The sequence below is a fragment of the Psychrobacter sp. UBA6766 genome, assembly GCF_002453355.1.
In the GTDB taxonomy this organism is placed as follows: Bacteria; Pseudomonadota; Gammaproteobacteria; order Pseudomonadales; family Moraxellaceae; genus Psychrobacter.
This window is the reverse complement of record NZ_DKGQ01000020.1, coordinates 79,498-137,168: the sequence shown is the minus strand read 5'-3', so window position 1 is coordinate 137,168 and position 57,671 is coordinate 79,498. Positions and strand designations below refer to the sequence as shown.

Genomic DNA, 57,671 nt, shown 5'->3' with positions numbered 1-57,671 from the left:
CTAACATCAGCATATGAGCGCGCATGGCTTGTCCGTTACCGACCGACATCAAACGTCTGAATGCAGAGGTAAAACCAAAGCGCGCATGAAACAGGGTATAACCTAGCAATAGGCCGATACCGAAAAGTAGTGGCTGGGCGATCGTCTGGGTAATAGACAGATAGACCAACATAACAAAACCAACAATTGCGCCAGCTGCTATCAGTAACGTTTGCGGGTCATTTAAAGCAAGCGTATCTCTAGGGATAGGATCGCGGCTATCGTTTACGGGTTGAACTCTAATTGTTGTAGTAGCCAAAATAATCACTTCCTTCTCTGATATAATATGTCAGAGTTAATTATTTATATCTTTGATTAAAATAGGTATTTGGAATATCTAAAGTATTTATCTAGGTAAGATTGAATAAGGATTATATGATAAACCCGTTTTGTAGGATGACTACAAGAAGAGGGGGAATTAATATATTCAAATACGGAATAAGAGCATCGGTTGAAATACGCTATAGAGCGGGTAACCTACGGAACAGTTATCTTTCTTTGCTATGTGCATTTGTTTTTATTGATATTTATTTTGCATAACAGCGACTATTTCAGTCAGTCGAGAACCACATAAAGTGCTAAAGAGTTTATTAAAAATAGCTCCCTCTATACACCTGATAAATTAAGTTTTGCTAAATATACCTGTTTATCCAAGGTTGTATTTATATAAGTTTGCCTCATATCCATTATCTACTGTGCTTACTGTCTTATATAATCGTGTCTACCGCCTTATATTTAAGTCAGCTCGCATGCGTAGACACTAATTCACATATTTTTAGTATAAAGTATTCATCATTTTAAAAATTAATACTACTTAACCAATCCCTTACTAGAGTTCGTATGACTACACCTATAACGCCTTCCTTAGTTTCTACAGAAAACCCTTCTAACGTATCGATAGCGGTCATCTATCATAGTAATTATGGACATACCAAGCGCGTTGCCGAAGCAGTCGCGACAGGCGCGCGTCAACAATTACCGACAGCACAAGTCAAAGCTGTTGATGTTCATGATGTTGATTGGGAGTTTGTAGATCAAGCGGACTTATTGGTGTTTGGTAGCGCCGTTTATATGGGCAGCGTAACGGCAGGCTTTAAAACGTTTATGGAGGAGACTTCTAAGCGTTGGTATCACCGTAAATGGGAAGGCAAGTGGGCAGCGGGGTTTGCCAATTCAGGGGGGCTGAGCGGTGATAAGCTTGCCGTTTTGCAGCAGATTTGCTTGTATGCTATGCAGCATGGGATGAATTGGATTGGTTTGCCACTGATGCCAACGGGGCATGAAGCGCATGACTTAAATCGTCTTTCAAGCTTTTTGGGTTTGATGACACAGTCGCTAGATGGGCCACCTGAAGTGACGCCCGGCGAAGGGGATATCGATACCGCCATTTGGTTTGGCGACCATTTGGCTAAGACCATCATTAAGCATCAGCCAAAATAGCAACTGGCTGCGGCAAAGGATTAAAATAAGCCAGCATTAAACAGGGATTTTTAAAATAAAAAAAGCAGATATCAAAATGGTATCTGCTTTTTTTATGCTATTGAGTATTATTTGATGTTGAAACGGTTTGAGTAGGAATAATGATAGCAGGTATGGACGCAGTAGAAGCGTTTTCAACAAGGACAGTTTTGGAAGGGAGGTTTTTGACAGGAATGGGACTGTCGACAAACTGAAAGGATTGGCATCCTGTCAATGGTATCGCTGCTGCAAACGTAAATAGAAGGGCATAAAATTTCATAAGGAACTCTCAGGAAGTTATTAGCAACGTTAAAATAGTGAGCGATATTAAAATAGTGAGCGATATTAAAATAGCACTTACTAGTAAGCAAAATAGGGGATGAGGTGAAAGAGTATTTGTTAGTAATATAAAATATTGCCAAACGCATAGCCAATCTCAAATCGCTACTATGTATCTATTATGTACATGTGCAGCTTCTCTTAACAAGTAGTCAAGTCAATTTTTAATATATCTCACACCTTAACTATGATTTATTCATCAATAGCATTAAGGTTTAGATACGATTAGTGGTTGTTTTATAAGGGATTTATTATACCGACTAGAATTATAATATGAAAAAATATATTGATAGAATATAAATTGGGACCCTATCAGATGTTTTTTAACTTTTGTAAAAAGATGCAGTGAATGCGTTACTATTTAAGTAATAGACGTGAAATAGTTTTACATTAGTGGGGTGAGCAGACATTCTTTAGAAACTATCTCTACGAAGGTGTTTTTATCACGTCACTTTATTAAGCATTTTACTGGACGATTTGCTAAATCATGTAATGGATTATCCGTTGAGTATCGATATTTTAAGTATTAAATTTTAAGTACTAAAATTTATCATTAAGACCTTTACTCAATGTCAAATGTTTTATCCTAATCATGCGTCCTAATAATAATTACAACACCCTAGGTGCCAGCTATATGAGGATATTATGAAGCCACTTTCTGTGATGTTATCGATGCTTGTCATTGGTATTACCTCCAGCGCCGTGATGGCTGAAGGTGCTAACCTTCCTAATGCCAACTTACCCAATGCTAGCTTACCTAATGTAAGCCCAGCCAATAGCGAGCTCGTCAACCGCGGCGCTTATATTGCACGCGCAGCTGACTGTATGGCTTGTCATGGTGAGGACTACAGCGGCGGCACAGCGGTTGGAACTCCTATGGGAGAAATCTATTCAACCAATATCACCCCCTCCAAACGTTACGGTATCGGTAAATATACCGAAGCGGATTTAAAAAACGCGCTACAAAAAGGTCGCGCACCAGACCATATGCTTTATCCTGCTATGCCATATCCTTCTTATAGCGGTATGACAGAAGAGGATATCAGTGCGCTGTTCGCTTATTTACAAACCGTTCCGCCCGTTGATGAAGCGCCCAAGAATAAAACCAAGTTACCTTTTCCTTTTAACATCCGTAGCTTAATGATCGGTTGGAATCTTCTTAACGTACCGTCTACTGAAAAGCGCGATGGTCTTAATGAGAAACAAAAACGCGGTGAGTACCTGGTTAACAATTTAGAGCATTGTGGCACTTGCCATACCCCGCGCAACGCTACTATGGGTTTCGATAAAGAAAAGTATCTATCAGGTGCGCCGCTTGGTAATTGGAACTCTCCGAACATCACACCTGATGAGTCAAGCGGTATTGGGAGTTGGAGTGAACAAGATATTGTTACTTTTCTACGTACCGGTGAGCTTGATCAGCGCGCTTATGCAGGCGGTCCCATGGGGGAAGCGGTTGCGCACAGTTTGCGTTATCTAACAAATGAAGACCTGAGTGCTATTGCTTCTTACCTAAAAGCGGTTCCTGCTATCCAAACAGAAGATAAAGTCAAAGCCGTTGATGTAGCACGCTTGCCAACGCCAGTAAACGACTCTATCACGCATGATTTGCTTGCGCAAAAAGATTACTTAGCTCAAGCAAAAGCGCAAGTTAGTAACGGTAGCAATTCGCCAAAATCACTATATTTGGCAGTTTGTGGTAGCTGTCACGGTGTCGATGGTTACGGTCAGCCTGACGCGCGCTATGCGCCTATCGTTGGTCTTAGCAGCATTCGCCGTGAAAAGCCTGACGCTCTTGTCAATATGATTCTTCATGGTGTAGAGAGCGCGACCAACACGTCGCCTATCATGCCAGGATTCTCAGAAGAGCTAAGCAGCGAGCAGATTGCTGGTATTACTAACTACGTTCGTACCAGTTTTGGTGGTCATGCCAACAGTGAGGTAAGTGCCGCTGATGTCGATCGCATCGCCGCAACAAAGGTAGAAAAACCTTTTTTGATTAAGTACGCAGGTTTACTAGCGATTGTCGGTATTATCGTCGCAATTTTGATCATTGTATTTATTATACGAGCCATTATACGGTCTAGACGCCGCCGTTAATTGAAGTGCATCTATTGCAGTGGTTGTAGTTTAATGGTTTTAATTGAAATCATTAACGCCAAAATAGAATAGCAACAGCTTCAATCGAACAGTAAATTATTAATCTTATAACAGCGTTTTAGACATTTATTACCAGACAAGGATTAACGGCAGGACGGTAGGGCGGACAGTTTGGCAAATAAGCGTAGAGTTAAGCCAAGCTGATGAAAGTTACAAACCCTTATGAATGAAATAAGCGTTTGTTAATAAGGATAGTCCAAGTGCTTACTGTTATGTGCGAACGTCTACTTTAAGGATATTATTATGAAAGACATGCTTCAATCACCAACGCGGCGCCAACTCCTTTCGATGATTGGTAAAACAGCAGGTGCAACCGCGATGTATCAGGCAATGACGACCTTAGGATTTGCCTCAGAGTCGAGTTTTAAAGAAACCATGGATTTAAAAGGTGCTCCTCCAGGTGCCAGTATTGTCATTCTTGGTGCCGGGCTTGGCGGGCTAACGGCAGCATATGAGCTGCGTAAAGCCGGCTACAATGTCAAGGTACTCGAGTTTCAAAATCGAGGTGGTGGTCGCAGTTGGACGATCAATAGCGGTGATAGATATACCGAGCTTGGCGGTGAAGAGGTCACCTGCGATTTTGAAGAAGGTAATTATTTGAATGGTGGACCGTGGCGTCTGCCAAGTCATCACTATGCTGTCTTTCATTATTGCAAGCAGTTCGGTGTCGAGTTGCAGCCATTTATCCAAACCAATGACCGTGCTTATTTGCACCGCACCAAACATTTTGGTGGTGTTCCCCAGCGATTGGGTGATGTAAAAGATGACATCAAAGGACACGTATCAGAGTTATTATCAAAAGCAGTTAATGCGGGTGGCCTAGACCGTTCGGTTAATACAGAAGATAAAGAAAAACTACTCGAAGGCCTAAAGGGTTGGGGCGTGCTCGATAAGGACTATCGTTACAGAGCCAGTCATGCAACCAGTACGCATCGAGGTTATAGCGTATATCCGGGTGGCGGTTTGATGCCTGATGCAAAACCTTCAAAAGTTTTGCCAATGAATGAGCTGTTGAATTCAGGTATGTGGTCCGATCTTTACAACAATTTTGATGTCTATGTCCATCAACCAACCATGTTTCAGCCTGTTGGCGGTATGGGAAAAATCGGTGATGCATTCACCCGTGAATGCCGCGACATGATTGAGTTTAATGCCAAAGTCACTAAGATTCATCAAGATGAAAGCGGCGTTACAGTTAATTATGTTGATAGCAACAGTCCAGATGGCGCGACCAAAACTGTCCGTGCTGACTGGTGTGTGTGTAATATACCGTTGTCGATACTGACACAAATGGATATTAACGTCTCAAAGCCGATGAAACAAGCCATGGCGGCCATTCCTTATGAGACTTCTTTTAAAGTAGGATTAGAGTTTAATCGTCGCTTTTGGGAGGAAGATGAGTGGATCTACGGTGGTGTGACTTATACCGATATGCCAATTACGCAGATTTCTTACCCCTCAGAACATATGTTTAAAACAGGAACAGGTGTGCTCTTAGGCGCGTATGGTTTTGGCGAAACTTCATATAAGTTTAATACTCTAACGCCACAAGAGCGTATCAATGTTGCTCTTGCCTATGGTAAATATATCCATCCACAGTACCCAAAAGAGTTTAAAGCAGGGACGTCAGTTGTTTGGCATCGAATCCCTTGGACACTCGGTTGTTACGGTATTTGGAATGAATCGAACCGTCGTCAATATTATGACACCTTGTGCAGTATAGATAACCGTATTGTATTAGCAGGCGAGCATTGCTCACACATTCCAGCATGGCAAGAAGGTGCTATTTTATCGGGTATGGATGCCGCAAAGCGCCTACATCAAAAAGCAAAAATGCTGGGTTAATATGAATAATTATAAAAATTCAGAGGCTATCATGGACAATGCAATCGTGAAGAAGGCAATCGTGAAGAAAAAAGTCATGAAAAACATGACACCCAAACTGCTGACTGTGATTTTATTGGGTGCGATGAGCAGTGCAGCACTTTTGGGCTGTAGTCAACATTCGGACGATGTAGAGACGCTGGCTAGTAAACAGCAACAAGACGCTGAAATAAAGACTGACAACCAAGCTAGTCGAAACACGGGAGCTTGGGGCGCCGTCTATATGAGTCGTGAGGAACTGACAGCCCCTCCTACCAATATCGTTGACGACAGCTTACTTCCCAATATGGACAATGACCCAAGTCTTACTGAATGGGAAGCAAAGTTTGAAGGGACAAATGCTTTTGTGACAACAGACGGTAAAAAGCTGTATCACGACTCTTGTGCAGGCTGTCACATGCATAAAGGCCAGGGTGCTTATGGTGCAGGCTATTATCCGCCACTGGCCAATAACAGTAAGATGCAATCAAAGTACTACATCATTGATATCTTGATTAACGGTTTTCGTGGCATGCCATCGTTCCATGGTATGATGAACGATGAGCAAATGGCTGCGGTGACCCAGTATGTGCATAGTGAACTCAATAACTATACAGATACAGTGACTGCCGACGATGTGGCTCAGTTAAGACACGCAAACCCATCAGCTGGCGATCCAAGTGACGAGTAATACTAATATGGATACTTTTAGCCAATCACTTTTGAGGGTTGCTGGCTAATATAATAAGAAACTCACTGTTCTTGTTAAAATAAAAAGCGCTCGATAAATGAACTGCCCCCCAAATCTTGGATGGTTTAAGTTTATATCAAGGACTGAGTTCTGTACTGCACAGGACTCAGTCCTTTTAGTTTAAGCTGAATTCTCTCATGGTTGTAGTATCGAGATCGGCTTTTCAATGTAAATAGTCTCACACTTTAGTGTACCGAAGAAGCCTTCCATTAATGCATTATCGAGGCAGTTGCCTTTTCGACTCATACTCTGTTTAATCTGATGTTTTTTGAGCGTCTGTTTAAACGACTTCATCTGATAATGCCATCCCTGATCTGAATGTAGCATGAGTTTCTTATGACGTTTATATTTAGTCTTGTCTAGCGCATGATCAAGCATTTGGCTGACCAAATCATAGGTTGGCCTTCTTGAGAGCGTATAACTGATAATCTCATTGTTATAACAATCGAGTATTGACGATAAATATAATTTGTTATCACCGACCTTAAACTCGGTAATATCAGTGAGACAACGTTTATGGGGTCCTGCTGCTTTAAACCGACGCTTTTTTAAATCAGCATATTTGTCTTTATTGCAAAGCTGTGCTCTATGATAGTAGAAGCTACTCCGCGCAAGCTTTGCTATGGTTAGTAAGTCAGATAATAGGTGTTGCTCTCTTAATTCTTCGATGAGCCTTGCTTTATCGCAGCTTGTTCCCTTTCCCGAAGCCGTTCATCTGGCTTTTTTAGGTAGACATTCTCCGCACGCAGATATTGCAGTTCACGCTTAAGCTCTGTTGGCGTCTTTTCATCATCAGGTTTGCTTGCGATAGGAGGTTTCATAAGGGTACTACCTTTATATTTGGATGTGAGTCCAGACATACCGTAGAGCCTGTAAGCTTTATGCCAATGGCTGATAAGAGCAGGTGAGCTAATATGAAATTTCAGTGCCGTTTCAGAGTGGCTTAATCCTTCTGCTAACATCAAAGCTATCACTTTATACTTAAAATCAGCACTGTATTTAGTTTTACTGGTTTTAGGTCTGATCGCGTCTATACCATCGCTTTGATATTGCTTAACCCATTTACGTACAAACCTTGGGTTTACTTCAAACTGCTCACCTGTGGCAGTTCCAGTATGTCCTTGCCGATAGTATGCAATGACTTTGATCTTAAAGTCTAGATCGTAATGCATAAAATAATCCCCATCAATTGTGTCCAACTTATGGGGGTCAGTTCAAAACATATCGAGCGCTTTTTATTTGTTAGCATTCAGCACAGCCTAACCTTATTTTACGCAATAAGGATTGCTAAATTATCTAGGGCTAGATGACCAGACGGGTGAGCGAATAGTACCTTGACCAGATTTACCAAAGGCTCCGCCGCCGTTCAAAGACTTAATGGTCAGAACGCCTTTACCGCCTTGCTTTGAAGCATATACCACACGCTTACCGTTGGGTGAAAAGCTCGGTGCTTCGTCGATACCTGTATTTCCCAAGTTGGCAGTGATAGCACCCCTATTATTCATAATGGCAGCTGAGCGACCACTTAAAAAAGCAATTTGCGAGCCGTCGCTACTAAACTGCGGACTGGTCGCATAACCATTACTGGATACCTGAGTCGTACGTCCTGAGCCAAATTCATAACGATAGATGCGCGGTTTGTTAAATCCTGCACGGTCACTGACGAAGACAAAAGATTTGCCATCAGGCGCGTAGCTTGGCTGAACTTCACTGCTTGGCCAATTGGTGATACGTCGAGGCTGACCGCCACTAGCGCTTATCTCATAAATATCGGCACTGCCTTCAAAGCTGCTAGAAAACAGGATTTTGCTGCCATCTGGTGAAAACGATGGACTAAGATTGCTGCCAGGGAAAGGTGTTAAAACCGTTGCTCCGCCGCCGCTTACGTTCTGAATATAGATAACAGGATAAGATTTATCGCGCTGAACTGAATAGGCGATGCGATTGCCGTCAGGCGACCAAGTAGGTGAGAAGATAGAGCCTGCTACTTCTGTAATGATTTTGGCGTTTTCGCCATCGGCATCCATGACTTTTAATCGCGATACTTTGTCTTTTCCAACGCCAACTTCCTCGATATAAGCAATGCGCCCTGAGAAATCACCTGGAATGCCAGTGATAAGCTCATACACTTTATCCGCAATCACATGAGCGGCGTAACGCATGCTTTCATTGTTATTATCAGCAGTCAAAGTTTGCTTGCCTTCTATCACGCGTCCGGTTTTGACTTCAATAACTTCATAATCGGTGACAACCTTACCGCGATTACTGCGCGTGCTACCAATAACAAGATAAGGAATTCCCATGCTTTGCCAGACGGGAAGTGTCCCTGACAATTCGCTGCTACTATGCGGCTGCTGCGGTAGGTTTTGGCTGGTAACTGTTAGCTCAGTTTTACTCAAATCATTTAAGATAATCGGCGATAAGGTAGAGTCACCAGCAAAGGACACAAAAGCCACTTGGTTTTGTTGCACAGGAATCTCATAATCCAACTCTAGAACGACAGGCGCCGCAATGACGCTAGGAGCAAGTAGCAAGCTTGAAGTGCTGGCAAGTAAAGAGAGGCATAGTTTTTTATAAATGCGCATAACCAAGTCGAACTCCTAGATAGGGTTAATAGTGTTTTATAGTGGTAAACCAATGATAACGGTAAGATAATATCACGGCAGGTGTAAGCTGCTTAAAGTAAAGTTAGCAATAATATCGTTTAAGGGCAACTTTAATTGCTGCCCTTAAACTGAATGGTAAAGGTGGGATATTTAGGATCATCGGCATCGATTGGTAAGCTGCCTGTATTTAATACCGCCTGTTTGGCGGCTTCATTAACGGCACTATCTGGTCCTGAAGCGGAGACATTAACGACGGTGCCGCTGGTATTGACCGTAATGGTTAGCGTGGCGCGCTGAGTCGAGCCTTTGGCCGCTGTCGGTGGCTCATAGTTACGTTTGATTAAATTGATAATTTCACTATTACTGGTGCCTCGACTACCGCTTGATGCCGAGCGACTGCTGCCTTTTGCGGTACTGGTGGTTGCTGTATTTCCAGATAGGGTCGATTGCCCATCATCTCCTAAGCTAAACGTCTGGCCTGCGCTACCTGAGCTGCCCGTATCGATTTCTATATTTCGATCATTTGCAGTCGGGCGTTTAATCTTGGGCGGATTATTTTGTTTATTGCGAAAATCCCCAAGCCTTTTTTGCTCCTCAATAAGCTGTTGTCTTCTGTCTCGTTCAACTTGATCATGCTCCTCTAGCACAGATTCATCTAACTGTGCTGCCCACTCAGCCATACTGCGCTCATATTCTTGATTTTGCTCAAGCAGGCGCTGGTGCTGCTCTTCACTCATCAACATTGGGTGAGGATTAGCAGAGTCATCAGAACGGGTAAAAACAGGTACACGCTGAGAATTCGGTTCGCTAGGATTTTCATAGCTGACACTGCCGTCAGAGCTGTTTTCTGGCATGTTAATTGATGAGCCGCTTGCCGCACTGTCAGCTTGCATGGCACTGGCCGCTGCTGCTCGATTGGCAAGAATTTGTCCTTGCATTTCAGCCAATTGTTCAGGAGAAACCATGACAGTTTCAATACTACCAGCAGTTTCGACTTCCATATGTTGATACGTATAAACCAGTATGCCAATCACAAGACCATGTGCCAACAAGCTTAAAAGCGTAGGCAAGGTTAGCCCGTTACCTTCAGGTTCGGTCGGCACATACACGGTGGGCGCATTACGCATAATAGGGATACTCAAATACGATATTTATTAAATTAACGTCTTCATTATAACCAGCTGAGCCAATCTAAGTTAAGCTAAAAGTAGGGTGGACTATAAGGAAGGCGCGGGTAAAGGGGAGCCTGTTAAGAGTCCTACCTTTTGGATGCCTGCTTGTTGCAGAGTTGCCATTAAGGTCATGATAGCCCCGTATTGATTATTTTTATCGGCATTAATCATCACTTGTAAAGGCTGAGTGCCCGTATCCGTATTTTGATTTTGCAAGTTGGTTAAGGTATCAATCAATTCCGGCTCACTAATCGGCAGGTCGATATTGTTCTCATAACTGATAAAAATCTCGCCGCTATCTGTCAAGGAGACAATCACAGGTAGCTGGCTTTGGCTGATGGTATTGGTTTGCTCTTTTGGCAAATCAACATCGACGCCCGTAATGAGCATCGGCGCTGTGACCATAAATATCACCAGCAGCACGAGCATCACGTCGATATAAGGAACAACGTTCATCTCCGCATTTAGCGCTTTTCTCTCACGGCGATAGGGACTTTGTTTCATAAACCAGCTACCTGAGTGCTTTGATTGACTTGCTGCTAGGTTGCGAGCTTTCGATGCTAGTTTCGCGTTGAAGCATGCCTGTCATCTCGTCGCAAAATAAAGCGCGCGAGTCGTATAAGCGGCTCGCTTTGGCAGTAAAATGGTTATAGGCCAATACCGCAGGGATAGCGGCAAACAATCCCATAGCGGTAGCAATCAATGCTTCAGCAATACCGGGCGCGACAGTCGCTAAAGTTGCTTGCTCGCTTTGCGATAGTCCCAAAAAGGCATTCATAATGCCCCAAACGGTACCAAATAAACCGACATAAGGCGCTACTGAACCAATACTTGCCAGCGTCGTTAGCCCTGACTCTAATAATTGCTGCTGACGACCCAACCCAACTCGAAGCTTACGTTCGACGCCATCGATGATGTCATCTTTAGGTTGGCGTTTTTTATGCATTCTTAGGTATTCAGAAAACCCAACATAAAAAATCTGCTCAAGTCCTTGGCGTTCAGGCGAGCCTTGGACACCTTGATAAAGTTTCGCCAAATCCTCTCCTGACCAAAACCACGTTTCAAACTGTTGGTCGAAATTTTTGGCCGTACCAAGGCGTGCGCTCATACGAAAAATAATCACCCAACTGAGTAGCGAAGCCAATAGCAACAATGCCATCACAATCTGTACCAATAGACTGGCTTGAGTGATAAGGTCAATAATATTTAAGGATTCAGGCATGTATGAGACTCATGGATAGTTAATGATAGACAATTTAATGGGCGTTTCATATCAACCCTCTAGTGTACTGCTAAATCACGCAAATATCACTAATAATATGTTAATGGCCTATTAGAAAATACCTTAAATCAATTCTTCTAAAAAAACTAATGACAGCACGACTATTTTATAATATTGTCCATATGGTCAACTAATTTGCACTCTTATAATCAGAAGAGTACCACGTTCATTGAAATTTTAAGTGAATTTCACTAGAATGTTATTGTTTGTTGCTGTCATTTTTCATGATGGTTCTGCATTTGCCAAATTACGTGTGGCTAAAGGACTAAAAACATCATCTCTAACCTTATTGTATAAGCGTCATTTACAGTCGCAATCTGGAAGCGTCATTTATCGTCGCAATTTAGGTGTATTTTTATATGTTTGATTTAAACGCAGCATCGAGCGTCGCAATTTGGAAGCGACACTTATCAATACTGTTAAATAATGATAATTTACTTACCGCAATTTGGAAGTGACTCTTATGAACGCAATCGAACGCTATTTTGGAATCAATGGTGAAAACACCACGATCAAAACCGAGATTTTAGCGGGTGTCACCACGTTTTTAACGATGGCATACATCATTTTTGTCAACCCTAACGTCCTTGCTGACGCTGGTATGGATAAAGGCGCGGTGTTTGTCGCCACCTGTCTTGCCGCAGCGCTCGGGTGTTTTATTATGGGGATTTATGCCCGCTTACCAGTCGCCCTCGCACCTGGTATGGGATTGAACGCCTTCTTTACTTATGGCGTAGTTTTAGGGATGGGCTACACGTGGCAAACTGCGCTTGGTGCTGTGTTTTTGTCCGGTTGTATTTTTATCCTGTTAAGTTTATTCAAAATTCGTGAATTGATTATCAATTCTATTCCAGACAGTATTAAACAAGGCGTGGTCGCAGGTATCGGTGCATTTTTAGCCTTTATCTCACTACAAACGGCAGGCGTCATTGTCAACAATGATGCAACGTTGGTGGGACTTGGCGATATGACCACGTTTTCACCTGCGATGGCGGCATTGGGCTTTATTGTGATTGTTGGTTTGTCTCACAAAAAAGTACCAGGCGCGGTAACAATAGGTATTTTACTGGTTGCCCTTATCAGTCTCATCACTGGCCATACGCAATTTGCTGGTATCATATCGGCACCGCCACCGATTGCACCGACGCTGATGCAGCTTGATATTGCAGGCGCGTTTGATGTGGCGATGATCAGTGTTATCTTTGCCTTTTTATTCGTCGATTTATTCGATACCGCTGGAACCTTGATTGCGACGACCAGTCAGGCGGGATTAATTGGTAAAGATGGTAAAATCCCTAATATGGGAAAGGCGCTGTTGGCGGATTCAAGCGCAACGGTTGCAGGAACGTTATTAGGAACGTCCTCAACCACCAGTTTTATTGAGAGTGTGTCAGGAATTGCAGCAGGTGGTCGAACGGGTCTGATGGCGGTGACGGTCGGCGTATTGTTTTTACTTAGCATATTTTTTTCACCGCTTGCTGGTATGATTCCTGGCTATGCAACAGCAGGCGCTATCTTTTATGTCGCTGTACTGATGATGGAGACGCTAAGGGATGTTAAATGGGCGGATTTAACAGAAGCGGCACCCGTTGTGGTTGTGCTATTGTTCACACCATTGAGCTATTCTGTCGCTGATGGTATTGCACTTGGCTTTATTACCTTTACTGCCATTAAAGTTGTCGCAGGTAAATTCTCTGATGTGAGTATTCCGGTTTGGTTACTAACGGCCGTCTTACTTGCTAAAATTATATTTATATAGTCCTGCAACTTATACTTAAAGTCATGTTGAAACTATGTTGAGGTCATATTGAAATAACGGACGTTGTGATTTTCTAAACCCTTCTTATTTTAAATAATAGGAAGGGTTTTTTATGTTTTAACCATAATAGATGTCTAAAAACTATTCAATTTATTCCAAAGCATTCCAAGTCATTGATTCAAAAAACAATTCATTTCCCATAGTAAACATAAATTTATAACTAAAGCGTCATTTCTGACAAGCGGTTAATAACCATTTGTTTTTAAACAGTATTTTGTTTGGTTAAAATAGGTAAATTCGTTAGTTGGAAAATTTTTTTCATGCTACCATGTCGAAGTTAAGCGCATCACCTCAATCAACGCCGTAGAGGTTTTTCTTACAGTGAATTAGTATTCTATAAGATGACAGATAAGTGTTTATTAGGCTTTAAGTTTCCATAAAAATCAGATGTTATAAATGTTAGGTTTTATGAACTTAAACCTCTATAAAACGTCACTTGCCTTTGAGCATCACCTCCTTTCACTACTGACAAGAAGAAGGCACTAATGCCGCTTAGCTGTTTGTTGTTGCCTTTATATTGTTAACGTAGCCCGTTTAACACTAAAACGACCTACTTGACCGTTTCCAGCCTATGCTGGATTTTCTCGTTTTATAATGGCGCTGTTTGGTCTTTTGTTTATTGCTAATTGGCTTATTTCTATAATTATTATTTATCCACTATTCGAGCTCAAAGATATTTGTTATCAAGAATAGTAGGGGTGAAATTTTAATAATGTTTGACAATAATTGCCGCTATATCTTTAGCAATCAAAGCTCCTACCGCACCATTTATTATGGTTTTTAAACGATAGTTATGGAGTTGTTATGAACCCAGTAGACCAATTTACCCCGCAAGAGCCGATTTTATTTAATCCGCTCGATATATTAAAGCCCGCTTATCTCAGTCAATCGTCGAACGAGCTGTTCTCCCGTATTTCACCTTTATATAGTGTGGACGAGGAGCGCTGGTTGACGGAATTGTTGCCGCTCGCCAAACCAACGGATGCAGAGCGTGAAGGGGCGGCCGCGCAGACTCGTCAATTGGTCGAGCATGTGCGTAATGATGGCAAAGCCGTAAAAATGGTTGATTCATTATTACTTGAATATAGCCTTGATACCCAAGAAGGTATCTTGCTCATGAGTTTGGCAGAAGCCTTGATTCGGGTGCCAGACAATTACACCGCCGACGCCCTCATTCACGATAAAATGAGCGTCGCTGACTGGAAAAAGCACATCAAAAATGACAACGGTTTTATGGTCAATGCCTCGACATGGGGCATGATGATGACAGGCCGCGTCGTCAGTATTGATCGCAATACTACCGCTGCCGGGTTTTTGGACCGCATGACCAAAAAGATGGGCGAGCCGGTCATTCGTAGTGCGATGCAAAAAGCCATGCGCATCATGGGGCATCAGTTTGTTCTTGGCGAAACCATTGAGGGTGCCAATAAAAACAGCCAACCTTATCGTAATAAAGGCTACACCTATTCATTCGACATGTTAGGTGAGGCGGCGATTACCCACAAAGACGCGGAAAAATATTTTAACGATTACTTGCATGCGATTAAAGCCACGGCCAGTATCAAGGTAAAAGAAGGTATGCCAAAGCCGTCGGTCTCTATTAAGCTATCGGCATTGCACCCGCGTTATGAAGCGACGCAAGAAGCGCAAGTGATGGGACTACTGCGTCAGCGTTGCTTGTTATTGATTGAAGCGGCTCGTGAGGTCAATGTCGATATCAGTGTCGATGCTGAAGAAGCAGACCGTCTTGAGATTTCTTTAAAGCTGTTTGAGTCTCTTTACCGTGATAATTTAACCGCCGGTTGGGATGGCTTGGGTATCGTCGTACAAGGTTACTCTAAGCGAGCTATTGCGGTTCTGACGTGGCTTGCGTGTCTGGCCTCTGAGGTAGGCGACCGTATTCCAGTGCGTTTGGTAAAAGGCGCGTATTGGGATACTGAAATCAAACTGGCGCAGCAAAAAGGGTTGTCAGGATATCCTGTTTGGACACGTAAAGAAGGCACGGACACCGCTTATCTTGCTTGCGCGCGCTTCTTATTATCAGAGCATTTGCGTGGTTTAATTTGGCCTCAGTTTGCTACTCATAATGCGCATACGCTTGCCTCAATTATGACTATGAGTGCGCACAAAGAGTTTGAGTTCCAGCGTCTTCATGGCATGGGTGATGCGCTTTATGACCATATTCTGCAATCTTACAAAATTCCAGTGCGTATTTATGCTCCCGTTGGCGCTCATAAAGACTTGCTACCGTACTTGGTACGTCGTTTGCTTGAAAATGGTGCAAATAGCTCGTTTGTGCATCAGTTATTAGATAAGTCTTATCCGATTGATAAGCTGACGGTCCACCCGTACGATAAGTTATTGACCAATGCTACCTTGCATAATCCTGATATTCCGTTGCCATTAGATATCTATGGCGCGCGCCGAGCCAGTTTCGGTCCCAATATCTTTGTAGAGTCGCAGTGGCTACTATTTAAAGCCGCTATCGATAGCCATTTGCATAAAACGTGGTCGGCAACCTCTATTATTAACGGTCACGCAGTTAAGGAATTCGAAGTTGATGGCGCTTCTAAAAAACTTGAGCTGCAAACCGTTCGCGCGCCTTGGAACCATGAAGTTATCGCAGGCGAAGTAACCTACGCCAATGCTGACATTGCTCAAAAAGCCATCGATGCTGCCATCGCGGGTCAAAACGCGTGGCAAGCGGTACCTGCTGCAAAGCGCGCTGCTATTTTGCGAAAAGTGGCGGATTTATATGAAGAAAATTATGCTGAATTGATGGCACTTTGCCAGATTGAAGCCGGTAAAACCATGCAAGATGGCATTGATGAAATCAAAGAAGCGGTTGATTTTTGCCGTTTTTATGCCGACGAAGCAGAACGTCTCGACGCTAAGGTTTACGAGTTTACCGACTTGACAGGCAAGCAATCACGCCAAGTATATATGCCGCGCGGCACCTTTGTTTGTATTAGCCCGTGGAATTTTCCCTTGGCAATCTATACCGGTCAAATTATGGCAGCCCTTGCCGCAGGAAATACTGTGGTCGCCAAACCTGCTGAGCAAACCAGCTTGATTGCGCATTTTGCCGTGCAGCTGATGTATCAAGCCGGCGTGCCTGCAGAAGCCTTGCAATTTGTCGTCGGGGCAGGCGAGGTTGGCGGCACGTTAACCGCTGCTGATAATATTTCGGGTGTTATTTTTACCGGTTCAACTCAAACGGCGCAGCATATCAATCAAAGTCTCCATCAGCAAGTCAATGGCGATGCCAAAACCAGTGCTGAATTGCCAGTGTTGATAGCTGAAACGGGTGGTCAAAACGCCATGGTCGTTGATTCAACAGCACTGCCCGAGCAAGTCGTTAAAGATGCCGTATTATCTGCCTTTGGTTCGGCAGGTCAGCGCTGTTCTGCGTGCCGTATCTTATGTGTGCAAGAAGAAGTGGCGGACAATTTAATCGAGCTACTACAAGGAACGATGACAGAATTGGTCGTCGGAAATCCATTGTATGCGGCAACGGATGTCGGTCCAGTGATTGATGCTGATGCCAAACAAAGTCTTGAAGCCCATATCGAACGTATGGCGGCTGAACCAACGGCCACGATTTTGGCGCAGACGCCGATGAGCGCAAGCTCGGTGGTTAGCGAAGAGCACTCTACCTTTGTCTTACCAACAGCGATTGAGGTAAAAAGTATCGATGTGATTGGCGGCGAGCACTTCGGCCCGATATTGCACGTGCTGCGTTATCAAGCGCGTGATTTAAATAAGCTTATTGATGCGATTAATGGTACGGGTTTTGGTTTGACCTTGGGTATCCATAGCCGTATTGAAAATATCGCTGAGCATATCGAGCGCCGTGCCTTTGTTGGTAACACTTACATTAACCGCAACCAAATCGGTGCAGTCGTCAACGTGCAACCGTTTGGTGGTTGTGGTCTGTCTGGTACGGGTCCAAAGGCTGGCGGGCCGCATTACGTCGCTCGTCTGATGCAGCTATGCACTGAGTCAGTCATTACTGAGCCAAAAACTGCGGTAGACAATAGCACCGAAACCCTTACTCAAACCCAAATCGCATAAGGAGTAGCAAGATGGCGAATGAATTTAAAAAGAATCATGCCCAAGTTTGTGAAGCTTGGCGGTTATTAAGCGCGGTAGAGCGGGCAACTTATCTACAAGCAGCTATTCCTAAATTGGCCCTGCTGACTGGTGACGCCAATAAGGCCAAGCGTTTGTTTACGCATTTATTAAATGCCGCACCCATGCTCGATGACGTTCATCGTATGACGGGTGCGACGGGTGAGTCCAATGATTTGTATGTGACTGCTCGCGGCAAAACCATGATTATTGGTGGCGAGACTGCCCGCGCGATGGCGGTACTTGGTCAGCTAGTCGCAGCTTTACTGACTGGTAACGAGGTGATATTGCATTGTCCAAGTCAGGATGAGATGTGTATTGAAGCGGCAAAAATATTGCATGATACTGGTATCAGTGATGACGTATTAAGTGTGGCCAATGATTCGCAAACGATTACGCTCTTATACATCGATCGATTGGCGCAAGTTGCGGTCGCGGGTAACCAACGCGAAGTGCAAGCCATCAGTCAAGAGCTTGCGAAGACCGATGGCATCTTGACGCAAGTCATTGCAGTGACTGATATGGACGGGATGTCAGAGATGCTAACGCCCGACTATCTCTATCGCTTTGTCACTGAGCGGGTAAGAACAATTAATACCACAGCGATTGGTGGTAATGCCAGCTTGCTCGAGCTTGGCACAGAGTAATCGCTAAAAGGCTAAATGAATATCTTTATTTTCAAATAAAAAAGTTAGCATCGTATAAATGACGGTCAGTAACTATTTTCCAATCAACTTGGTGAATGGTTGCTGACCGTTTTTTTTGTTTCTGTTATTTATTTAAAACTAAAAGAAATCAAAATACGGGCTGATTGAGCACATTTTTAGGTAGTTTTTGAGTTTTTAGACAAAATAACGTGCTTTTTTGAGTTGTAAATGAAATAAAGTTAGTGCTAATATGAGTTAACCGTTTAGTCAGCATTTATTCATTAAATGCTAATAGACAGCTTCGATACGGAACGTTGAGGTACTTTAAGCTAAAAAAGGAGTTTTACCCATGCTTATATTCTCCGATTTTCCAATAGGGTAGATAGCTTCGCTTATACCCAAACCTTTATTATCGCTTTACAATTTATCAATAATTTTTATAAATGATTGGTAAATGATAAAGTTCAAACCGCAATTAGATTAAGCCTGAGCAAGTCAGTAGTCAGATAGGCAGTCAGCTTATTCAATACACTTATAACTATCAGTATTGATGTAGGTATGATGATCGTCATCGTATAAATTTTATTAACATGATAATTGAATACTACCTTAGGGCAGTGTCGTAATAGACGCCTGACCTTTGCAAATATTGATTGTTAACACTTTATTATTCGATTACAGATAAAACTAAAATTTTATCTTCCTTTTATTCTGACAGCCGAGCGTTGCTATGATTCGTTTTTATTTAAACGGTCAGTACAAACAAATCACTGACCTGAACCCGAACACCACCGTTCTTGATTACCTACGCCTCCATGAAAAGCAAACCGATACTAAAGAAGGCTGCGGTAGTGGTGACTGCGGCGCCTGTACTATCATGGTGCAGCGCTTACCTACTCATGATGTGAACCAACCTACTCAAGCTCCTTTTTATACCCTCAATTCTTGTATCACGTTACTGTCGTTGATGGATGGTCATCATCTAATGACAGCCGCTTATATCGCGGATAATCCTGCCAATCATCCAGATCGTGCCTTATTGCACCCAGCCCAGCAAGCCATGGTAGATTGTCATGGCTCGCAGTGTGGCTTTTGTACGCCTGGATTCGTCATGACGTTGGCGAGTGCTTATGAAAACCATCGCCTGCAAGTAGCTGAAGGATCGGCGACTGGCGAGCTTAGCTACGATGACATTGTCGCATCAATATCTGGAAACCTGTGCCGCTGTACGGGTTATCGTCCTATTATCGATGCTGGTTTAGCGATGAGTGAGATTGGTAGGCAGCGCAATGCTGAGCAAGTAGTTGCTAAAGATTTGACGATAAAACTAGCCACGGATGCGATGGTAAATAGTAATCATGCTTCTGCAAATGCCAGCAATATTATCGCGCCTGCGCTCACTCAAGAGTCACGTAAACTGTTTATTCCGCAGTCAATTGACGAGCTCAATCACGTGTTAGCAATGCATCCAACCGCGACTATTTGGGCGGGCGGGACCGATTTGGGTTTAAGTGTGACCCAGCACTTGGTCGATCATGAAGTGATTGTACAACTGTCGGCGATTGATGCGCTCAAAACTTGGTCGTTACAAGATTTAAAACAAACAGCTGATGAAAAATCGATAGTCAACAATGAAATAGAAACGGTAGTAGCTTCTTCTGCAGCACAATCTTTAGTGCTGGGCGCCAGCATGAGCTATAAGCAAATGTTACCTGTCCTTGAGCAACATTTTCCGATTTTTGCCAATTTATTTGAACGCATTGCTTCGCCGCAAATTCGTAATATGGGAACGATTGGCGGTAATGTCGCCAATGCGTCACCGATTGGTGATTTGCCGCCAGTTTTATTGGCATTAGATGCGCATATTCATTTGCGTCATTGCGCGGCTATTGAAAATAGTGGTGTTGATAAAGGGACTTATATTGATGAAATCATACCTTTACAAGCATTCTTTTTGGATTATAAAAAGACCAAACTTCGCGCCGGCAGTTATATAGTCGCTCTGCATATTCCGTTAATGCAAGACCATCAGCATCTCTATATTCATAAAATTAGTAAGCGTTATGAGGATGATATTTCGGCCTGTTTATTGGCAGCAAGAATTGATTTGTCAGTAGATGGCATGACGATTGAAAATGCAAAATTCGGTCTTGGCGGAATGGCGGCTATTCCTTTATTAGCGACAAATTGTCAGCAAGCGCTTATTAAACAATCTGTTGAGGTTGCCAGCTTTGAGGCGGCGGCGCAAATGTTAGCGAAGGATGTCTCGCCCATGACTGACGTTAGAGCCAGCCGTGAGTATCGTATGCATGTCGTGCAGCGATTAATGATTAAATGCGGTAAGCAATTAGTAGCGGATAGGCAACCTGTGAGCGCTTAACGTTTATTAACGTTACACAGATATTTTACTATCTACAGACGCTTTCATGTGTGTAAAAGAAACACCGCCATTTAAAAAAGATATAAGAGAGAGCTATCATGAGTCATCATTCTTCATTGTTTGACAGTTATAGTATACGCCGAGTACGGCCGCCCAAAAATAAAATCGGCACCGGCGCCAAGCATGACAGTGTTATTAGTCATGTAATGGGAACGGCCACCTACGTCGATGACATGTTAAAACCGCAAAGCACCCTACATTTAGCTGTTGGTAAAAGCACTCATGCCCATGCACGTGTATTAAACATGGATTTAAGTGCGGTAAGAGCAGCGGAGGGGGTAGTCGATATTGTTACTTTTCAAGACTTGCCAGCCAAAACTGATATAGGACCAGTGTTCGATGGCGATCCCTTAATGGTAGACAAAGTCACAGAATATGTGGGTCAAACCTTGTTTGCGGTTGTCGCAACCAGTCATCGTGCCGCCAAAAAAGCGGTGCTGAATGCGGTGGTAGAGTATGAACCATTAACAGCAATATTGACGATTGATCAAGCGCTTGAGCAGGAGCAGTTTGTACGGCCGAGCCACTTTATGAAGCGCGGTGATACGCAAGCTGAGCTAAAATCAGCACCAACGCGCATTGCAGGGCATATTCATATGCTTGGTCAAGAGCACTTTTATCTTGAAGGTCAGGTTTCTTACGTTGTCCCATGTGATGATGGTGGTCTTGAAGTTTATACTTCATCGCAGCACCCAAGCGAAGTGCAGCAGCTAGTTGCCGAAGTAGTGGACCTACCTTTTCACGCTGTGACTACCATTGTGCGCCGCATGGGCGGCGGTTTTGGTGGTAAAGAAACACAGGCGGCTGCTTGGGCGTGTCTGTGCGGTATTGTGGCTAAACGCCATAATGTTCCGGTAAGCATGCGTTTAGATCGTCAAGATGACATGGTGGTTACGGGCAAACGTCACGAGTTTTCCAACCGTTACGAAGTTGGCGTCGATGAGGCCGGAAAGGTACTTGGCGTCGATATGCAGTTATCGGGACTGTGTGGTTATTCGCCTGATTTGTCCGACGCCATCGTCGATCGCGCCATGTTCCACTGTGATAATGCTTACTATTATCCAGCAGCACAGATAGCAGGTCATCGTTGTAAAACCCATACGGTATCTAACACCGCTTATCGCGGCTTTGGCGGGCCACAAGGTTTGCTGACGGCTGAATATATGATGGATCATATCGCCTATACCTTAGGAAAAGATCCGTTGCAAGTGCGTCTGTCAAATCTCTATCAAAACGGTCAAAGTACGCACTATGGTCAGCCGATTGAGCATTTTGATTTGGCGACTCTTATGCAGAGGCTAGCAGAGGATAGCGATTATGCTAAGCGCCGCCAACAAATCATCGAAGCCAATAAAAAAGCCGAAGCTGAAGGCAGTGATAAGCGGCTAGGACTTGCCTTAACTCCTGTCAAATTCGGTATTTCATTTACCGTGCAAACGCTCAATCAAGCGGGCGCCTTAGTGCTTATTTATACCGATGGGACGATTCAGGTCAACCACGGCGGCACTGAGATGGGTCAAGGGTTATATATTAAAATTGCCCAAATTGTCGCCAATGAATTTGCGGTTGATTTAGATACCGTCAAGGCAACCGCGACCCGTACTGATAAAGTACCAAACACCTCACCGACTGCTGCTTCATCGGGTACGGATATGAATGGTAAAGCGGCGCAAAATGCCTGTATCACTATTAAAAATCGCTTGCTCGAGTTTGCCGCTGAGCACTTTCAAGTAAATGCTGAAGACATTAAATTTGAGCGCAATCACGTTCATATCGCTGAAAAAGAGGTGCTCACCTTTGCAGATTTTATCTTGCTGGCTTATCAGCACCGTATCAGCTTGTCTTCTACGGGTTATTATAAAACGCCCAAGATATTTTATGACCGCTCAAAAGCGTGGGGTCGACCCTTCTTTTACTTTGCTTTGGGCGCCGCCTGTGCTGAGGTTGAGATTGATACCTTAACGGGTGAGTACAAGGTGCTGCGCTGCGATATCTTGCATGATGTTGGACAATCGATTAACCCTGCTGTCGATATCGGTCAGATTGAAGGCGCCTTTGTTCAAGGGATGGGGTGGCTGACTACTGAAGAGCTTATTTGGGATAAAAAAGGCAATCTGGCTTCTAACAGCCCGGCTAATTATAAAATTCCAACGGCACATGATTTGCCTAAACAATGGAGCGTCAAACTGTTTGACCGTAAAAATGAAGAGCAGACCATTTATAATTCTAAAGCCGTTGGTGAGCCACCATTTATGCTAGCAGCGAGCGTTTGGTGTGCGATAAATAATGCCATTGCAAGCTTAGGTGATTATAAGAAAAATCCAGAGCTGACCATGCCTGCGACGCCAGAGGCAGTTCTGAAAGCAGTAATGCGATTACAAGGTCAAGAGTGGGAGATTGCTTCTAAAGCAGAAGCGGAAACTGTAGAGAGCTTAACGCCAGCTGACGATGATTGCGGCATTGATGATGATCGGGTGTTACCACAGCAAGTGCCTCATGGCAAAGATGTGAACCCACCAGAGTCTGAAGGTCAACTGTTTGATGATCAGCCTGAGGCGATAGAAAACCCCAACGTCTCAACGGCCCGTGGACCGGCTCATAGTGAGTAGCTCATTAGCGTCATCGATGCCACCAAAGAAATGGTACGACGGACTGGCGCAATTTCAACAGCAAGGAGTCGCGCACGTTTTGGCAACCGTCGTTGCCGTCAATGGTTCGGCGCCTCGCGAGCTACAATCGAAAATGATTGTCACGCTGGACGGTATCTGTGACACCTTGGGCGGTGGTAGTCTTGAACATGATGTGACGATAACAGCGCGGCAATTGCTTAATGGTGAGATTGATACGACTGAAGATAGAAGTTCTCAACCATTAAAAGCGGGTAAGTCTGAAAAAGCCCGATTAGTACGCCGCCATGCAGTCTATACCAAGCACTATCCATTAGGCGCTAAATTGGCCCAGTGCTGTGGCGGTAGTGTCACAGTGATGTTTGAATGCTTTAATGTGACACCGCCGATGTCGCTATTGGTATTTGGCGCAGGCCATGTTGCCGCTGCACTGATGACCTTGCTTGCTGAACTGCCTTGTCAAGTGGATTGGGTGGATAGCCGCGCTGAGATGTTCAAGCGATATTTGAAGGCAGATGCTAGCACTGTAGATGGACCAGTGACTTATCAACTGCCTACACATATTCGTCCGCATATTGAGGAAGATCCGGTTGATTTTATTCAGCCGTTTATTGCCAATAGTATGAGAGCTGGTTCAATAAAAAAAGGCACTCAGTATTTTATTTTAGTGATGACTCATGATCACAGCCTTGATTTTGATTTGGTGCGTGCAACGTTAGATGCTTATGTAAAAATCAATGCAAATGTTGGTACTAATAGCGTTAGCGAGTCATCTTCACTGCCTTATCTTGGCTGTATCAGCTCAGCAACCAAAGCCAAACGTTTTAGAGATCGTTTGCTTCAGCGCGGTTATAGCGAGCAAATAGTCGATAAATTAACCATGCCAATTGGTCTTAACACGGGTGGCAAAGAGCCAATGGCAGTTGCGGTTTCCATCGCCGCACAAGTTTTGCAGCTTTATAACGAACATTAACCTTAATCGACAGATTTTTTAATCATCTATTTTTCTGTCTACCCTAAAGACACTATTAGTTATTAGCTCCGTCGGCCATAATGTTTTATCGGCTGCGTTCAGTAACTTTGTGCTCGTATTAGGGTAAATAGACAATAGGGATTGGTTTTTAATCAAAATACCTATTCATTATTGTGAGATTTATTATGACTATACATATTTATCAAGCGCAACTGCTGCACTACTTAACTGAAGAAAATTTGGTGGAAAGAACGCAGCGTGCCACTTTAGATACCACTAATTTAACAAATGCTGAGCGCCCAAATGTTACGGTCGTTGATAAAAACGTCACTTTGCTGCCAGTGGTTGCAGGCGTTAAGGTTTATCCTGAGTATATCGCGAACGGTGCGCTGGTAGTCGATGATACGACTGGTCAGGTGGTTGACTATGGTCATAGTGCAGCCATGATATCAGAGTATGGCAACGCAGATGGCCGAGCGCCCGTACAAGTACATGATTACCAGCACAAGCTTATCATGCCAGGCTTCATCGATACCCATGTGCACTATCCGCAGATAGATATGATTGCCGCGTTTGGTGAGCAATTGCTTGATTGGCTCAATAACTATACCTTCGTCACTGAGGCCAATTTTGGTGATCCAAAGGTTGCGCACGATACGTCTAAGTTCTTTTTAAATCAGCTACTTGCTAACGGAACCACTAGCGCTTTGGTGTTTTCGACCAGTCATCCTGAGTCGGTTGAGGCATTTTTTGAAGAAAGTACCCGTCTTAATACGCGAATGATTACCGGAAACGTATTGATGGATCAAAATGCCCCTGAGCATTTGTGTGTGCCGACCGAGCAGGGCATCCGTGATTCGCAAAACATCATTGATAAATGGCATGATCGTGGCCGCCAGCATGTCGCGATTACGCCAAGATTTGCCATTACTTCAACGCCAAAGCAGTTGCAAATGACAGGTGAATTATATCGCAGCTATGACAGTGTGTATCTGCAAACGCATCTGGCTGAAAACCTTGATGAGATTGCTTTTGTTCGTGAGCTTTATCCGAACCATAAGGGTTATCTCGACGTTTATCACGATTTGGGACTATTGGGACGTCGTACGACGTTGGCGCATGGTATCTACCTTGAAACGCCAGAGTATGAAGTACTGCGTGATACGGGCACTCAAATCGCTCATTGCCCAACGTCCAATTTATTCTTAGGTAGCGGCTTATTCGATTTATCCAAAACCTTGAGCTATACCGGTGTCAGTATTGCCACCGACGTCGGAGCAGGGACCAGCCTGTCAATGTTGACCACGTTATCAGAAGCTTATAAAGTGCAACAATTACAAAACAATCCGTTATCCGCGCATCAAGGCTTGTATCAGATTACTTTGGGTAACGCTCAATCGCTATTATTGGACGATAAAATCGGTAACTTCATGCCGAATAAAGAAGCGGATTTTGTGGTCATTGATATGGGCGGTACGGACTTGCTTGAGCGCCGTATGACCCAGACCAAATCACTCGATGAGCAGTTATTTGTGCTAATGATGCTCGGTGATGACAGAGTCATTGAAGAGACGATTATCGCTGGCATAAGCCGTTATAAGAAAATGGCTGCCGCATAAGAAAGTGTAAATCATAGTTAACTATAATTTACACGGTTAGAAAAGTTTAAAGCGCTCCGTATTTATTTATTGAGATTTTGAGTCTTAATAAATGCGGAGCACTTTTTTTAATCTTAGAATTTAGCGCTTATTATTCTTCAGGATAATTAAGCCAAATCCAGCCGTTCTCTAACCATTCCATCACTTCATCAGAGTCAATCCCTTCCATGTCATCAAGCGTTAGATGCTCGCCATTAGATAAGCGTACGAGTAGCGCTATTGATGTTGCCTGCAAACCATCTAAGCGTTGGCCATTGGCATATAAGGCAGTGTCATTATCTATCTCAGTATATAACAAGCGATTGCTATAATCGGCTTGCAATATCGCACCAGCTGCCAATGCAGCGATCATCTCATCGGTCGTCGGCGTGTCTTCAGGGACGAGTGCATCATATTGACGTTTGCTAACCACTTCAGCGACTGCTTGGTGAATGATGTGGTTACCGCGCTCAGATTGCAGCAGTTGTAATAATTGATTTTTAATTGCCTCAATGCTATCCGCTTTTAACTCACCCGATGATTGTAGCGCTTGCGGTAATAGCATAGGGACAAATAAATCGCTGTCATTAGTGGCGATATCAGCCATACTGTCGATAATTTGCATCAAATTTGGACGACGACAGCCAAAAGAAAACGTCAGACAATCATCTTGCGCCACGCCAAAATGTGATAGCTTCGGTGGTACGTAAAGTACGTCGCCTGCCTCCAATATCTCATCAAAGACAATCTCACCCATATCGTCAAACAATCGAATAGGCTCATCAGCGACAAACTCAGTATTTTTATCGCAAAACTTGCCCAACTGCCAATGGCGCTTTCCATAACCTTGCGCTAAGAAAACATCGTAATCATCATAGTGCTTTCCGACTGAGCCACCTTTTGGCGCATAAGAAACCATAATATCGTCACGCTGCCACTGCGGAATAAAGTCAAATGCTTGCCATAATTGGCCAAGCTCAGGTGACCACTGTTCTAAATTCTGCACCAACACCGTCCATTGTTCAGGCAAATTATCAAAATTGGCTTCTGTTAATGGACTTTTTTTAAGCTGCCATTGCGGCTCATCTGCTTGCTTGACAGCGGCTTGGCTTAGTAGGCGCGCGGTGGCATCTTCTTCTAGCGCCAAACCTAGCATATCGTCTGGCTCAAACATTCCAATTAACTGCGGTAAACCTTGTCTAATTAATAGTGGTTTTTTTTGCCAATATTCTGTTAAAAAATGCTCTGGAGTCATTGAATCGGGTAAACAAAGTGGCATAGAAGTCATGGGTAAATCCGTATGGTTGAATCGCGATTATATTATGAATGATGGCTTTATAGACAGAGTGTATTAGTTTATGATTGTCATCTAACTGATGATTATATGAATAATAATGTTCGTCGGAATATCTTATTTACCCTAGGAAATTTATGAAAAAATTACACTTTATCGTCATTATCGCCAGCGTTTTTATGCTGCAAGCTTGTGTGCATAAGATTGTGACAGTACCGGCAAAAATCGCTTATAAAACCACCAAAGGCGTGGTCAAAGGCACGGTTGCGGTCGGTAAAGCAATCATACCGGGCGACAGTGATGACGATGAGAATGATGATAAAAAGAGTAAGAAATAAAACCTTACCCGTCAACTATGTCTTTTAATACAAACCATAGTATGTGAAGTAAGGTTGTTATTGATTGAGATATAAATGAATAGGTCATCCTACTCATTTATATCTATTTTTTTATAGCCAATTAAATCTTAGCAATCCACTCTTTAATAGTACGCGCCTGCTCAGCGGCATTTCCCACATAAGTTGCTGGCGTCATGTCACGTAGGCGTGATTTATCAGCGTCGCTCACCGCAGACAACTCATCACTTTCAACAAAGGTCAGCATCGCTTCGCGGGTCATGGCATTACCACGAGTCAAGGCTTTTAGTTTCTCGTATGGGTTTTCAACACGGTAGCGACGCATCACAGTTTGAATAGGCTCAGCCAATACTTCTTGAGCATTATCTAAATCATCGTTCAAGCGCTGCGCATTCAATTCAAGCTTACCGACGCCTTTTAGGCAAGCATCATAAGCAATCATGCTTTGTGCTAAGCCAACACCGATATTACGCAGAACGGTCGAGTCTGATAAATCGCGCTGCATTCGTGAAATTGGTAGCTTTTCGCCCAGATGTGCAAGCATGGCATTAGCAACGCCTAGATTACCTTCAGAGTTTTCAAAATCAATCGGGTTGACTTTATGCGGCATGGTAGAAGAGCCTACTTCACCATCTTTTAGGCGCTGCTTAAAATAGCCTAAGCTAATATATTGCCAAATATCACGGTTGAAATCGATTAAAATAGTATTGAAGCGTTTGACTGCATCAAACAGCTCAGCAATATAGTCGTGTGGCTCAATCTGCGTGGTGTATGGGTTAAAGGTTAGCGCTAGACGATGATCAATAAAGGCTTCGGCATGGCTCTGCCAATCAACATCTGGGTAGGCGGAGAAATGCGCGTTATAGTTACCAACCGCGCCATTGATTTTACCGAGTAGCTCTACTTGACCGATTTGTTTTATTTGACGCGCTAGGCGATAAGCGACGTTTGCCATCTCTTTACCAAGGGTGGTTGGACTCGCCGTTTGACCGTGCGTGCGTGACAGCATTGGTTGGTCAGCATGAGTAATTGCCAAATCAACGATGCTATCAGTTACTTGTTGCATTTTAGCAATCACAATCTCGCGGCTGTCTTTTAGCATCAGTGCATAGGATAAGTTATTAATATCTTCACTGGTACAAGCGAAATGAATAAACTCCAAGCTATCTTCTAATTGCTGATTGCCGCGGAACTTGTCTTTGATAAAGTATTCAACCGCTTTCACATCATGATTGGTAGTCGCTTCGATATCTTTAATCGCTTGCGCATCCGCTTCACTAAAATTATCGACGATACTATTTAAAAAGCTATTGGTCTCTTCATCAAATGCCGCCAATTCACCGATGGCACTATTATCCGCCAAAGACTGCAACCAGCGAACCTCAACAGTAACGCGGGCTTTAATCAAACCGAATTCAGATAAATAAGGACGTAAGCTGTCAGCTTTTGACGCGTAACGGCCGTCAATTGGGGATAGGGCGGTTAGGGCAGATAAAGGGTTGGTCATAGCAATACCTCAAATAGTGATTGGAAGTGATTTAGTTATTAAAAGTGATTAAGAATTAAGTAAAGATTAAAGGTTCTCTAAAATTAAATCCCACAAGGAGCGTCGATAGAAGCAATCACACCGCCGCCTAAACAAACCTCGTCGATATAAAAAACGGCTGATTGACCAGGCGTGACGGCGCGTTGTGGCTCATCAAATACCACACGAACCTCAGAGCCGTCGTCATTACTAGCAAAGACAGTACAAGCTTGATCAGGCTGGCGATAGCGAGATTTAGCCATACAGCGCAAGCCATCTGGGCTAAAAATATCAGCAGGCGGCAAACCATCTATCCAGTCAAGCTTATAGGCTTGTAATTCATTGCTCAGCATCATTGGGTGCTCATGACCTTGACCAACGATTAAGCGATTATTTTCTAAGTCTTTTGCCAGTACAAACCATGGTTCTTCAGGACGGTCTTTGACACCGCCAATACCGATGCCGCCGCGCTGACCTAGAGTATAATACATTAAGCCATCATGCTGACCTATCACATGACCGTCGTCGGTGACGATATCGCCTTTTTGTGCTGGTAGGTATTGTTGTAAAAAGTCTTTAAAACGGCGCTCACCGATAAAGCAAATACCGGTCGAATCTTTTTTATTAGCAGTCACTAAGTCGTGTTTTTCAGCGATTTGACGAACCACTGGCTTTTCAAGCTCGCCAATTGGGAACAATGTTTTGGCGATTTTGTCACCGCCAACGGCATGTAGGAAATAACTTTGGTCTTTATTGTTATCCAGGCCGCGTAACAGCTGCGCCACTTCTACACCATTAGCATTCATATAATTCACACTGCGGCGCGTATAGTGACCAGTGGCAATATAATCCGCGCCAAGGGTCAACGCATAATCTAAGAATGCTTTAAATTTGATTTCTTTGTTGCATAAAATATCTGGATTGGGCGTACGACCAGCTTTGTATTCGGCTAAAAAATGCTCAAAAACCCGATCCCAATATTCCATGGCAAAGTTAGCCGTATGTAGCTTGATACCGATTTTGTCACACACCGCTTGCGCGTCTGCTAGGTCGTCCATCGCCGTACAGTATTCAGTGCCGTCATCTTCTTCCCAGTTCTTCATAAACAGACCTTCAACCTTAAAGCCTGCTTGCTGTAACAAAACAGCTGATACGGAAGAGTCAACGCCACCTGACATACCAACGATGACATGCTTGTCGCTCAGGTTGGCAATATCGGAAAGGATCAAAGGGCGATGGGCGTCAAAAGAGTCTGAGACAGGATGGCTTGCTGTATTTGGCATAACTGACATAAAATTGCTCGACAATTTATACAATATCCAAAAATAAGATAACGCTATAAATAAATAGGAGCGAATACCTAACAGCGCTAATAGAATTTTTGGATCAAGTATTTTGGTCTAGGTATTGTGATAAAATAAGCGTCATATTATAGCAGCTAATTGAAAGTAGTGGCGAGCTATGCGACCTTACTGCGAGTAAAACAGCATTGAGAATTTTGTGAGAGCTTTTAAGTTATTCTCATCACACTTAATTTACTTGGAATCATAATGATAAAAATTGGTCAAGGTATTGACGTTCATGCGTTTCATAATACGGGCGAGCAGCAGCAATATGTGATATTAGCAGGCGTGCCGATAGAGCATACGCATAGTTTGCTGGCGCACTCTGATGGCGATGTGGTACTGCATGCGCTTGCCGATGCGTTACTTGGCGCCTTAGCCTTAGGTGATATTGGGCAACATTTCCCAGATACCGATGCCGCGCACGCAGGTTTAGATTCACGAGTACTACTCCGTTATGTGTATGGCAAAGTGCAGGCAGCCGGTTATACTTTAGGCAATGCTGACATTACCGTCATGTGTGAGCGTCCAAAATTGGCACCATATAATTTGGCTATGCGTGAAAATATCGCCAGTGACTTGCAAACCGATGTGAGTAATGTCAGCATTAAAGCCACGACAACTGAGAAATTGGGCTTTACTGGTCGACAAGAAGGCATTATGGCCAATGCCGTGGTATTATTAGTCTCTAATACGACTAGCATTTAATCCTAAATAGTAAATCAACAAGGCAGGATGTTATTAACTGCTGATTGCTATTCGCTATAAATTTTTATTATTTGCTGAATACCATTGACGAGGCTTGCAATATATCCGCAATCGCCCCATGTACCAGCCACATGCTAGGTTTAATGTTTTATCGATTATTTAATGAATAGGAGCTTTTATGAGTGAGCAAACCCCAAATACCGCTACAAACGATGTTGAACAGCTGATTCGTGATCAAATCAAAGACAATAAAGTGATCCTTTATATGAAGGGCACGCCGCAGTTTCCACAGTGTGGTTTTTCTGCCAAATCGATTGAGGTTCTTACTCAAATTGGTCGTCCGTTTGCCTTTGTAAATATTTTAGAAAACCCAGAAATTCGCGCAACCTTACCAAAGGTCGGTAACTGGCCAACGTTCCCACAGTTATGGATTGATGGCGAGTTGATGGGCGGTTCTGACATCATTTTACAAATGTATCAGTCAGGCGAGCTAAAGCCTTTGGTTGAAGCTAATAGCCCAGCAGCATAAATTTATTGGTTTAAAGTTAGCTGTCTTGCCTATTGCTAAAGACGACTAATAACTAAGTGGACGACTTTAAAAGTGAAACCCGAGTAGACGTAGAGCTGCTCGGGTTTTTGTATTTCTACTGTTGGCTTTTTTAAGTGTAGGATTAGGGCTTTCGATTTTTATAACTGTTTTAGACGAGATTAATTTTAAGTAGCTGAATGACAGTTTATTGTTTTTTATAAGCTTTATCCCCATATAATGTTCAAGATAAACGCAGATTAAATAATAAGAGACACTTATGAGCAACCCATTAAATAGCCAATTAAATGAGCAGCAAACCCGTAATCTAGAAAGCACCGAGCAAGAAGCAGCGGCCCAAGCGGCTATCGAAAAACGCCGTGAGTATTTAAAAAACGAATCGGTTCGTCTTACTGATATGGCGGACAATGAGCCAAATTCAGCGCTTAAATGTATCCATCAGCTTAGCGTGGCGGGCGGTGCAACCGAAGCGACTTATATTGCTATTGAGCAGCGTATCGTCGCTGACCAAGATGCTGCTGGTGCCTATCATTTGGCATTATTGGCACAAAATACGCCTGACTTGCCCATCGATGCGCGCCAACTTATTGAATTGGTTGTGGTAAAAGGTGACAACGATCAGCGTTTGGCACTACTAAAAAACTTACCCTTGCCACCAGTTGAGATGATTAAAGAGCAAATCTTGGCGACCAACGACGGTGATGCTATTGGTAAAATGAATGCCTATTTGCAGATTAATCCAGAAGGCTACGGCAGCCATCACATGCTGGCAAGTGGACAGACCGATCGGATTGTACCGCTTAGTCCTGGTAAGTAAATGTAAGCCAATTTCACAAACCTTTTACCGATGTTCCTTGGTGATTAATTTGAATATTTTTTACCATGACGTTTTTTAAACGGCAAAAAATTGTTATAATTATCGGCTATCTAACCCATCTTTAGCGGCTCATCTGGGTCGTTATCTCTTTTTTAAATTCGACTGACGTTTATTTGCTGGTAGCCAAGCTATTTGAACATGGTTTCTGGCTCGCGGTTGCGTTAAGAGTCAAGTGAGGCATTCATGCAATACCCAAAAAATTATGACGTGGTGGTGATCGGCGGCGGTCATGCTGGCACAGAAGCTGCTTTAGCGGCTGCACGTATGGGCGCAAAGACCTTGCTGTTGACCCACAATATTGAAACGCTTGGGCAAATGAGTTGTAATCCTGCAATCGGTGGTATTGGTAAGTCTCACTTAGTGCGTGAGATTGATGCTCTTGGCGGCGCTATGGCGCTCGCAACTGATAAAGCTGGAATCCAGTTTCGGGTATTAAACAGTCGTAAAGGGGCGGCAGTACGAGCCACACGTGCGCAAGCAGACCGTATTTTATATAAATCGGCGATTCGTCATACGCTAGAAAATCAGCCAAATCTGGATATATTTCAACAATCTGCTGATGATATTTTGGTCGAAAATGGTCGTGCTACTGCTGTAGTGACGGCGACAGGCATTGTTTTTAAAACCGAAGCCGTTATTTTGACCTCAGGAACTTTCCTAGGTGGGGTTATCCATATTGGTCTTGAGAACTCTAAAGGTGGACGAGCAGGGGATCCGCCGTCTATTAGGCTTGCTGATCGCTTACGTGAACTCAAACTGCCTGTCGGTCGTCTAAAAACAGGGACGCCAGCTCGTATCGATGCTCGTAGTGTTGATTTTAGTGTTATGACGGTACAACCGGGTGACACGCCTTTGCCAGTGATGAGCTATCTCGGTAATGTTGATATGCATCCTGAGCAAGTCAATTGCTATATCACTCATACCAATGCGCGCACGCACGATATTATCCGTGAAAACCTAGACCGCTCACCGATGTTTTCTGGCAAAATCGAAGGGGTAGGTCCGCGTTACTGTCCATCGATTGAAGACAAAATTCACCGCTTTGCTGATAAAGACAGCCATCAGATTTTTATTGAGCCTGAAGGTTTAACCACCCATGAGCTATATCCAAACGGTATCTCAACCAGCTTACCGTTTGATGTTCAGCTAGAGTTTATTCATAGTATGAAAGGGCTTGAAAACGCCCATATCACGCGACCAGGCTATGCAATTGAGTATGATTATTTTGATCCGCAAAACCTAAAGCCAACTTTAGAGACAAAATCGATTGATCGCCTGTACTTTGCTGGTCAAATCAATGGCACAACAGGCTACGAAGAAGCGGGTGTGCAAGGTTTATTAGCGGGTACCAACGCTGCATTGGTCACGTGTGAAAGTAGTGAATTTGATATCTGGACGCCGCGCCGCGATGAAGCGTATCTTGGCGTGCTGGTCGATGACTTGATTACCCACGGTACCACTGAGCCATATCGGATGTTTACCAGCCGCGCTGAGTATCGCTTGCTGTTGCGTGAAGACAATGCCGATCAACGCTTAACCGAAACCGGTCGTAAGCTTGGTTTGGTTGATGATGAGCGCTGGCAAGCCTATCAAGAAAAAATGGAAGCAATTGCTACTGAAACCTCACGACTCAAAGATATCTGGGCAACCCCTGCCAACGCTCTAGGTCAGCAAGTCACTGAGCAAACGGGAGAGGTGTTGTCTAAAGAGTCAACTGCTTATGATTTATTAAAACGTCCGCAGATTCATTTTACCGATATCGCAGCTATTACTGGCTCAGAAGTCGATAATCAAGTCGGTGAACAGATTGAAATTTCTGTTAAATATGCGGGCTACATTGATCGTCAGCAAGAAGACATCGACCAGATGAAGCGTTTAGAAAATACTGCCTTGCCGATAGATTTTGATTATAGTGTGGTGTCAGGATTGTCGAATGAGATTGTACAAAAGCTGGCGCAAATCCGTCCAGCGACCTTAGCGCAAGCGGGACGCATTAGTGGTGTCACGCCAGCTGCTATCCAACTATTGGCGATGACGGTTAAAAAACAGAAGAAAGCACAGGCGGCATTGAATTCGTAATGACGGCTTAGCAAAGCATTACACTTTAAAGTATGATTATAGAAAAGCTCGTAACGAGAAATCGTTACGAGTTTTTTTATGGAAAAAGGCTTAACAATTTCAAAACAGTTTGCTGGCTCATAAATTGCTACTTTAAGAGTAGGAAATTTAAAAATACTATAATAGTGAATAACAAGGAGAAGCATTATGCCTTACGATAAACGCTCAGAATTACCAGACTCCGTAAAAGACAACTTACCTAAGCACGCGCAAGAAATCTTTATGGCGGCGTTTAATAGCGCCAGTAAAGAATATGACGATGAATCACGTTGGTTTGCTACGGCATGGGCCGCTGTCGAAAATAGTTATAAAAAGAACGATGACGGCGAGTGGGTAAAAAAGTCAGATTAGTATTCAAATCAGCAATGGCAGTGTTATATACTCTATAATAAAATGGCTTTTATTCAAGCTAACTCATTTTCAACCAACTACTCGCCATTGCTTTTTATTTAACAATATAGCTTTGGATACATTGCTAACCTGAGCTTATCTATGACCGCAGCTATTATTTTTGCCATTACCATCGTACTGCCCAACCTTGTTTTGATGGGGTTGGGTTTTTTTATGCAAAGACGCGGTGAAGCGAGTCAAACATTTATCGATCAGGCATCCAATTTTGTTTTTAATTACTGTTTGCCCTGTTTGCTATTTTTTAGCGTCGTTGATAGTGAGGTCGATTATGCCAAGCAAATGACCTTGATCATTGCTGGTATTGTTGTGACCTTTATTTTATTTATAGGTGCGGAGGTCTATGCTAAGTATTTTATCAATAAGCCTGCCGACCAAGGGGTGTTCGTACAAGGTATCTTCCGCAGCAATATGGCGATTATCGGACTGGCAACTGTTGCTAACGCTTATGGGGAGCAGGGATTAAGTATTGGTGCGGTTTATATGGGTGTGGTGACGATATTGTTTAACATCCTAGCGGTCATTACGCTGAGCCGTGTGTCTAAAAGTGTGAACGACACGTGGTTAAGTCGTAGCACGATGATTATCAAAAAGCTGTTTACCAATCCATTGATTATTGCGTTAGTAGCAGCTTTTGCTTATAAAGCCCTGCCACTGCCACCTATTAGTGGAGTCATTCATACAACTGGCGATTTACTGGCAGCGGTGGCATTACCGTTGGCGCTGATTTGCGCGGGAGCAAGTATTGATTTAAAGTCGATGTTGCATCCGTCCGGCTTATCCATGCAAGCCAGTATCGGCCGTATTGTTATTGCGCCTATTGTAGCTATTGCCATTGGATTAAGTTTTGGTTTATCAGGCGTGCATATGGGCGTACTATTTTTGATGGTAGCGTCACCAACCGCTGCTGCCAGTTATGTGATGGCAAAAGCCATGGGCGGCAACGATATATTGGCCGCCAATATTTTGGCGTTTACTACGGTGGTAGCCATGTTTGGAATGGCGATTGGCGCGGCGATACTGCGCGCATTAGGATGGATATAGGGCATTAAAAAAGTCTTCTTTTCGAACTAGAAAAGAAGACTTTTAACATTTATTGTCGTTATCTCATATTGTCTTTATCATGCTTATTCACGCGGCGATGTTTGCGTTTAGGGCTAACACGATACGTCAAATAACCGCCAATAATCAAGACTACAATAAATGCTGCGATGTATAAAAATATTGATGAGCCGATAGAGGCAGAAGGTTCCATGACCATAATCTCCTTAAGGTGTATCAATAATTATGCAAGGACGGTAGTCTATTGTAAAGTAAACAAGTTTAACTCTGATGTAAGTTCAAGTGAACGCAGACGCGCTGCCTGATCATAAACGTTGGCAGTGACAATCAGCTCATCCGGTTGATATTTTGCGATAAATTCCGCAAGCTTTGGTTGCACGGTCGCCACAGAACCAACAAATGACACCGATAAAGCGTTGTCTACCATCATTTTCTCTGCAGGACTCCAAATGCTGTCCATATCATGAGTCGGCATTGGCATTTGTCCACGTTCACCGCGACGCAATCGTACAAAGCTTTGCTGTGCCGAGGTAAAGTGATAATGGGCAGTAGCATCATCGTCTGCCAGTAGCAAGTTGGCGGCCAACATCACATAAGGCTTATCCAAATGCGCCGAGGGCTTAAATTGTTCACGATATGCCTTAATCGCTTGTGCCATCATCTGCGGTGCAAAATGAGAGGCAAAGACGTATGGAAGTCCTAAATGCGCTGCTAAGGTCGCGCCAAATAATGATGATCCTAATATCCAAATAGGGATGTTGGATTTTGCCCCTGGGAATGACTGTACAGGACTATCGTCAGTACCATCACCTAAGAAGTACATCAATTCTTGTACGTCTTGTGGAAAACGATCAGCATCTTGCATTTGTCGACGCAGCGCTTGAAACGTAGCGCCATCTGTACCTGGGGCGCGGCCTAGACCTAAATCAACGCGGTCGCCATATAGTGCCTGTAAAGTACCAAACTGCTCAGCGATGACCAGCGGCGCATGATTCGGCAGCATCACCCCACCAGCCCCGATGCGAATGCGCTTGGTTTGGCTCCCGATATGCGATAACAGTACCGACGTCGCCGCACTGGCGATGCCTGGCATATTATGATGCTCTGCCATCCAATAGCGATTTAGGCCAGATTTTTCTGCTTGCTGCGCGATAGCGACCGTCTGTGCAATGCCTTCAGCGATGGTTTTGCCTTCAGGAACGGGTGCTAAGTCTAAAAAAGATAATGGGATTGTGTTGCTCATGATTCACCTATTTTTATGTTGTCGCTTTGCAACGACGTTTTTATAGTTAGTTTTTAAATATCAGGAATAAAAAGCAGGCTGATGATTCAATAGCTCATATGATGGGGCAGTTATAGAGAATATAAAGGTCAGCATTCAAGATAATAACAAATCGTAATAATTTACGGCTTATATAAGAGCAAAAACGGCATCGCTATCTATTGAGAACGATGCCGTTTTTATTTATCAGAAAAATGATGATTAAGGCAGAATGCTTGAAGTTATTATTAATTGCTTAAGCACTGATTTTTAAAAAGCTACCGATTAAGTTAATAGCTACTGACTAAATTGCTTTTGGCATAAATCCATAAAGGCGCGTCCGTATTGACGGATTTCTGCATCGTCACGGACTGCCATCCAACTGGTAAAACGTCCGAAATGATTGACGGGAATGGCAGTTAAATTATGATAATGACTTGGCTCAAATGCCATTTCAGCGATAATGCCAATGCCTAAACCCAGTCCCACATAGGTGCTAATCACATCGGCATCAAGCGCTGCCAGTACAATATCAGGCTCAAGTCCTGCGTCGCTAAATGTTTTATCAATAGCGCCGCGTCCCGTAAAGCCACCGTGATAAGTCACAATTGGATAGCTTGCAAGCGTCGGTAAATCAATCGATTCCAGTCCTGCTAGCTCATGGTCGCTTGGTACAATGACCCGATGTGTCCAGTCGTAATAGCGGTAGCAACGTAGATAGTCGTTATGCAATAAGGATTCGGTCGCAATCCCAATATCCGCCTGTCCTCTAATGACCATCTGCGCGATGGTTTCGGGATCTGCTTGTTGGAGGATTAAATTGACTTTCGGAAAACGATCTTTGAATTCTTTGACCACCTCTGGCAATACATATCGCGCCTGCGTGTGCGTGGTTGCGATTGTCAATGTCCCAATATTCGGGTTATTAAAGTCAAGACTGAGATTTTCAATCGTACGAATTTCAGCAAAAATGGATTCAATATGCGGCATCAGTGCTGTGCCCATGGTCGTAAGCCCCGTCAGGCGCTTGCCTTGGCGCACGAATACTTCGGTTTTAAGCTGGTTTTCAAGTGCCGCAATATGCTTGGACAGACTTGATTGACTGGTATGCAGCACCGTGGCCGCTTGACTTAAATTATAGCCATTAATTACCGTATGCCACACTGTTTCCAACTGTTTGAGCTGGATTTGTAGATGCCGCTGATTGACCACTACGTCGATTGCCATCACTTAACCCTATTGTATAAATATACAAACGCTGTCTGTATATAAAAATAAAAACCTACAAATATTCAATAAGACGTTAGTGTAAATTAAAGCTATTATTCTTGTATATAATAAATGGCTATGAATTTATATTAATTTGGAATATAGGATAATTTAGTTGTCTTAAATTGACAATAGAGCCTTTGCCCAATAGACAATGAAAGAAAGATTATTTTAATGTCTAGGTGAGCCACTGATACACGACGTCACCGTAATGAAATAAACGGCATAGCGAAATGCTATGGTTATTAAGTTAATGCAAAAACATCTAGTCAAGGTTAGCGTTCTCAAGTACCATAATTCAATTTTGTGCTAATGATGATGTTTATGCAACGCTGAGCAATTTTTATCGATCCTTTTTATCTGTATCACAGAGAAATGATTGATAAAAATTGTGCGCAGTTGTGTTTTTTATCTCAATTTTTGGTGAGTGATTATGTCTGCTGTCCAACCTGTAACGCCTGAACAACCGATTGCCAGAAAATCATGGAGAGAAGCTGCCAAGGCTTATCTAGATTCGCGCGTTATCATCATGCTGTTTTTAGGATTTTCAGCAGGTATTCCCATCTTGCTTATTTTCTCAAGTCTATCGTTATGGTTAAGAGAAGCAGGGATTGACCGCGGTGTGGTGACGATGTTCAGTTGGGCGGCGTTAGGATATTCCTTTAAGTTTATTTGGGCGCCATTAATTGATGCGCTGCCGGTACCTTTTTTGACCAAATGGTTGGGCCGACGCCGCAGCTGGATGGTGGTATCGCAGCTGCTAATTGTATTGGCCATTTTTTTGATGGCGACGGTCAATCCTATTAGTGAAGATGTATTGGTTTATATGGCAGGCGCGGCAGTTTTGCTCGGATTTTCTTCTGCCACACAAGATATTGTCATTGATGCTTATCGTATTGAGCTGGCACCGCCATCGATGCAGTCTATTTTGTCGTCTATCTATGTATCAGGTTACCGCGTTGGTATGATTGTCGCTGGGGCAGGCGCGTTATATTTAGCAGATTACTTTGGTTCGACGGAAGCTTTTTATAGTTATGAAGCGTGGCGTAATACTTATTATATTATGGCCGGAGTCATGACTTTGGGCATATTGACCACTTTTGCCAGTTATGAGCCAACTGCTGAGATTTTGCAAAATAATAAGCAAAAAAACAACCTCAAGGTTTTCTTAATCTATTCAGCCTTGCTATTGATACCAGCTTTATTGTTCGGCGTTATATACCTTATCAATATCCTTATTAATAAAGTATTTGATAGTAGCATTGTGCTGATACCGCTGATGGCCATGCCAAGTATTAAGTTCTACTTTATAGCGTTGGTTGTGTGTGCGCCACTGCTGCTTTTATACTTTATGTTTAACCAACCTAAAATTATTAATAAAGCGCCCTTGGTGGCGGAAACGCGCGAAGATTATGTCAGATTGGTTTTATTGTTTGTGTTTGCGGTCGTGGCCTTTATCGCCGCCTATGTCTTAATAGGGCAAGTGCTGCCAGAATTCGAAGGGGTATTTGTTAGCTTTATCATTGAGACATTACATTTACTGGTAAGTTTAGCCGCCGCATTGGCAGCAGGTTATGCATTGGTAAAAGTTGGTTTAGTCAAAAAAGAAATCGCGATGGCAACGTGGATCGAGCCTATCTTAGATTTCTTTAGACGCTATGGAAAAAAAGCACTGTTGCTATTAGCCTTGATTGGTTTATATCGCATCTCAGATATCGTGGCAGGGGTGATATCAAACGTCTTTTATCAAGACATGGGCTTTAGTAAAACCGATATTGCCAATGCGGTGAAATTAGTTGGCGTAATTATGGCCATTGCTGGTGGTTTCTTAGGCGGACTATTAGCCCAGCGTTTTCGCATCATGCATGCCATGATGATTGGCGCCATTCTCGCTTGTGCAACCAACTTGTTGTTTGTAGTTTTAACTTATAATCCGGGCAGTTTGCCCATCATGTATATGGCAGTAATATTTGATAACTTAGCCGCTGGTCTCGCCAGCGCTGTCTTTATCGCTTTTTTATCAGCGTTGACCTCTATACGTTTTACCGCGGTACAATACGCTATTTTTTCTTCATTGATGACCTTAATTCCTAAAGTAATGGGGGGTTATTCAGGCTCTATCGTTGATAGTATGGGCTATCCATTCTTCTTTATTTTTACCTTTGCCATTGGTATTCCAATTCTCGCGCTGATTTACTTTGTCGATAAACATATTGTCATTGGCGATAACGATGATATTTATGGCGACAGTGATAGCGAAGGCGGCGGTGATATTGATGATAAGTTGACCAAAGTAAATCCAAATCTGACGGCTACCAAAGAACCGCCACGCGCTTCTGAGTAGGCAGAGTGTTTCTATAAAGGTTTTGATAAAAGTCTTGATAGGTTTTAGTCAATGAGTTAATCGTTTGACGGTGATTAAATATACCGAAATTAAGAGCAAGTATAATGTCTAGTAGTAAACAGAATATTAAGCAGATAAAACAGCAAATTCAGCAGTGGTTAAACGAGAGTGAAAATAGCAATTTGCCTTCATTTTGGTTTACGGATTGGTTGTTATTTGTTGTCGATAAACCAAGCTCATTTTTAATCACTGATGAAAACTATCAATTGACTGACAATGAGATTGAGCAATTTCATGCTGGTATTAAGAAGATGCAGCAAGGTATGCCTTTGGCTTATTTAACTGGTCAGCAAGAATTTTGGTCGCTGAATTTTAAAGTGAATGAGCACACATTGATACCGAGACCCGATACTGAAGTACTGATTGAGCAAGTATTAATGTGGATACGCGCTCAATCAAAGCGTAATAATGATGATAATAAACCGAAACGCTTATTAGATTTAGGAACCGGCTCAGGCTGTATTGCGATTAGTCTTGCGCATGAATTAAAACAAAATCGCCTAAACAGTCAGGCAGAAATCTGGCAGGTCTTTGCGGTTGATTTATCAGCAAAAGCGTTAAAAGTGGCTAAGCATAATGCAGTGATAAATGACGTTGCTGATATCGAGTTTATCCAAAGCAGTTGGTATAATGCATTGCCTCATCATAACGAACCATTATTCGATGTGATTGTCTCTAATCCCCCTTATATTGATGAAGAGGATGAGCATTTAGCGCGTCTTATCGCTGAGCCGATTAGCGCGTTAAGTGCCCCAAATCATGGACTTGCCGATATAGAACATATTGTCGAGCAGACACCGAATTACTTAAATGCCAGCGGACTATTAGCGATTGAGCATGGCTTTGATCAAGGCGGCGTAGTTCGTCAGATATTTGCTGATAATAAATTTTCTCATATACAGACGATTAAAGATTTCGGCGGTAATGACAGAGTGACTTTGGGTCAGCTGTCAACATAGATTTTAAAAAGCTAGATTTTAAAAATCTAGGTTTTCAAAAGCAGTATTTTAAGAATAAATTTGGTGAAGGGTTTTGGTGATAAATATGGCGCACTTAAAAGAAACAGGGCAGCTATTGGATGCAGAGCTGCTGCGTTATGCGCGGCAAATATTGCTTGATGGTTGGGATATCGATGCCCAATTACGATTAAAAGCATCGCGCGTGGTCATGATTGGTGCCGGCGGTCTCGGCTGTCCTGCGTCTGAAACGCTAGTTCGAGCAGGGCTTGGTCATGTGCACCTAATTGATGATGATGTGATTGAAGCCAGTAATTTGCAGCGGCAAACGCTGTTTTTACCTGAAGATATGGGTAAACCTAAAGCCCTTACAGCGGCTGAGATGCTCAGCAAAATCAATCCTCTGATTAGTGCGCGTGGTACAGTTGCTCGGCTGAGCGAAGACAACGCTTATGAGCTGCTCGACATGGCTTCTGGCAAGCCTGATTTACTTTTAGATTGTACTGATAATTTTGCCACTCGTGATATTATCAATCGTATTAGTGTGCGCTATCAAATTCCTCTATTATCCGCTTCGGCGATAGCCATGCAGGGTCAATTAGCACTATATGAGCCGCATTTGGATACTGGCTGCTACCATTGCGTCTTTGGCTCAGTGGCGCTAGATGCAGCGGCGGATGAACGTACGTGTGCCAACTCAGGCGTGCTCGCCAGTACAACCGCTATTATGGGAAGTTTGCAGGCCAATGCCGCCTTACAATATCTAGGCTTAACCAAAAATCCACTGAAAAATAAGCTGTTAATATGGGATGGTAGCCAGATGCAGCAACGGTTGATGGGCTATCGAAAAGATGCGCATTGTCCGGTTTGTGCCGAGCATTTAGCAGCCAATGACTAATCATCATTTAATTTATTCATATTTCCTTTTAATTATTCCTACCCCTTTTTTTATTGCCATAGTTGTTTTTTATGAAAATTCATCGTCCGCATTTATTAAAGCACACCTTTAATGTCGTTAATCGAGTTCGCCAAACGGCAAGCGTTGCTGGTTTGTCAGCACTTAGAGTCGCAAAAGGTGAGAGGCCTGATGCGATACTGCTAAAAGAAACCTTTGAACAATTAGGAACGACTTATATTAAAATTGGCCAGTTTATTGCCAGTACGCCGTCATTGTTTCCACGTGAATATGTAGAAGCGTTTCAGAGCTGTTTAGATCAAACGACACCGCTATCTTATGCTTATATTGAGCAAGTTTTAAAAGAAGAGCTGGCCGCCACTGACCTGACGCTTGAGGATAAGTTTGCTCATATCGACCCGAAACCGCTCGCTTCAGCCTCCATTGCTCAAGTTCATGCAGCGCGACTGCATAATGGCGATGAAGTGGTGTTAAAGGTGCAAAAACCGGGTGTTGAAACCATCATGCAAACGGATTTGGGTGTCTTACATGGCGTAACCAAATTGATTGAATTGTTAATGCCTTCGATGCGCTTTGCCAGTATTGCGCCAATTATCGATGAGATTCGTCTGCGAATGCTTGCCGAAACCGATTTTATTGCTGAGGCGCAAAACATCCGCGATTTCCAGCAGTTTTTAACAGTCTCAGGAAATACACGCGTCGTCGCGCCAACCGTCTATGAAGAGCTAACCACCAAGCGTGTGCTGACCATGAGCCGCTTATACGGTGTTTCCATGATAGATGAATCAGCCATGCGTCAGTATTGTACTGACCCAGCGCAAGTGATGGCAGATACTTTAAATACCTGGTTTGCCAGTCTCATGCTGTGCAATAGTTTCCATGCGGATTTGCACGCGGGAAATTTAATGCTATTAACCGATGGGCGTATAGGTTTCTTAGACTTTGGTATCGTCGGTAAATTAAAAGCGGAGAGTTGGCGCGCCTGTATGGGGATGATGCAGGCAATGCAAGACAGTGATTATCAAGCAATGGCGCGCCATATGATTGATATGGAAATGACCCATGGCGGCAACCAAGTTGACGTCGCGGCATTGGGCAATGATTTGCAGCGTATGATGCAAACTATTATGGCAGAAGACAAAACCTTTACCAGCGGTGTGCCTTTTAATAGTAAAGAGCAAGCTGACGAGCTCAATAAAATGATGCTAGAAATTGTTGAGGTGGGAAAACGTCATGGTATTCATTTTCCGCGCGATTTTGCTTTGCTAACCAAGCAGATGCTTTACTTTGATCGCTTTATGCGCACGCTTGCCCCTGATATGGATATGTTTAGCGACCAGCGAGTGCAAATGCTGGGGCAAACAGAAGCAGCTGAACAAGTAAGCAATCCAATTCGAAATATTTCTTAGTAGTAAGCGCGTTATATTGAGAAGTTTTTTCTGTTTTTAATTGGTTAGGTACGGCTTTTTTTAACACAAAGGATTGTGTGCGTTTTGCCACAAAATGGCTCTGTCATGATGACTGTTCTTAAAAGCCGTGCTGCTACTATTATTACCCATCAAACGGCGATTGCTTGCATAGGGTTATATTGTCTGGCAGTAGTAATGGGGTTTGGGCGCTTTTTATTTACCGCCACCTTACCTGATATCATGACGCAATTATCGTTATCGACGGTCATTGCAGGTTGGCTGGCTTCGGTCAATTATAGTGGTTATTTTATTGGGGCGCTGATTGCGATGTTTGTCCCCCAGCGTTTGACATGGCAAATGCTGATAACATGGACAGCCGTCAGCATTGTGACTACCATGCTATTGGTAGTACCAAATCTGTCATTAAATAGCTGGTATGTCATTCGGTTGCTATCAGGTATCGCCAGCGGTGTAGCCATGATTTTAAGCTCATCGCTGGTTATTCAAAGCTTTAGTGATGAGCGCCGCTCGGTACTCTCAGCCTTGCATTATGCAGGTATTGGGGTGGGGATTAGTGCTTCTGCCATACTGACGTGGTGGTTATTAACGCTTGGCTATCACTTCGATGTGATTTGGTTAGTAGCAGGGATTATCAGTCTGCCGTTATTATGGCTGCTTTATGCTATTAGGCCAGAAAGCTCAAATTCATTTAACTCCCAATCCTCTAAATTACCGTCTTCTAAGCTACAAAGCTCTGAACAACAAGCCAGTGAATTAAAATACCGGAATCAGCGCCTATCCATAAAGCAAACTTATCTTAATTTTAAACGCTCTTTATATGAAGCTGCCATTGGTCATACTAAGGCGATTGTATTACTGTCGGCAAGCTATGTGCTGGCAGGGTTTGGCTATATTACGTCGGCGACTTTTTTGCCAGTCATGGCAGCGCAGCGATTGACGACACAAAGCAATGCGGGACTACTGATTTGGCTCGTCGTTGGCGTTTTTGCCATGCTATCAAACCCTATCTGGGGTGCGCTTGCTAAGCGAATTGGCGAGACCAAAACCTTGATGGGTTTAACGGTATTGCAAGCGTTTGGCATGGGCTTACCAATTTGGTTCGACGGCGCTATTGGCTTGTACGGTAATGCGATGATTTTAGGCTTAACTTTCGTCGGTATGGTGTCAATGACGCTTAATTTGATTAAAAACATCAATCCCACTTACTCCAATTTACTGATTGGGCTAGCGACGTTGGCATATGCAATAGGGCAGTTCATGGGGCCGCTAGTTACAGTGGCACTGGCAGGAAAGCATGACAATTTTAATGCCGGATTAATGGTGGCTGCTGGCGGTTTAATAGTAGGATTGGTTTTAGTCTTCTGTTTTCAGCGGCAAACTCAAAAGTAGTCAACCTAAACCACACTACGGTTAAATACTTCCCGTAACTCAAAGCTGGTATGCACTTGGGCGACGCCCTCGATGCGGTTGAGCCTGTGCAATAAAAACTCCTCATAATGCGCCATATCGCGTACGCGCACTTTGATTAAATAATCTTCGGTACGGCCGGTGACAATACTACAGCTAATGACTTCATCAAAACTTTGAATTTTATCTTCAAATTGCTCAAAGCGATCGGCGGTATGGCGATCCATGCTAATGGCGATAAAGACGGCCAAAGGGTAGCCGAGTTTTTGGGCATCGGTCTGGGTATGATAACCGATGATAATACCTGCATCTTCTAAGCGTTTAATACGGCGCGCGCAAGGGGTCGCCGACAAATTGACCCGTTCGGCAAGCTCGGTAATGCTCATCCGTGCTTGGGTTTGCAATAAGCGTAATAGCTGTCTATCAGTATCGTCAATACTTACTAATAATAAGTCGTCCGTATGGTTATTTAACATGTTCTATTGCTCTATTGGTGAAATATTCTAATTATAGATTCAATATTAGATTTATCCACTAAAATTTGATAAAAAATAGTTAAATAAAGTAGATTTCTCGCGTGGAAACTTTGCTATTATAATGGCATAAGGGTTTATTCTCTCGTATGATAAAGAGTGATATATTCGTTGTTAATCGCTAAAAATCGACACTTCAACTCATCTTTTTATATGTCTAAGGATTGGTTATGCCTAATCAAGCTACACGCAATGCAGACCGCGCGCCTGCAAAGATTACTCCAAAAAATGCCGCTTTTGATTTCCGTAAATATCGTCCATTTGCGTTTGCACCTGTGCTGCCAGATCGCACGTGGCCAAGCAAAACGATTGAGAAGTCACCAATTTGGGCAAGTGTGGACCTGCGTGATGGCAACCAAGCATTGATTGATCCGATGACGATTGAACAAAAAATGCGTTTTTTTAAAACTTTAGTCGATGTGGGTTTTAAAGAGATCGAAATTGGTTTTCCATCAGCTGCCCAAGTGGAATTTGATTTTGCGCGTCAATTAATTGAAGAAAACCATGTGCCTGATGATGTGACCTTGCAAGTTTTGGTACAGGCGCGTGAGCATTTGATTGCTCGCACCTTTGAGTCATTAAAAGGGGCGAAGCGTGCCATCGTTCACGTCTATAACTCAACCAGCCGCGTACAACGCGAAAAAGTATACGGTAAAGATAAAGCAGAAATTAAAGATATTGCCATTGCTGGGGCAAATTTATTGGTTGAATATGCGGCCAAATATCCTGAAACAGAATGGGTATTCCAGTATTCTCCTGAGAGCTTTAGCCAAACTGAGACAGAATATGCGGTCGAAGTCTGTGACGCGGTTTGCGATATTTGGAAGCCTGAAAACGGTCAAGAAGTGATTTTAAACTTACCGGCAACGGTTGAAGCTTCAACACCAAACGTATTTGCCGACCAAGTCGAGTATTTCTGCCGTCATCTTGCCCATCGCGAGCATGTGACCGTTAGCTTGCATACGCATAATGACCGTGGCTGTGCGGTAGCTGCTGCTGAGCTTGGGATGCTTGCTGGTGCGGATCGTATCGAGGGCACATTGCTTGGTAACGGTGAGCGTACAGGTAACATGGATATCATGGTGATGGCGATGAACTTGTTTAGCCAAGGTGTCGATCCAGAGCTTGATTTTAGTAATATGAGTGAAATCGTCCAAGTGGTGAGCGAGTGTAATAATTTGCCCCTACATCCGCGTCACCCATATGTTGGTGAGCTGGTGTTTACTGCCTTTAGTGGCTCGCATCAAGATGCCATCAAGAAATCTCTTGATTTCAATGAGAAGCATCAAGATGAAACCAATAACGTTTGGGACGTTGCGTATTTGCCGATTGATCCTGCGCATATTGGTCGTAGCTATCAAGATGTGGTGCGTATCAATAGCCAATCTGGTAAAGGCGGCGTTGCTTATATTTTGCAGCGTAACTATGGCTTTAATTTGCCGCGCTGGATGCAAATTGACTTTAGCGGTGTGGTTCAAAAACAAGCAGAAAGCGCTGCTCGTGAATTGCAAAACGATGAAATCCTACAGACCTTTGAAGAGACCTATTTGCAACAAGGCAGCTTTGAGCTTTTAGATTATAGTGTCAATAATAAAGGCGGTGAGGTGTATTTTAACGGTCAAGTTCAGATGAATGATGACACCATTACCATTGATGGAACGGGGAACGGGCCATTGTCTTCGTTTATTGATGGACTTGCGCAGCATACGGGCAAATCTATCCATGTCATCAATTACGCCGAACACGCCATTAATCCGCAGCACAATAGCGGTAATGGTATCGACGATGATACCAATAGAGATAACAAAACCAATGCCAACGCTGCCGCCTACATTCAGCTAAATGTCGATGGTGAGGTTTACTCAGGTATTGGTACTTGTAGTAGCACCGTATCAGCAATGCTAAAAGGCGCGTTGTCCGCTTTTGCGCAGGCAGTTAGCCCAGCCGCTGCTTAATATTGCCTATAGTATTACTGGCTAGTATAAGTATAGCCGATATTAAAATAGTTCGACTGAATATGGTTATCTATAACGTCATGGCTTTTGCAATAAGCAAATGAGCCATGACGTTATTTTTTTATGTGAGAGGTTATTAGCATTTAGAATATTATTGTTAGAAAAATGCGCTTTGAATGACCTATTTATCAAAGCATATTTTTCTTAATTGAGCTTATAACTGTCTAAAGCTATACAGCCAATAGCATAATGTTACTTGTGTTTTTGGTGTCTAAGACTTACGCTAATGTACGTCTTATTTATTATTATAATATTAAAAAAGGTTAATTATGGAACCTATATCTTTTGCTTCATTTTCATTGGCTTCTATTTTAGCGTCACTGCCAGTGAACGGTGAAGCGGTTAGCAAACCTACCATTACCACCCATATCAGTCCCGCTATCGCTGGACAGTGGGAGATAGATTTAGACAGTGGTATTACGATGACCAAAGAAGCCGAAGCCAAGCAGGCAGCGTCAAAGCTAGAAGGTATAAACAGTGACGAGCCAAAAGTAAGCGCTGACGCTGAGGGTGGTGTGTTGACCCAAAATGAAAAGCGTATCGTCAAGGTGCAGCCAAGTAGCAGTAAAAACCTGCTAACCGCTAAGTCTACTCAATGTCGGGAGATTTACAATTTTGCTGCCGATAATGAGATGTGGGCAGTCAGTGGCAAAGAATGGACCTACGGGCGCTACTTAGTCACCCATCGTGATGAAGGGTTGCCTATTATTGCGCTGAAAACCGTTTATGACAACAATGAAGTCGATTGCTCGGGCAATCAAGTAGATCAAACTGGCGAGGCATTAATAGCGTTTTTAAACCATGATGGCAATAAAATGCAGTGGTGCGCCGACCCTGAGGGCACAGAATGTTTTATGAATTTCACCAGAATACTACCTTAGTACCTTTTAACATTATTTATAAAATTTAAGCCGCGCTTTGTAAAATTTAGACGTATAAAAAAACCGCTATCTTTTTAAGTAGCGGTTTTTTTATTAATTTTCTGCTTAAATAAAAAGACTAAGACTAAGAATCAACCTTGTCTTTATTAGCCGTTAATAATTCTCTTTCAAGATAATGAATGTTTTGCGCTTCATGAACAAATTTATCATCGGCCAAAATCACATCACGATGCAGCGGTATATTGGTTTTAATACCTTCAATGACCAGTTCATCAAGCGCATGTAGCGTTTTAGATACCGCTTGCTGACGGGTCTGGCCATGACAAATAAGTTTTCCTATCAATGAATCATAATAGCTTGGTATCTCATAGCCGGGGTAGAGATGCGAGTCAAAACGTACGCCCGCGCCACTGGGCGCAAACAACTGATTGACCGTGCCCGGACAAGGCATAAAAGTCGCGGGGTCTTCGGCATTGATACGGCATTCGATGGCGTGGCCTTGAATTTCAATCTCGCTTTGACGATACGATAGACCATAACCGGCTGCGATTTTAAGCTGTTCAACGACGACATCGATACCAGTAATCATTTCAGTCACTGGATGCTCAACTTGCACGCGGGTATTCATCTCAATAAAGAAGTATTCATTGTTTTCAAATAAAAACTCAAACGTACCCGCGCCGCGATATTTCACCAGCTCACACGCTTTAACGCAAGCATCTAAAATAGGCTGACGCACATCATCAGGGATATCTGGGGCAGGTGCTTCTTCTAATACTTTTTGGTGACGACGTTGCAATGAGCAATCGCGGTCATAAAGATGAATGGCATTGCCATTCCCATCGCCCAGTACCTGAACTTCTACGTGGCGCGGATTTTGCAGATAACGCTCCATATAGACCGTATCATCACCAAACCATAGCTCGGCTTCTTGCTTGGCAGCTTGTACTTGTCCGATAAGCTCATCGAAACGTTCAACGACGCGCATACCGCGGCCACCGCCACCAGAAGCAGCTTTAATCAAGAGGGGAAAGCCGATATTGCGCGCTTGCTCTTCAGCATTATGAAGAGTTACGGCACCAACTGAACCGGGGACTGTTGGTACGCCCGCTTTTTTCATCGCATTGATAGCAGAAACTTTATTGCCCATTAAACGAATATGATCGGCGTTAGGACCAACAAAAGTTAAACCCGCTTCTTCGACGCGTTCAGCAAATTCGGCATTTTCCGCCAAAAAACCATAGCCGGGATGAATGGCATCAGCGCCCGTAATTTCAGCGGCAGTCAAGATGGTACTGATATCAAGATAGCTTTGATTGGCATTGGGTTTGCCAATACAGATGGCTTCATCAACAAAGCGCAAGTGCATTAAATTGGCATCCGCCGTTGAATAGACGCCGACGGTCTCTATGCCAAGGGCTTTGCAGGCACGAACAATACGCAGGGCAATCTCACCTCTATTGGCGATGAGCAGTTTTTTTATCATGGGGTCATCCTTGTCGAAGCGGCAGTCATTGATAGCGTCGCTATTTTGGACATCGTAACAGCAAACTGCGCTACATCAAATTCAGATAAATCGAGCGCTGATGTCGATGAATAATAACGAAGTATCAATCATTACAAATTAAAGGTTAGCGAACAGTGTTACGCTTTATAGCGTATGACCGGCTGACCAAACTGCACAACTTCAGAGTTATCTACTAGTATTTCGTCGATGACACCACTTTGAGTCGCTTCGAGAGGGTTCATAATTTTCATGGCTTCAATAATGCCGAGCGTATCACCTGCTTGAACTTTTTGACCAACTTTTACAAATGGCGGATCGTTAGGACTTGGGGCTGAATAATAAACACCCACCATCGGCGAGGTTTCAACGCTGCCTGCTTTAACGGCTGCCTTCGCTTCGGCAGCGATTGGCGCTGCACCAGCAGTAGGGGCGGCCATCATCGTCGGTGCAGGCGCATCATAGTGACGAGTTAAGCTAATATGTTCGTCGTCGGAGCTGATTTCTAAATTAACCAGTTCACTTTCTTCCATGAGTGCGATCAGGGTGCGTATTTTTTCAATATCCATAATTTTAATTTTGCCTTTTACTAATTTCTAGAAAAAAATAGTGTAACTAAATATTGTGTTGGTAATTGCTAATGATACCTATATTCACTGCAATGAGCAATCGATGTACAGTTGTTAACTGAATTTTTTTACATATTATGACGTAAGCGCGCTTAAGTGTAAGAAAAGTCCAATGATTTATCATAGTCGATGTGACAAGGTAGCGCTAGTCGTGGTTACCAGACGCTACGATTATTGATATTGAGTGTATAATAAGGAAATAATTGAGTGTCTAATAGGGGAATAATTGAGGACATGCCCTGAACACCATATTTGCACAACGGCCATCACAGCATCAGGCCCACAACATCGTTAAGCGTTTTTGCTGATAGCGCAAACGTATGGTAAGTAAGATGGAAGAGAGGAATAACCCCGTGATGAGCGCCATCCAAAAACCCTGAGCACCAACGTCAGTAAAGCGCACTAAGTAAACGCCAAGCGGTAAAGCAACCAGCCAATAACAAAACAGTGTCACCCACATCGGTATAGTGGTGTCTTGCATGCCGCGTAATATCCCCGCGACATTGACTTGCCAGCCGTCAAACAATTGATAGGCTAGAGCAAAGACAAGTAGATGCATGGCTTGCGCTCGTACGACAGGATTGTCCGTGAACGCTGCGGCCAATTGTGGTCTAAATAACCAAACTCCAAGCATACAAGTCAGGGCAATAATGACCGTCCATATAAGCCCTGTTGTTAGCACTTGACGCAGTGCCATCAGGTTTTTTTCCCCAAAGCGGTTAGAAATCATAATGGTCAGCGCCATCGCCACCGAAATGGGAATCATAAACAGCTGCGACGTCACGGATAATGCCACTTGATGCGAGGCGGTCGCAATCTCGCCCAACGGGCTGATAACCAATGCCCCTAAGCTGAATAAACTGGCCTCAAAAAAGATAGAAATGCCAATTGGAATGCCGAGCTTCAATAATTTTTTTATCTGGGCGCGGTTGGGGCTGGAAAAACCGTAAAAGAAACGAGTACTGGCAAACTGCTGACGCTTCGTAAAACTGGTATAAGTCGCCAGTAATAAGACATTGATCCAAAGAACCATTGCCGTTGCAACCCCGCAACCAGCGCCGCCCATCTTAGGCATGCCAAATAAGCCATGGATAAAAATATAGTTAAGGGGAATATCGGCAAGCAGGCCGATGATACTGATTACAGTCACAGGCTCTGGTCGACCAAGTGCCTCACAATAGCTACGCAGCACCGCATAGACAGCAATCGCTGGAAAACCAAACGATACCCCATGTAAATACTGGGAAGCAATGGGTTGGATGTTTTCAGGAACGCCCATTACCGGAAGTATACTGGGTGCCAAATTGACAATAATAAAACCGAGAATGCCAATAACACCTGCCGTCCATAATGACTGCTGGGCAATGTGTGGCACTTGACTATGATTATTTTGCCCAATTGCTTCACCGATGAGGGGCGTCGTGGCAATTAAAATACCTGTGGCCAATAAAAACAATGGCAGCCAAATACCAGAACCGACGGCCACTGCCGCCAAATCAAGGGCGGAGACTTGTCCGGCCATAATGGCATCGACGACACCAAGCGCTGCTTGGCAAAACTGGGTAATTAAAATGGGTAGGGCGAGTACGCCTAAGCGTAAGCTATAACTTTTAAAATCTCTAAAGGATAATGGGAAAACCATAATGAGCAACTTTTTATTCTTTGCAGTGATAATTGTGGATGAGCAAATGCTGCCACCAACAAATTAATGGCGAAACAGTAAAATAGGATTCGTGCGACGATAATACTCCGATAAATAAGATGAGCAAGCTCATTTTTAGCCATTGTTAATAACTATAGGTAGATAGAGTAAAAAAATGAAATGGGTGACGCTAAAAACAAAATAACCCGTCAATTCGCAAGTAGAATCAACAGGTCATCATAAAAAATGTTAAACAGGATAGGTTATAATGTCAATGTTTTAGCTATGTGTATTCAGCAGTAATTACGACGTTTGTTTTTAGTTCTTAACGGTTTGTCAGCCCTTATTTAATGGTTAAATTGCCTCAGGCGTATTTGATAACAAATTAAGCTCTTCCGCCATATCCATAATAGTTTGCCAATGCTTGGGTTCAAGTGGCAGAATGGTTAATTGCTCACAGCCTTTTCTTAGTAATAAAGAATCCTCAAGCGCAGGCAAAAACTTGAGTTCTGCTAATGGCAATATATCGGTAAAAGCCTGCTCAAAAGTAACATCTACCATATACCAGCGCGGCTTATCTTCAGTTGCCTTTGGGTCATAATGACGATGTTCAGGATGAAACTGCGTGGTGTCAGGATAACCAGCTTTGCTAATGGTCGCGATACCAGCAACGCCAGAAGGCTTGGCGCTAGAGTGATAAAAAAATGCTTTGTCACCGACTTTCATATCGTCGCGCATAAAGTTGCGAGCGCGATAGTTACGCACGCCGTCCCACATCTCCGTACCCGCACGTTGTAAATCTTTTATATTAAAACAGCGTGGATTGGATTTGATAAGCCAATATGCCATGATATTTATCCTTATAAAGTGACTGGTTTAATAGATGACTGCTAGTCAGTCATTACTATTAATGTAGAAGTAGTGCTTAAGTTTTTATGCGCAATTTATGAGGACTGGGCTTTTCTTTAGCTCGCCCAGCCGTTATCCTAGCGCTACTTTCTGCTTATGACAGCAGCTACTCCTTTATAGATAAGTCCGCTTATGTCAAAAATCAATTCTTTTCCTCTTTTCGATAAGCTTAACTCGCCTAATAGTGACCATGACCGTGCGCTTGCAGTAAAAGATATTCCGTTGGCACTTTATATCCATGTCCCGTGGTGCGTTAAAAAGTGTCCTTATTGTGATTTTAATTCGCATGAGTTGCCAATTAACAGTCAGCTGTCTATGTATGACGAATACGTCGAAGCGCTACTGCTCGATGCGGCGTCGCAGCAACCGCTAACCCAAGGGCGAGAAATTAGCTCAATATTTATCGGTGGCGGTACCCCATCGCTGCTTCCTATTGCCCAGTATCAGCGCTTATTTGATGGTCTGCGAGAGATTTTTTGGTTTGCAAATGACATTGAAGTGACGATGGAGGCCAATCCTGGCACCCTTGAGCATGCGCCATTTGCTGAATATTTAAAGGTAGGAATCAATCGTTTGTCGATTGGCGTACAAAGCTTTTCTGCTGAGCAGTTGAAAACACTAGGGCGAATTCATAACCCAACACAAGCACTATCAGCGATTAAAGCAGCTCGTAGCGCTGGATTTGAGCGCGTCAATGTCGATTTGATGCATGGCTTACCGCAGCAGACCATGAATGAGGCACTGTCCGATATCCAAATGGCACATGAGGCAGGAGCGACGCATATTTCTTGGTATCAGCTAACAATTGAGCCCAATACCGTGTTTTATCGCAGTCAGCCGGTTTTGCCCGATGAGGATAGCTTAGCAGATATCGAACAAGCGGGTCAGGCCTTGCTTGAGCGTTTAGGATATAACAATTATGAAGTGTCCGCATGGGCCGGTGCGGCCGATAAACCTTGCCGTCATAACGTGAATTATTGGCAATTTGGCGATTATCTAGCCATTGGTGCAGGCGCGCATGGTAAAGTCACGCTCAATGAAGATGCCGCTCAAAAATTGACCACTGATACATTTCCTAATGAGGTATTGGAAGAGGCAGGCATATATCGTTTTAGCAAATCACGTATGCCAAGAGACTATATAACTTTTGATAACGACTCTATTAATAATGCGAAAAAAGCGGGCGCGCCAAAGATGGTGGGCTGGCAAGCAGTTGCAAGTGATGAGCTGGTCAGCGAATTTATGCTAAATGCCCTGCGTTTACACGATGGTGTGGCGTGGTCATTGTTTGAGGCTCGAACAGGGCTGAGCTATGACAGTGTTGCTACAGAGGTCGATGCACTTGTCAAACAAGGATTGCTAATAGATGATGAGGAACGGCTACAGCCAACAACGCTGGGTAGAAGATATCTTAACCAAATATTAAGAGCATTTTTATAACAGTAGAAAACAAAAAAGAAGCTTACCAAACGATAAGCTTCTTTAAAATAAGTCTCAAAAGGCTCAGACTTAGATTTTGTTTTGTACGTCTTGTGCGCCGCCAGTAACAGCTTCGCCAGCACTTGATACGTCTTGGCCTAGACCTTTAAAGGTATTGCAACCAGTTAGTACAAACATAGCAGTCAAAGATGCAATCACTAATTTTTTCATAATTTTTTCCTCAAAAAAGATAGATTGTTATAAGTCATAACAGTAAAACTTAGCGTTTTGCTTAAGTTTCACTGAGGGGTTACAGGATACAAGAACAATGTTTTTAAATTACCTCGTTATCCATTAGGGTCATGATAATCAAAGTTAAAATCAGTGCCCAGTATCAAAATGTAATTATTAGCAGTAAACTGTAACTTTTGATTACGCCTGCCATATAGATTAGATAAGGTGCTTAAATTATTTACGGAGTTTTTATGACCATTCATATCGTGTTGGTAGCGCCAAAGATGCCAAGCAATACTGGCAATATTATCCGCTTATGCGCCAATAGCGGCGCACAGCTACATTTGGTCAGACCTTTGGGATTTGAGCTCGATGATAAGAAACTGCGCCGCGCAGGTCTTGATTATCATGAATATGCCCATTTGCAAGTACATGATGACTGGGCAATGACCAAGCAAGCGCTACAAGCTGCCAATTGCCATGTTATTACCGCACTGACAACCAAGCTCAGTAAACCATTCTATGAGTATGATTTTAGCGGGAAAAAGCCCAATCATTTAGCCAACACATCATCTACTAGTACATCATCAAACCCTGTGGCTTTGGTTTTTGGGTCTGAAACGGCAGGGCTGCCAGAGGATATCCGTACCGATATCGGTGCTGATAACTGGCTACGCTTGCCGATGCTTGCAGATTCACGCAGTTTAAATTTGTCTAATAGCGTGGCAATATGCTTGTATGAGGTTTGGCGACAGCAAGGATTTGGTGGTGATGAGGGGCGCAGTATCGGTTATGACACCTTGACCGTTTATGATCCGAAATAGAACAGGTAGTAGGGTAGTTAAGTTAAAAAGCGGTTAAAGAAAATGATTCGTTTAATTTTCTTTAACCGCTTTTTTTGCTGCTTTTTTATAAACCACGTGTTTTATAAACAGTTTGGCGGTTTTGGAAGTCCAGCGAGACGATTGATATGACGGGCAACCAAACCTGTATTGAATAGCTGCTGAAGCTTTTGATTGCTGATGTCATGCTCAGGTAAGGTTTGCTGTAGCCATTTAATCAACGGGCGCGTCGCTGGCGCGTGATTAAATTTTATAAAAAAAGCACGTATTTGCTGCAGTACTTCTAAATGTTCAGCGTTTAAAGTGATCTCTAAAGTATTAGCAAGCTGCTGTGCAATCTCAGGCGTCCAAATCGTATGGTCGCATAAATGGCCGTCTTGGTCTAATGCCACTGCAGTCATCTCAGCAGGGTTAGTAGAATTAAGGGTAGGAGAATTTTTCATAGAGCAATCGTTACCACTTTATCAAAGGTAGCGCCATTAGCATGAACGTTCTGAGTTAAGGCGACCCATTCATCGTCGCTTAAAATAGCCGTTAATTTGGCAGCAAGATTGAGCTTTGCCATTGTATTGTCGTTGAGCTGAGCCACATCCTCAGCGAGAGCGTAAATAGCAGCGATGCCTTTTATTTCTTTGCCTTCAGAATCACCCAAATACGCATTAAACCAGTCAATAAAAGCGACAGTTGTGCCTAATAATATAATGCTGTCACCCACACGCCACGTCGATGCCATCTGCTCGGTGCAGCACCTAAGCGTATCCATCGTGCTATGTAATTGGTATAAAGTTGCCATAATCGTGTCCGCTTGCTTACTGTATTTATTGTTATATCAAACTAAAGATTCATAATGAAGATGCGCATCAGTACTAGAAGCTCACACTAAAAAACCAATATCTGATCAAAATCTTGCGAATTTATAAATTCTGGACTCAAGGTCAATTGTGTCATCAAATCAGTCGGTAGCATGCCTGTAATCCAACCGCTAAATACATCGTCAGGTAACCAAGCGGCTGGCATATCATAGAGCTCAAGCGATTGAATCATACCATGCAGGCGTGAGTCAGGCTGCATCAAGAAACTAAAGATAGGCGCATCCAAATATAGCTGCACCTCATGCCCAAAAGTCGCTAAAGTTAAAGCGAGCGCGCAGCCTTCATAGCTTGCCATTTCAGTAGGCGTGTGTAAGCGAATGAGTAATTTCATATTTATTCCTAATCTTATTATCGCTAACCGCTATT

50 protein-coding genes (1 of these 50 running past the window's edge) are annotated in these 57,671 nt (G+C 43.3%); 27 read left to right on the top strand and 23 right to left on the bottom strand.

Annotated elements, in window-relative coordinates; translation table 11 throughout:
* Positions 1-298: the start of a YeeE/YedE family protein gene (locus B4K26_RS04790; RefSeq protein WP_296243873.1), read on the bottom strand. It extends 965 nt beyond the left edge of the window; the window shows 298 of its 1,263 coding nt (coding positions 1-298); the start codon lies at positions 296-298; its stop codon lies off the left edge, out of view.
* A gap of 581 nt (positions 299-879) precedes the next feature.
* Here B4K26_RS04790 and B4K26_RS04785 point away from each other — a divergent pair.
* The 4 genes from B4K26_RS04785 (at position 880) to B4K26_RS04770 (ending at position 6,550) form a co-directional block, all read left to right on the top strand.
* A complete protein-coding gene (locus tag B4K26_RS04785) occupies positions 880-1,479 on the top strand; it encodes a flavodoxin family protein (protein ID WP_296243872.1) in 600 nt (199 codons plus the stop codon).
* Between the two features lie 1,002 nt (positions 1,480-2,481).
* Positions 2,482-3,936 carry a cytochrome c gene (locus B4K26_RS04780; protein ID WP_296243871.1) on the top strand — a complete coding sequence of 485 codons (1,455 nt, stop codon included), beginning with the start codon at positions 2,482-2,484 and terminating at the stop codon, positions 3,934-3,936.
* 303 nt (positions 3,937-4,239) lie between these two features.
* A complete protein-coding gene (locus B4K26_RS04775) occupies positions 4,240-5,841 on the top strand; it encodes a flavin monoamine oxidase family protein (RefSeq protein WP_296243870.1) in 1,602 nt (533 codons plus the stop codon).
* Between the two features lie 76 nt (positions 5,842-5,917).
* Positions 5,918-6,550 carry a c-type cytochrome gene (locus B4K26_RS04770; RefSeq protein WP_296243885.1) on the top strand — a complete coding sequence of 211 codons (633 nt, stop codon included), beginning with the start codon at positions 5,918-5,920 and terminating at the stop codon, positions 6,548-6,550.
* 131 nt (positions 6,551-6,681) lie between these two features.
* Here the strand turns inward: B4K26_RS04770 and B4K26_RS12860 are convergent, their stop codons facing one another.
* The 7 genes from B4K26_RS12860 to tolQ all read right to left on the bottom strand — a co-directional run bounded on the left by B4K26_RS12860 (position 6,682) and on the right by tolQ (position 11,610).
* The gene (locus tag B4K26_RS12860; protein ID WP_409521362.1) at positions 6,682-6,792 is read right to left on the bottom strand and encodes an IS3 family transposase; all 111 of its coding nucleotides are present in this window, start codon (positions 6,790-6,792) and stop codon (positions 6,682-6,684) included.
* The gene (locus tag B4K26_RS12855) at positions 6,746-7,234 is read right to left on the bottom strand and encodes an IS3 family transposase (RefSeq protein ID WP_409521364.1); all 489 of its coding nucleotides are present in this window, start codon (positions 7,232-7,234) and stop codon (positions 6,746-6,748) included. The genes B4K26_RS12860 and B4K26_RS12855 overlap by 47 nt, the downstream gene beginning before the upstream one ends.
* Positions 7,235-7,266: 32 nt before the next feature.
* Positions 7,267-7,782, bottom strand: coding sequence for a helix-turn-helix domain-containing protein (locus B4K26_RS04765; RefSeq protein WP_296243869.1), 516 nt, complete (start codon positions 7,780-7,782; stop codon positions 7,267-7,269).
* A gap of 120 nt (positions 7,783-7,902) precedes the next feature.
* Positions 7,903-9,195 (bottom strand): translocation protein TolB, encoded by a 1,293-nt coding sequence (locus tag B4K26_RS04760; protein ID WP_296243868.1) that lies wholly within the window; start codon positions 9,193-9,195, stop codon positions 7,903-7,905.
* A gap of 131 nt (positions 9,196-9,326) precedes the next feature.
* On the bottom strand, positions 9,327-10,343 hold the full coding sequence (locus B4K26_RS04755; protein ID WP_296243867.1) for a cell envelope integrity protein TolA: 1,017 nt from the start codon (positions 10,341-10,343) through the stop codon (positions 9,327-9,329).
* 90 nt (positions 10,344-10,433) lie between these two features.
* Positions 10,434-10,892, bottom strand: coding sequence for a protein TolR (gene tolR, locus B4K26_RS04750; RefSeq protein WP_296243866.1), 459 nt, complete (start codon positions 10,890-10,892; stop codon positions 10,434-10,436).
* A 7-nt stretch (positions 10,893-10,899) separates the two neighbouring features.
* A complete protein-coding gene (gene tolQ, locus B4K26_RS04745) occupies positions 10,900-11,610 on the bottom strand; it encodes a protein TolQ (RefSeq protein ID WP_296243864.1) in 711 nt (236 codons plus the stop codon).
* A gap of 523 nt (positions 11,611-12,133) precedes the next feature.
* Between tolQ and B4K26_RS04740 the strand changes: the two genes are divergently transcribed.
* The 7 genes from B4K26_RS04740 to guaD all read left to right on the top strand — a co-directional run bounded on the left by B4K26_RS04740 (position 12,134) and on the right by guaD (position 25,926).
* Complete coding sequence (locus B4K26_RS04740; protein ID WP_296243863.1) at positions 12,134-13,429, top strand: NCS2 family permease; 1,296 nt, start codon at positions 12,134-12,136, stop codon at positions 13,427-13,429.
* 864 nt (positions 13,430-14,293) lie between these two features.
* Positions 14,294-17,563 carry a bifunctional proline dehydrogenase/L-glutamate gamma-semialdehyde dehydrogenase PutA gene (gene putA / locus B4K26_RS04735; protein WP_296243862.1) on the top strand — a complete coding sequence of 1,090 codons (3,270 nt, stop codon included), beginning with the start codon at positions 14,294-14,296 and terminating at the stop codon, positions 17,561-17,563.
* Between the two features lie 11 nt (positions 17,564-17,574).
* Complete coding sequence (locus tag B4K26_RS04730) at positions 17,575-18,267, top strand: 1-pyrroline-5-carboxylate dehydrogenase (RefSeq protein WP_296243861.1); 693 nt, start codon at positions 17,575-17,577, stop codon at positions 18,265-18,267.
* Positions 18,268-18,997: 730 nt separating this feature from the next.
* A complete protein-coding gene (locus B4K26_RS04725) occupies positions 18,998-20,647 on the top strand; it encodes a xanthine dehydrogenase small subunit (RefSeq protein ID WP_296243860.1) in 1,650 nt (549 codons plus the stop codon).
* 98 nt (positions 20,648-20,745) lie between these two features.
* On the top strand, positions 20,746-23,316 hold the full coding sequence (gene xdhB / locus B4K26_RS04720) for a xanthine dehydrogenase molybdopterin binding subunit (RefSeq protein WP_296243859.1): 2,571 nt from the start codon (positions 20,746-20,748) through the stop codon (positions 23,314-23,316).
* On the top strand, positions 23,309-24,307 hold the full coding sequence (locus B4K26_RS04715) for an XdhC family protein (protein ID WP_296243858.1): 999 nt from the start codon (positions 23,309-23,311) through the stop codon (positions 24,305-24,307). The genes xdhB and B4K26_RS04715 overlap by 8 nt, the downstream gene beginning before the upstream one ends.
* 185 nt (positions 24,308-24,492) lie before the next feature.
* Positions 24,493-25,926, top strand: coding sequence for a guanine deaminase (gene guaD, locus B4K26_RS04710; RefSeq protein ID WP_296243857.1), 1,434 nt, complete (start codon positions 24,493-24,495; stop codon positions 25,924-25,926).
* 130 nt (positions 25,927-26,056) lie between these two features.
* Here the strand turns inward: guaD and B4K26_RS04705 are convergent, their stop codons facing one another.
* The gene (locus tag B4K26_RS04705; protein WP_296243856.1) at positions 26,057-27,232 is read right to left on the bottom strand and encodes a cupin domain-containing protein; all 1,176 of its coding nucleotides are present in this window, start codon (positions 27,230-27,232) and stop codon (positions 26,057-26,059) included.
* A 143-nt stretch (positions 27,233-27,375) separates the two neighbouring features.
* Between B4K26_RS04705 and B4K26_RS04700 the strand changes: the two genes are divergently transcribed.
* Positions 27,376-27,576, top strand: coding sequence for an NF038104 family lipoprotein (locus tag B4K26_RS04700; protein ID WP_296243855.1), 201 nt, complete (start codon positions 27,376-27,378; stop codon positions 27,574-27,576).
* Between the two features lie 121 nt (positions 27,577-27,697).
* On the opposite strand, the gene purB is transcribed toward B4K26_RS04700, so the two are convergent.
* Together purB and mnmA are read right to left on the bottom strand one after the other, a co-directional pair.
* A complete protein-coding gene (gene purB, locus B4K26_RS04695) occupies positions 27,698-29,101 on the bottom strand; it encodes an adenylosuccinate lyase (protein WP_296243854.1) in 1,404 nt (467 codons plus the stop codon).
* A gap of 83 nt (positions 29,102-29,184) precedes the next feature.
* The gene (mnmA, locus tag B4K26_RS04690; protein WP_409521363.1) at positions 29,185-30,402 is read right to left on the bottom strand and encodes a tRNA 2-thiouridine(34) synthase MnmA; all 1,218 of its coding nucleotides are present in this window, start codon (positions 30,400-30,402) and stop codon (positions 29,185-29,187) included.
* Positions 30,403-30,669: 267 nt separating this feature from the next.
* On the opposite strand from mnmA, the gene ispF reads away from it, so the two are divergent.
* The 6 genes from ispF to B4K26_RS04660 all read left to right on the top strand — a co-directional run bounded on the left by ispF (position 30,670) and on the right by B4K26_RS04660 (position 36,164).
* Positions 30,670-31,170 (top strand): 2-C-methyl-D-erythritol 2,4-cyclodiphosphate synthase, encoded by a 501-nt coding sequence (gene ispF, locus B4K26_RS04685; RefSeq protein WP_296243852.1) that lies wholly within the window; start codon positions 30,670-30,672, stop codon positions 31,168-31,170.
* Between the two features lie 178 nt (positions 31,171-31,348).
* Positions 31,349-31,699 (top strand): Grx4 family monothiol glutaredoxin, encoded by a 351-nt coding sequence (gene grxD / locus B4K26_RS04680; protein ID WP_296243851.1) that lies wholly within the window; start codon positions 31,349-31,351, stop codon positions 31,697-31,699.
* A 277-nt stretch (positions 31,700-31,976) separates the two neighbouring features.
* Positions 31,977-32,534, top strand: coding sequence for a hypothetical protein (locus tag B4K26_RS04675; protein WP_296243849.1), 558 nt, complete (start codon positions 31,977-31,979; stop codon positions 32,532-32,534).
* Between the two features lie 243 nt (positions 32,535-32,777).
* On the top strand, positions 32,778-34,673 hold the full coding sequence (mnmG, locus tag B4K26_RS04670; protein ID WP_296243848.1) for a tRNA uridine-5-carboxymethylaminomethyl(34) synthesis enzyme MnmG: 1,896 nt from the start codon (positions 32,778-32,780) through the stop codon (positions 34,671-34,673).
* Between the two features lie 186 nt (positions 34,674-34,859).
* Positions 34,860-35,063, top strand: a complete 204-nt coding sequence (locus B4K26_RS04665) for a ChaB family protein (protein WP_296243847.1) — start codon at positions 34,860-34,862, stop codon at positions 35,061-35,063.
* A 141-nt stretch (positions 35,064-35,204) separates the two neighbouring features.
* Positions 35,205-36,164, top strand: a complete 960-nt coding sequence (locus B4K26_RS04660) for an AEC family transporter (protein ID WP_296243846.1) — start codon at positions 35,205-35,207, stop codon at positions 36,162-36,164.
* Between the two features lie 58 nt (positions 36,165-36,222).
* On the opposite strand, the gene B4K26_RS04655 is transcribed toward B4K26_RS04660, so the two are convergent.
* From B4K26_RS04655 to B4K26_RS04645, 3 genes are all read right to left on the bottom strand, one after another.
* On the bottom strand, positions 36,223-36,375 hold the full coding sequence (locus B4K26_RS04655; RefSeq protein ID WP_296243845.1) for a hypothetical protein: 153 nt from the start codon (positions 36,373-36,375) through the stop codon (positions 36,223-36,225).
* 48 nt (positions 36,376-36,423) lie between these two features.
* On the bottom strand, positions 36,424-37,425 hold the full coding sequence (locus B4K26_RS04650; RefSeq protein ID WP_349681501.1) for an LLM class flavin-dependent oxidoreductase: 1,002 nt from the start codon (positions 37,423-37,425) through the stop codon (positions 36,424-36,426).
* A gap of 315 nt (positions 37,426-37,740) precedes the next feature.
* Positions 37,741-38,670, bottom strand: coding sequence for a LysR substrate-binding domain-containing protein (locus tag B4K26_RS04645; protein ID WP_296243844.1), 930 nt, complete (start codon positions 38,668-38,670; stop codon positions 37,741-37,743).
* Positions 38,671-39,145: 475 nt separating this feature from the next.
* Here B4K26_RS04645 and B4K26_RS04640 point away from each other — a divergent pair, with 475 nt between their 5' ends.
* The 5 genes from B4K26_RS04640 to B4K26_RS04620 all read left to right on the top strand — a co-directional run bounded on the left by B4K26_RS04640 (position 39,146) and on the right by B4K26_RS04620 (position 45,807).
* Positions 39,146-41,056 carry an AmpG family muropeptide MFS transporter gene (locus B4K26_RS04640; protein ID WP_296243842.1) on the top strand — a complete coding sequence of 637 codons (1,911 nt, stop codon included), beginning with the start codon at positions 39,146-39,148 and terminating at the stop codon, positions 41,054-41,056.
* 104 nt (positions 41,057-41,160) lie between these two features.
* Entirely contained in the window at positions 41,161-42,075 is a 915-nt protein-coding gene (gene prmC, locus B4K26_RS04635) for a peptide chain release factor N(5)-glutamine methyltransferase (protein ID WP_296243841.1), read from the top strand.
* Between the two features lie 85 nt (positions 42,076-42,160).
* Entirely contained in the window at positions 42,161-42,970 is an 810-nt protein-coding gene (locus B4K26_RS04630) for a HesA/MoeB/ThiF family protein (RefSeq protein ID WP_296243840.1), read from the top strand.
* A gap of 71 nt (positions 42,971-43,041) precedes the next feature.
* Complete coding sequence (locus B4K26_RS04625; protein WP_296243839.1) at positions 43,042-44,397, top strand: ABC1 kinase family protein; 1,356 nt, start codon at positions 43,042-43,044, stop codon at positions 44,395-44,397.
* Between the two features lie 105 nt (positions 44,398-44,502).
* Entirely contained in the window at positions 44,503-45,807 is a 1,305-nt protein-coding gene (locus B4K26_RS04620) for a YbfB/YjiJ family MFS transporter (protein WP_296243838.1), read from the top strand.
* A 5-nt stretch (positions 45,808-45,812) separates the two neighbouring features.
* On the opposite strand, the gene B4K26_RS04615 is transcribed toward B4K26_RS04620, so the two are convergent.
* On the bottom strand, positions 45,813-46,301 hold the full coding sequence (locus tag B4K26_RS04615; protein WP_296243837.1) for an Lrp/AsnC family transcriptional regulator: 489 nt from the start codon (positions 46,299-46,301) through the stop codon (positions 45,813-45,815).
* Between the two features lie 227 nt (positions 46,302-46,528).
* Here B4K26_RS04615 and leuA point away from each other — a divergent pair, with 227 nt between their 5' ends.
* Both leuA and B4K26_RS04605 read left to right on the top strand, forming a co-directional pair.
* Entirely contained in the window at positions 46,529-48,313 is a 1,785-nt protein-coding gene (gene leuA / locus B4K26_RS04610; RefSeq protein ID WP_296243836.1) for a 2-isopropylmalate synthase, read from the top strand.
* Positions 48,314-48,642: 329 nt separating this feature from the next.
* The gene (locus tag B4K26_RS04605) at positions 48,643-49,254 is read left to right on the top strand and encodes a hypothetical protein (protein WP_296243835.1); all 612 of its coding nucleotides are present in this window, start codon (positions 48,643-48,645) and stop codon (positions 49,252-49,254) included.
* A 124-nt stretch (positions 49,255-49,378) separates the two neighbouring features.
* Here B4K26_RS04605 and accC read toward each other — a convergent pair whose 3' ends face one another.
* The 4 genes from accC to B4K26_RS04585 all read right to left on the bottom strand — a co-directional run bounded on the left by accC (position 49,379) and on the right by B4K26_RS04585 (position 53,878).
* Positions 49,379-50,740 carry an acetyl-CoA carboxylase biotin carboxylase subunit gene (gene accC / locus B4K26_RS04600; protein ID WP_296243834.1) on the bottom strand — a complete coding sequence of 454 codons (1,362 nt, stop codon included), beginning with the start codon at positions 50,738-50,740 and terminating at the stop codon, positions 49,379-49,381.
* A gap of 158 nt (positions 50,741-50,898) precedes the next feature.
* The gene (accB, locus tag B4K26_RS04595) at positions 50,899-51,327 is read right to left on the bottom strand and encodes an acetyl-CoA carboxylase biotin carboxyl carrier protein (RefSeq protein ID WP_296236821.1); all 429 of its coding nucleotides are present in this window, start codon (positions 51,325-51,327) and stop codon (positions 50,899-50,901) included.
* Between the two features lie 334 nt (positions 51,328-51,661).
* Positions 51,662-53,029 carry an MATE family efflux transporter gene (locus tag B4K26_RS04590; protein ID WP_296243833.1) on the bottom strand — a complete coding sequence of 456 codons (1,368 nt, stop codon included), beginning with the start codon at positions 53,027-53,029 and terminating at the stop codon, positions 51,662-51,664.
* Between the two features lie 354 nt (positions 53,030-53,383).
* Positions 53,384-53,878, bottom strand: a complete 495-nt coding sequence (locus B4K26_RS04585; RefSeq protein WP_296243832.1) for an EVE domain-containing protein — start codon at positions 53,876-53,878, stop codon at positions 53,384-53,386.
* Between the two features lie 192 nt (positions 53,879-54,070).
* Between B4K26_RS04585 and hemW the strand changes: the two genes are divergently transcribed.
* Positions 54,071-55,378: a radical SAM family heme chaperone HemW gene (gene hemW / locus B4K26_RS04580; protein WP_296243831.1), complete on the top strand. Its 1,308-nt coding sequence runs from the start codon at positions 54,071-54,073 to the stop codon at positions 55,376-55,378.
* 69 nt (positions 55,379-55,447) lie between these two features.
* Here the strand turns inward: hemW and B4K26_RS04575 are convergent, their stop codons facing one another.
* Positions 55,448-55,588 (bottom strand): entericidin A/B family lipoprotein, encoded by a 141-nt coding sequence (locus B4K26_RS04575; protein WP_296236201.1) that lies wholly within the window; start codon positions 55,586-55,588, stop codon positions 55,448-55,450.
* Between the two features lie 254 nt (positions 55,589-55,842).
* On the opposite strand from B4K26_RS04575, the gene B4K26_RS04570 reads away from it, so the two are divergent.
* Positions 55,843-56,415 carry a tRNA (cytidine(34)-2'-O)-methyltransferase gene (locus tag B4K26_RS04570; RefSeq protein WP_296243830.1) on the top strand — a complete coding sequence of 191 codons (573 nt, stop codon included), beginning with the start codon at positions 55,843-55,845 and terminating at the stop codon, positions 56,413-56,415.
* A 101-nt stretch (positions 56,416-56,516) separates the two neighbouring features.
* Here the strand turns inward: B4K26_RS04570 and B4K26_RS04565 are convergent, their stop codons facing one another.
* The 3 genes from B4K26_RS04565 to B4K26_RS04555 form a co-directional block, all read right to left on the bottom strand.
* Positions 56,517-56,876 (bottom strand): TusE/DsrC/DsvC family sulfur relay protein, encoded by a 360-nt coding sequence (locus tag B4K26_RS04565; RefSeq protein WP_409521361.1) that lies wholly within the window; start codon positions 56,874-56,876, stop codon positions 56,517-56,519.
* Positions 56,873-57,226 carry a hypothetical protein gene (locus B4K26_RS04560; RefSeq protein WP_296243829.1) on the bottom strand — a complete coding sequence of 118 codons (354 nt, stop codon included), beginning with the start codon at positions 57,224-57,226 and terminating at the stop codon, positions 56,873-56,875. Before B4K26_RS04560 ends, B4K26_RS04565 begins: the two co-directional genes overlap by 4 nt.
* 86 nt (positions 57,227-57,312) lie before the next feature.
* Positions 57,313-57,636, bottom strand: coding sequence for a hypothetical protein (locus B4K26_RS04555; protein ID WP_296243828.1), 324 nt, complete (start codon positions 57,634-57,636; stop codon positions 57,313-57,315).
* Positions 57,637-57,671: the final 35 nt, after the last annotated feature.

Bases quoted from the DNA above. Each gene is read 5' to 3' on its own strand.
- B4K26_RS04785 (WP_296243872.1), top strand. From the start codon at position 880: ATGACTACACCTATAACGCCTTCCTTAGTTTCTACAGAAAACCCTTCT.
- B4K26_RS04780 (WP_296243871.1), top strand. From the start codon at position 2,482: ATGAAGCCACTTTCTGTGATGTTATCGATGCTTGTCATTGGTATTACC.
- B4K26_RS04775 (WP_296243870.1), top strand. From the start codon at position 4,240: ATGAAAGACATGCTTCAATCACCAACGCGGCGCCAACTCCTTTCGATG.
- B4K26_RS04770 (WP_296243885.1), top strand. From the start codon at position 5,918: ATGAAAAACATGACACCCAAACTGCTGACTGTGATTTTATTGGGTGCG.
- B4K26_RS04765 (WP_296243869.1), bottom strand. From the start codon at position 7,782: ATGCATTACGATCTAGACTTTAAGATCAAAGTCATTGCATACTATCGG.
- B4K26_RS04760 (WP_296243868.1), bottom strand. From the start codon at position 9,195: ATGCGCATTTATAAAAAACTATGCCTCTCTTTACTTGCCAGCACTTCA.
- B4K26_RS04755 (WP_296243867.1), bottom strand. From the start codon at position 10,343: ATGCGTAATGCGCCCACCGTGTATGTGCCGACCGAACCTGAAGGTAAC.
- tolR (WP_296243866.1), bottom strand. From the start codon at position 10,892: ATGAAACAAAGTCCCTATCGCCGTGAGAGAAAAGCGCTAAATGCGGAG.
- tolQ (WP_296243864.1), bottom strand. From the start codon at position 11,610: ATGCCTGAATCCTTAAATATTATTGACCTTATCACTCAAGCCAGTCTA.
- B4K26_RS04740 (WP_296243863.1), top strand. From the start codon at position 12,134: ATGAACGCAATCGAACGCTATTTTGGAATCAATGGTGAAAACACCACG.
- putA (WP_296243862.1), top strand. From the start codon at position 14,294: ATGAACCCAGTAGACCAATTTACCCCGCAAGAGCCGATTTTATTTAAT.
- B4K26_RS04730 (WP_296243861.1), top strand. From the start codon at position 17,575: ATGGCGAATGAATTTAAAAAGAATCATGCCCAAGTTTGTGAAGCTTGG.
- B4K26_RS04725 (WP_296243860.1), top strand. From the start codon at position 18,998: ATGATTCGTTTTTATTTAAACGGTCAGTACAAACAAATCACTGACCTG.
- xdhB (WP_296243859.1), top strand. From the start codon at position 20,746: ATGAGTCATCATTCTTCATTGTTTGACAGTTATAGTATACGCCGAGTA.
- guaD (WP_296243857.1), top strand. From the start codon at position 24,493: ATGACTATACATATTTATCAAGCGCAACTGCTGCACTACTTAACTGAA.
- B4K26_RS04705 (WP_296243856.1), bottom strand. From the start codon at position 27,232: ATGACTTCTATGCCACTTTGTTTACCCGATTCAATGACTCCAGAGCAT.
- B4K26_RS04700 (WP_296243855.1), top strand. From the start codon at position 27,376: ATGAAAAAATTACACTTTATCGTCATTATCGCCAGCGTTTTTATGCTG.
- purB (WP_296243854.1), bottom strand. From the start codon at position 29,101: ATGACCAACCCTTTATCTGCCCTAACCGCCCTATCCCCAATTGACGGC.
- mnmA (WP_409521363.1), bottom strand. From the start codon at position 30,402: ATGCCAAATACAGCAAGCCATCCTGTCTCAGACTCTTTTGACGCCCAT.
- ispF (WP_296243852.1), top strand. From the start codon at position 30,670: ATGATAAAAATTGGTCAAGGTATTGACGTTCATGCGTTTCATAATACG.
- grxD (WP_296243851.1), top strand. From the start codon at position 31,349: ATGAGTGAGCAAACCCCAAATACCGCTACAAACGATGTTGAACAGCTG.
- B4K26_RS04675 (WP_296243849.1), top strand. From the start codon at position 31,977: ATGAGCAACCCATTAAATAGCCAATTAAATGAGCAGCAAACCCGTAAT.
- mnmG (WP_296243848.1), top strand. From the start codon at position 32,778: ATGCAATACCCAAAAAATTATGACGTGGTGGTGATCGGCGGCGGTCAT.
- B4K26_RS04665 (WP_296243847.1), top strand. From the start codon at position 34,860: ATGCCTTACGATAAACGCTCAGAATTACCAGACTCCGTAAAAGACAAC.
- B4K26_RS04660 (WP_296243846.1), top strand. From the start codon at position 35,205: ATGACCGCAGCTATTATTTTTGCCATTACCATCGTACTGCCCAACCTT.
- B4K26_RS04655 (WP_296243845.1), bottom strand. From the start codon at position 36,375: ATGGAACCTTCTGCCTCTATCGGCTCATCAATATTTTTATACATCGCA.
- B4K26_RS04650 (WP_349681501.1), bottom strand. From the start codon at position 37,425: ATGAGCAACACAATCCCATTATCTTTTTTAGACTTAGCACCCGTTCCT.
- B4K26_RS04645 (WP_296243844.1), bottom strand. From the start codon at position 38,670: ATGGCAATCGACGTAGTGGTCAATCAGCGGCATCTACAAATCCAGCTC.
- B4K26_RS04640 (WP_296243842.1), top strand. From the start codon at position 39,146: ATGTCTGCTGTCCAACCTGTAACGCCTGAACAACCGATTGCCAGAAAA.
- prmC (WP_296243841.1), top strand. From the start codon at position 41,161: ATGTCTAGTAGTAAACAGAATATTAAGCAGATAAAACAGCAAATTCAG.
- B4K26_RS04630 (WP_296243840.1), top strand. From the start codon at position 42,161: ATGGCGCACTTAAAAGAAACAGGGCAGCTATTGGATGCAGAGCTGCTG.
- B4K26_RS04625 (WP_296243839.1), top strand. From the start codon at position 43,042: ATGAAAATTCATCGTCCGCATTTATTAAAGCACACCTTTAATGTCGTT.
- B4K26_RS04620 (WP_296243838.1), top strand. From the start codon at position 44,503: ATGATGACTGTTCTTAAAAGCCGTGCTGCTACTATTATTACCCATCAA.
- B4K26_RS04615 (WP_296243837.1), bottom strand. From the start codon at position 46,301: ATGTTAAATAACCATACGGACGACTTATTATTAGTAAGTATTGACGAT.
- leuA (WP_296243836.1), top strand. From the start codon at position 46,529: ATGCCTAATCAAGCTACACGCAATGCAGACCGCGCGCCTGCAAAGATT.
- B4K26_RS04605 (WP_296243835.1), top strand. From the start codon at position 48,643: ATGGAACCTATATCTTTTGCTTCATTTTCATTGGCTTCTATTTTAGCG.
- accC (WP_296243834.1), bottom strand. From the start codon at position 50,740: ATGATAAAAAAACTGCTCATCGCCAATAGAGGTGAGATTGCCCTGCGT.
- accB (WP_296236821.1), bottom strand. From the start codon at position 51,327: ATGGATATTGAAAAAATACGCACCCTGATCGCACTCATGGAAGAAAGT.
- B4K26_RS04590 (WP_296243833.1), bottom strand. From the start codon at position 53,029: ATGGTTTTCCCATTATCCTTTAGAGATTTTAAAAGTTATAGCTTACGC.
- B4K26_RS04585 (WP_296243832.1), bottom strand. From the start codon at position 53,878: ATGGCATATTGGCTTATCAAATCCAATCCACGCTGTTTTAATATAAAA.
- hemW (WP_296243831.1), top strand. From the start codon at position 54,071: ATGTCAAAAATCAATTCTTTTCCTCTTTTCGATAAGCTTAACTCGCCT.
- B4K26_RS04575 (WP_296236201.1), bottom strand. From the start codon at position 55,588: ATGAAAAAATTAGTGATTGCATCTTTGACTGCTATGTTTGTACTAACT.
- B4K26_RS04570 (WP_296243830.1), top strand. From the start codon at position 55,843: ATGACCATTCATATCGTGTTGGTAGCGCCAAAGATGCCAAGCAATACT.
- B4K26_RS04565 (WP_409521361.1), bottom strand. From the start codon at position 56,876: ATGAAAAATTCTCCTACCCTTAATTCTACTAACCCTGCTGAGATGACT.
- B4K26_RS04560 (WP_296243829.1), bottom strand. From the start codon at position 57,226: ATGGCAACTTTATACCAATTACATAGCACGATGGATACGCTTAGGTGC.
- B4K26_RS04555 (WP_296243828.1), bottom strand. From the start codon at position 57,636: ATGAAATTACTCATTCGCTTACACACGCCTACTGAAATGGCAAGCTAT.